50 protein-coding genes and 1 riboswitch (2 of these 51 only partly in view) are annotated in these 57517 nt (G+C 71.9%); of the genes, 18 read left to right on the plus strand and 32 right to left on the minus strand.

Annotated features, from left to right (window positions below; all coding sequences use genetic code 11):
• Positions 1–726, minus strand: the 5' end (the start) of a protein-coding gene (gene dnaE, locus ACGH7X_RS10495; protein WP_399883981.1) for a DNA polymerase III subunit alpha. 2814 nt of this gene lie to the left of the window's left edge; the window shows 726 of its 3540 coding nt (coding positions 1–726); it begins with the start codon at positions 724–726; its stop codon lies beyond the left edge, outside the window.
• A gap of 213 nt (positions 727–939) precedes the next feature.
• Between dnaE and ACGH7X_RS10500 the strand changes: the two genes are divergently transcribed.
• The 4 genes from ACGH7X_RS10500 to ACGH7X_RS10515 all read left to right on the plus strand — a co-directional run bounded on the left by ACGH7X_RS10500 (position 940) and on the right by ACGH7X_RS10515 (position 5718).
• Positions 940–2280 carry a DUF2252 domain-containing protein gene (locus tag ACGH7X_RS10500; protein ID WP_399883983.1) on the plus strand — a complete coding sequence of 447 codons (1341 nt, stop codon included), beginning with the start codon at positions 940–942 and terminating at the stop codon, positions 2278–2280.
• Positions 2281–2361: 81 nt separating this feature from the next.
• Complete coding sequence (locus ACGH7X_RS10505) at positions 2362–3069, plus strand: hypothetical protein (RefSeq protein WP_399883985.1); 708 nt, start codon at positions 2362–2364, stop codon at positions 3067–3069.
• A gap of 79 nt (positions 3070–3148) precedes the next feature.
• Positions 3149–3949 carry a DsbA family protein gene (locus ACGH7X_RS10510; RefSeq protein WP_399883987.1) on the plus strand — a complete coding sequence of 267 codons (801 nt, stop codon included), beginning with the start codon at positions 3149–3151 and terminating at the stop codon, positions 3947–3949.
• An 83-nt stretch (positions 3950–4032) separates the two neighbouring features.
• Positions 4033–5718 carry an alkaline phosphatase D family protein gene (locus ACGH7X_RS10515; RefSeq protein ID WP_399883989.1) on the plus strand — a complete coding sequence of 562 codons (1686 nt, stop codon included), beginning with the start codon at positions 4033–4035 and terminating at the stop codon, positions 5716–5718.
• Here the strand turns inward: ACGH7X_RS10515 and ACGH7X_RS10520 are convergent.
• Entirely contained in the window at positions 5703–6293 is a 591-nt protein-coding gene (locus ACGH7X_RS10520; RefSeq protein WP_399883991.1) for a dienelactone hydrolase family protein, read from the minus strand. The two genes, ACGH7X_RS10515 and ACGH7X_RS10520, sit on opposite strands and share 16 nt — an antisense overlap.
• 106 nt (positions 6294–6399) lie before the next feature.
• On the opposite strand from ACGH7X_RS10520, the gene ACGH7X_RS10525 reads away from it, so the two are divergent.
• Complete coding sequence (locus ACGH7X_RS10525) at positions 6400–7524, plus strand: mechanosensitive ion channel family protein (protein ID WP_399883993.1); 1125 nt, start codon at positions 6400–6402, stop codon at positions 7522–7524.
• A gap of 30 nt (positions 7525–7554) precedes the next feature.
• On the opposite strand, the gene ACGH7X_RS10530 is transcribed toward ACGH7X_RS10525, so the two are convergent.
• From ACGH7X_RS10530 to ACGH7X_RS10550, 5 genes are all read right to left on the minus strand, one after another.
• A complete protein-coding gene (locus ACGH7X_RS10530) occupies positions 7555–9141 on the minus strand; it encodes a Na+/H+ antiporter (RefSeq protein WP_399883995.1) in 1587 nt (528 codons plus the stop codon).
• A 90-nt stretch (positions 9142–9231) separates the two neighbouring features.
• The gene (locus ACGH7X_RS10535) at positions 9232–9705 is read right to left on the minus strand and encodes a GNAT family N-acetyltransferase (protein WP_399883997.1); all 474 of its coding nucleotides are present in this window, start codon (positions 9703–9705) and stop codon (positions 9232–9234) included.
• Positions 9702–10646, minus strand: coding sequence for an RluA family pseudouridine synthase (locus ACGH7X_RS10540; protein ID WP_399883999.1), 945 nt, complete (start codon positions 10644–10646; stop codon positions 9702–9704). The genes ACGH7X_RS10535 and ACGH7X_RS10540 overlap by 4 nt, the downstream gene beginning before the upstream one ends.
• 96 nt (positions 10647–10742) lie before the next feature.
• Positions 10743–11357: a signal peptidase II gene (gene lspA, locus ACGH7X_RS10545; RefSeq protein WP_399884001.1), complete on the minus strand. Its 615-nt coding sequence runs from the start codon at positions 11355–11357 to the stop codon at positions 10743–10745.
• 68 nt (positions 11358–11425) lie between these two features.
• On the minus strand, positions 11426–12268 hold the full coding sequence (locus ACGH7X_RS10550; protein WP_399884003.1) for a TraR/DksA family transcriptional regulator: 843 nt from the start codon (positions 12266–12268) through the stop codon (positions 11426–11428).
• A gap of 596 nt (positions 12269–12864) precedes the next feature.
• Here ACGH7X_RS10550 and ileS point away from each other — a divergent pair.
• Complete coding sequence (gene ileS / locus ACGH7X_RS10555; protein WP_399884005.1) at positions 12865–16011, plus strand: isoleucine--tRNA ligase; 3147 nt, start codon at positions 12865–12867, stop codon at positions 16009–16011.
• Between the two features lie 304 nt (positions 16012–16315).
• Here the strand turns inward: ileS and divIVA are convergent, their stop codons facing one another.
• From divIVA to rsmH, 16 genes are all read right to left on the minus strand, one after another.
• A complete protein-coding gene (gene divIVA / locus ACGH7X_RS10560) occupies positions 16316–17524 on the minus strand; it encodes an apical growth/hyphal branching protein DivIVA (protein ID WP_399884007.1) in 1209 nt (402 codons plus the stop codon).
• Positions 17525–17579: 55 nt separating this feature from the next.
• A complete protein-coding gene (locus ACGH7X_RS10565; RefSeq protein ID WP_007448661.1) occupies positions 17580–17864 on the minus strand; it encodes a YggT family protein in 285 nt (94 codons plus the stop codon).
• A gap of 81 nt (positions 17865–17945) precedes the next feature.
• Positions 17946–18587, minus strand: a complete 642-nt coding sequence (locus ACGH7X_RS10570; protein ID WP_399884009.1) for a cell division protein SepF — start codon at positions 18585–18587, stop codon at positions 17946–17948.
• Between the two features lie 129 nt (positions 18588–18716).
• Entirely contained in the window at positions 18717–19436 is a 720-nt protein-coding gene (locus tag ACGH7X_RS10575) for a YggS family pyridoxal phosphate-dependent enzyme (RefSeq protein WP_399884011.1), read from the minus strand.
• A 6-nt stretch (positions 19437–19442) separates the two neighbouring features.
• On the minus strand, positions 19443–20171 hold the full coding sequence (gene pgeF / locus ACGH7X_RS10580; RefSeq protein ID WP_399884013.1) for a peptidoglycan editing factor PgeF: 729 nt from the start codon (positions 20169–20171) through the stop codon (positions 19443–19445).
• Positions 20168–21370 (minus strand): cell division protein FtsZ, encoded by a 1203-nt coding sequence (gene ftsZ / locus ACGH7X_RS10585; protein ID WP_217170497.1) that lies wholly within the window; start codon positions 21368–21370, stop codon positions 20168–20170. Before ftsZ ends, pgeF begins: the two co-directional genes overlap by 4 nt.
• 288 nt (positions 21371–21658) lie before the next feature.
• Positions 21659–22453, minus strand: coding sequence for a cell division protein FtsQ (ftsQ, locus tag ACGH7X_RS10590; protein ID WP_399884015.1), 795 nt, complete (start codon positions 22451–22453; stop codon positions 21659–21661).
• 25 nt (positions 22454–22478) lie between these two features.
• A complete protein-coding gene (gene murG, locus ACGH7X_RS10595) occupies positions 22479–23573 on the minus strand; it encodes an undecaprenyldiphospho-muramoylpentapeptide beta-N-acetylglucosaminyltransferase (protein ID WP_087809847.1) in 1095 nt (364 codons plus the stop codon).
• 6 nt (positions 23574–23579) lie between these two features.
• Complete coding sequence (gene ftsW, locus ACGH7X_RS10600; RefSeq protein ID WP_399884017.1) at positions 23580–24950, minus strand: putative lipid II flippase FtsW; 1371 nt, start codon at positions 24948–24950, stop codon at positions 23580–23582.
• Between the two features lie 76 nt (positions 24951–25026).
• Entirely contained in the window at positions 25027–26475 is a 1449-nt protein-coding gene (gene murD / locus ACGH7X_RS10605; RefSeq protein ID WP_399896909.1) for a UDP-N-acetylmuramoyl-L-alanine--D-glutamate ligase, read from the minus strand.
• Positions 26476–26483: 8 nt separating this feature from the next.
• Positions 26484–27575 (minus strand): phospho-N-acetylmuramoyl-pentapeptide-transferase, encoded by a 1092-nt coding sequence (gene mraY / locus ACGH7X_RS10610; RefSeq protein ID WP_399896911.1) that lies wholly within the window; start codon positions 27573–27575, stop codon positions 26484–26486.
• Positions 27575–28990, minus strand: a complete 1416-nt coding sequence (murF, locus tag ACGH7X_RS10615) for a UDP-N-acetylmuramoyl-tripeptide--D-alanyl-D-alanine ligase (protein ID WP_399884019.1) — start codon at positions 28988–28990, stop codon at positions 27575–27577. Before murF ends, mraY begins: the two co-directional genes overlap by 1 nt.
• Positions 28991–29039: 49 nt before the next feature.
• Complete coding sequence (locus ACGH7X_RS10620) at positions 29040–30560, minus strand: UDP-N-acetylmuramoyl-L-alanyl-D-glutamate--2,6-diaminopimelate ligase (protein ID WP_399884021.1); 1521 nt, start codon at positions 30558–30560, stop codon at positions 29040–29042.
• A gap of 207 nt (positions 30561–30767) precedes the next feature.
• Positions 30768–32735: a peptidoglycan D,D-transpeptidase FtsI family protein gene (locus ACGH7X_RS10625; protein WP_399884023.1), complete on the minus strand. Its 1968-nt coding sequence runs from the start codon at positions 32733–32735 to the stop codon at positions 30768–30770.
• Positions 32732–33295 carry a septum formation initiator family protein gene (locus tag ACGH7X_RS10630; protein ID WP_399884025.1) on the minus strand — a complete coding sequence of 188 codons (564 nt, stop codon included), beginning with the start codon at positions 33293–33295 and terminating at the stop codon, positions 32732–32734. The genes ACGH7X_RS10625 and ACGH7X_RS10630 overlap by 4 nt, the downstream gene beginning before the upstream one ends.
• A gap of 58 nt (positions 33296–33353) precedes the next feature.
• Positions 33354–34310 carry a 16S rRNA (cytosine(1402)-N(4))-methyltransferase RsmH gene (rsmH, locus tag ACGH7X_RS10635; protein ID WP_399884027.1) on the minus strand — a complete coding sequence of 319 codons (957 nt, stop codon included), beginning with the start codon at positions 34308–34310 and terminating at the stop codon, positions 33354–33356.
• 428 nt (positions 34311–34738) lie between these two features.
• Here rsmH and ACGH7X_RS10640 point away from each other — a divergent pair, with 428 nt between their 5' ends.
• The 4 genes from ACGH7X_RS10640 (at position 34739) to ACGH7X_RS10655 (ending at position 40730) form a co-directional block, all read left to right on the plus strand.
• Positions 34739–35287 (plus strand): beta-class carbonic anhydrase, encoded by a 549-nt coding sequence (locus ACGH7X_RS10640; RefSeq protein WP_399884029.1) that lies wholly within the window; start codon positions 34739–34741, stop codon positions 35285–35287.
• 257 nt (positions 35288–35544) lie between these two features.
• Positions 35545–36618 carry an AAA family ATPase gene (locus tag ACGH7X_RS10645; protein WP_399884031.1) on the plus strand — a complete coding sequence of 358 codons (1074 nt, stop codon included), beginning with the start codon at positions 35545–35547 and terminating at the stop codon, positions 36616–36618.
• Positions 36618–37997: a DUF58 domain-containing protein gene (locus ACGH7X_RS10650; RefSeq protein ID WP_399884033.1), complete on the plus strand. Its 1380-nt coding sequence runs from the start codon at positions 36618–36620 to the stop codon at positions 37995–37997. Before ACGH7X_RS10645 ends, ACGH7X_RS10650 begins: the two co-directional genes overlap by 1 nt.
• A 342-nt stretch (positions 37998–38339) precedes the next feature.
• Entirely contained in the window at positions 38340–40730 is a 2391-nt protein-coding gene (locus ACGH7X_RS10655; protein ID WP_399884035.1) for a DUF3488 and DUF4129 domain-containing transglutaminase family protein, read from the plus strand.
• Between the two features lie 198 nt (positions 40731–40928).
• Here the strand turns inward: ACGH7X_RS10655 and ACGH7X_RS10660 are convergent, their stop codons facing one another.
• The 3 genes from ACGH7X_RS10660 to ACGH7X_RS10670 all read right to left on the minus strand — a co-directional run bounded on the left by ACGH7X_RS10660 (position 40929) and on the right by ACGH7X_RS10670 (position 43150).
• Positions 40929–41333 carry a spore wall synthesis complex protein gene (locus tag ACGH7X_RS10660; RefSeq protein ID WP_399884037.1) on the minus strand — a complete coding sequence of 135 codons (405 nt, stop codon included), beginning with the start codon at positions 41331–41333 and terminating at the stop codon, positions 40929–40931.
• Positions 41334–41611: 278 nt separating this feature from the next.
• On the minus strand, positions 41612–42439 hold the full coding sequence (locus ACGH7X_RS10665) for a methyltransferase (protein ID WP_399884039.1): 828 nt from the start codon (positions 42437–42439) through the stop codon (positions 41612–41614).
• 177 nt (positions 42440–42616) lie between these two features.
• On the minus strand, positions 42617–43150 hold the full coding sequence (locus ACGH7X_RS10670) for an SAV_6107 family HEPN domain-containing protein (RefSeq protein WP_399884041.1): 534 nt from the start codon (positions 43148–43150) through the stop codon (positions 42617–42619).
• A gap of 196 nt (positions 43151–43346) precedes the next feature.
• Between ACGH7X_RS10670 and ACGH7X_RS10675 the strand changes: the two genes are divergently transcribed.
• Both ACGH7X_RS10675 and ACGH7X_RS10680 read left to right on the plus strand, forming a co-directional pair.
• Entirely contained in the window at positions 43347–43976 is a 630-nt protein-coding gene (locus tag ACGH7X_RS10675; protein ID WP_399884043.1) for a TetR/AcrR family transcriptional regulator, read from the plus strand.
• 451 nt (positions 43977–44427) lie between these two features.
• The gene (locus ACGH7X_RS10680; protein ID WP_399884045.1) at positions 44428–45930 is read left to right on the plus strand and encodes a phytoene desaturase family protein; all 1503 of its coding nucleotides are present in this window, start codon (positions 44428–44430) and stop codon (positions 45928–45930) included.
• Positions 45931–45966: 36 nt separating this feature from the next.
• On the opposite strand, the gene ACGH7X_RS10685 is transcribed toward ACGH7X_RS10680, so the two are convergent.
• From ACGH7X_RS10685 to ACGH7X_RS10705, 5 genes are all read right to left on the minus strand, one after another.
• Positions 45967–46962 (minus strand): hypothetical protein, encoded by a 996-nt coding sequence (locus tag ACGH7X_RS10685; RefSeq protein ID WP_399884047.1) that lies wholly within the window; start codon positions 46960–46962, stop codon positions 45967–45969.
• 56 nt (positions 46963–47018) lie between these two features.
• Positions 47019–47942: a methylenetetrahydrofolate reductase [NAD(P)H] gene (metF, locus tag ACGH7X_RS10690; protein WP_399884049.1), complete on the minus strand. Its 924-nt coding sequence runs from the start codon at positions 47940–47942 to the stop codon at positions 47019–47021.
• 106 nt (positions 47943–48048) lie between these two features.
• The gene (gene thiE, locus ACGH7X_RS10695; RefSeq protein ID WP_399884051.1) at positions 48049–48708 is read right to left on the minus strand and encodes a thiamine phosphate synthase; all 660 of its coding nucleotides are present in this window, start codon (positions 48706–48708) and stop codon (positions 48049–48051) included.
• A gap of 132 nt (positions 48709–48840) precedes the next feature.
• Complete coding sequence (locus ACGH7X_RS10700) at positions 48841–49206, minus strand: Rv2175c family DNA-binding protein (protein ID WP_087809829.1); 366 nt, start codon at positions 49204–49206, stop codon at positions 48841–48843.
• Between the two features lie 83 nt (positions 49207–49289).
• The gene (locus ACGH7X_RS10705; protein WP_399896914.1) at positions 49290–50504 is read right to left on the minus strand and encodes an NAD(P)/FAD-dependent oxidoreductase; all 1215 of its coding nucleotides are present in this window, start codon (positions 50502–50504) and stop codon (positions 49290–49292) included.
• 180 nt (positions 50505–50684) lie between these two features.
• Positions 50685–50796, plus strand: a riboswitch (TPP riboswitch).
• Here ACGH7X_RS10705 and thiO point away from each other — a divergent pair.
• The 5 genes from thiO (at position 50794) to ACGH7X_RS10730 (ending at position 56156) form a co-directional block, all read left to right on the plus strand.
• Positions 50794–52053 (plus strand): glycine oxidase ThiO, encoded by a 1260-nt coding sequence (thiO, locus tag ACGH7X_RS10710; RefSeq protein ID WP_399884053.1) that lies wholly within the window; start codon positions 50794–50796, stop codon positions 52051–52053. It overlaps the preceding riboswitch by 3 nt.
• Positions 52050–52250, plus strand: coding sequence for a sulfur carrier protein ThiS (gene thiS, locus ACGH7X_RS10715; RefSeq protein WP_399884055.1), 201 nt, complete (start codon positions 52050–52052; stop codon positions 52248–52250). Before thiO ends, thiS begins: the two co-directional genes overlap by 4 nt.
• Positions 52251–52252: 2 nt before the next feature.
• The gene (locus ACGH7X_RS10720; RefSeq protein WP_399884057.1) at positions 52253–53050 is read left to right on the plus strand and encodes a thiazole synthase; all 798 of its coding nucleotides are present in this window, start codon (positions 52253–52255) and stop codon (positions 53048–53050) included.
• A 237-nt stretch (positions 53051–53287) separates the two neighbouring features.
• The gene (gene pknB / locus ACGH7X_RS10725; protein WP_399884059.1) at positions 53288–55222 is read left to right on the plus strand and encodes a Stk1 family PASTA domain-containing Ser/Thr kinase; all 1935 of its coding nucleotides are present in this window, start codon (positions 53288–53290) and stop codon (positions 55220–55222) included.
• Between the two features lie 34 nt (positions 55223–55256).
• The gene (locus ACGH7X_RS10730) at positions 55257–56156 is read left to right on the plus strand and encodes a deoxyribonuclease IV (protein WP_399884061.1); all 900 of its coding nucleotides are present in this window, start codon (positions 55257–55259) and stop codon (positions 56154–56156) included.
• Positions 56157–56182: 26 nt separating this feature from the next.
• Here ACGH7X_RS10730 and ACGH7X_RS10735 read toward each other — a convergent pair whose 3' ends face one another.
• Positions 56183–56830 (minus strand): sulfite oxidase-like oxidoreductase, encoded by a 648-nt coding sequence (locus tag ACGH7X_RS10735; protein ID WP_399884063.1) that lies wholly within the window; start codon positions 56828–56830, stop codon positions 56183–56185.
• 191 nt (positions 56831–57021) lie between these two features.
• Between ACGH7X_RS10735 and bfr the strand changes: the two genes are divergently transcribed.
• Positions 57022–57517, plus strand: the 5' portion of a protein-coding gene (gene bfr, locus ACGH7X_RS10740; protein WP_399884065.1) for a bacterioferritin. 8 nt of this gene lie beyond the right edge of the window; 496 of the gene's 504 nt are visible here — the first part of the coding sequence; its start codon is at positions 57022–57024; its stop codon lies off the right edge, out of view.

Below are 57517 nucleotides of genomic sequence, written 5' to 3' on the forward strand. Positions count from 1 at the left end.
GGTCTGGATGCACAGCAGGGCGTCGTGGGCGGTCGCCTCGTGCGCGTACGTGTAGTGCGAGTCGTTGGTCACCAGCGGCGGGATGCCGAGCTTCCGGCCGATCTCGAGCAGTCCGTCGCGGACCCGGTGCTCGATGTCGATGCCGTGGTCCATCAGCTCCAGGAAGTACCGGTCCTTGCCGAAGATGTCCTGGTAGTCGGCGGCCGCCTTCAGCGCCTCGTCGAAGTGGCCGAGGCGCAGCCGGGTCTGCACCTCGCCGGAGGGGCAGCCGGTGGAGGCCACGATGCCCTCGGACCACTGGCTGATGGTCTCCTTGTCCATCCGCGGCCACTTCTGCAGCCAGCCCTCGGCGTACGCGTCGGAGGAGAGGCGGAAGAGGTTGTGCAGGCCGGTGCTGTTGGTCGCCCACATCGTCTTGTGGGTGTATCCGCCCGAACCGGAGACGTCGTCCCGCTTCTGGTGCGGCTGGCCCCACTGGATCTTGCGTTTGTTGCGCCGGGACTCGGGGGCGACGTACGCCTCGATCCCGATGATCGGGGTGACCCCGGCCTTCTTCGCCGAGTGGAAGAAGTCGTAGGCCCCGTGCAGGTTGCCGTGGTCGGACATGGCGATGTGCGACATGCCCATCTCATTGCAGGCGTCGAACATGTCCTTGAGCCGCGCGGCACCGTCCAGCAGCGAGTACTGGGTGTGGACGTGCAGGTGCGTGAACGGCGGCTTTGACACGTGCGGCCTCCTGAGGAAACTACGGACGACGGACGGGCGACGGGCTGCGGTCGGTCCGGGGGGTCAGCGTCGAAGTCTATGCCTCGGGACTGACACTCCGAGGCTCCCCACGCGTACCTTCTGGGGCGGGCACTCCCGCACCCCTTCGAACGTTGGCCCGAGTGGAGATCCGCTCCACTCGTCAGGCACCACCCGCACCAGGAGGCACCAGGCATGTCGGTCCCGCAGCTCAACGAGGAGCACCGCGGCGAGGAGATCCTCGCCGTCTTCGACACCGCCTTCGGCCAGCTGCTGGCCGCGGATCCCGCGGCGTTCCGCGTGAAGTTCCGGAAGATGGCGGCCTCGGCCTTCGCGTTCTACCGCGGTACCGCCGGCCTCTTTTACCGTGATTTGACCGAGGACCCGGCGATCGGTGATCAGCACGGCGGCGCCTACCTGGACGAGCGGACCTCCCGGGTGTGGATCCACGGCGATCTGCACGCGGAGAACTTCGGCACCTACATGGACTCCACGGGCCGGCTGAACTTCAACGTCAACGACTTCGACGAGGCCTACGTCGGCCCCTTCACCTGGGACCTCAAGCGCTTCGCCGCCTCCGTCGCGCTGATCGGGTACGCGAAGGCGTTCAGCGACGAGCAGATCAGCGAGCTGGTGCGGGTGTACGCGGGCGCGTACCGCGAGCGGATCCACGCCCTGGCCACCGGCGCCAAGAGCGACGAGGTGCCCCCCTTCACGCTGGACACCGCCGAGGGGCCGCTGCTGGGCGCGCTGCGTGTCGCCCGCTCCCTGACCCGCTTCGGGCTGCTGGACTCGATGACCGAGATCCGTGACTTCGAGCGCCGTTTCGCCCCCGGTGGCGGCTCCATCGAGCTGGACGCCGCCACGCGCTACAAGGTGCTGGCGGCCTTCGACGGCTATCTGGAGACGCTCCCGGAGTCCTCCCTGGCCCGCCCGGACTCCTACCGCGTGAAGGACGTCGTCGGCCGCCGCGGCATCGGCATCGGGTCGGCCGGCCTGCCCTCGTACAACATCCTGCTGGAGGGCAACAGCGACGCCCTGGAGAACGACGTCGTGATCTACATCAAGCAGGCCCAGACCCCGGCCGTCTCCCAGCACATCACCGACCGGGCGATCCGGGACTACTTCCAGCACGAGGGCCACCGCACGGTGATCTCCCAGCGCGCCCTCCAGGCGCACGCCGACCCGTGGCTGGGCTGGACCGAGCTGGACGGCGCCGGTCAGCTGGTCGCCGAGGTCTCTCCCTACGCCGTCGACCTGGACTGGGGCGACATCGACGACCTGGAGGAGATCGCCGAGGTCGTCGCCGATCTGGGCCGGGCCACCGCCACCATGCACGGGGCGGCCGACGACCAGTCCGGGGAGTCCCTGGTGCCGTTCTCCACCGAGCGGGCCATCGACGCGGCGATCGCCGCCGACGAGGAGGGGTTCGCTCCGCTGCTGGTCGACTTCGCCCACCGGTACGGCGCACGCGCGCGTGCCGACCACCAGACCTTCGTCGACCTGTTCCGCAACGGCCGGATTCCGGGCCTGTAGCGGGACCACGACCTCTCGGCACTCTCACAGGAACCCTTTAGGGGTCTCTTACCGGACCCCGTGACACACTCTTCTACTGCTATGGACATATCCGGAACCCCGCTCAGAGCCGTACGCGCGGCGCTGTTCACGGCACTCGTCGTGACCCTCAGCACCGCGTCGCACGTGCTGCTGTCCGGGGTTCCGCTGCCGCTGAGCACGGTGGCCGCGGTCGCCGCCGCCGTGTTCCTGATCGCGTACGCCCTGGCCGGGCGGCGCGAGCGCGGCTTCGGGCGGATCGCCGCCCTGCTGATCCCGCTGGAGCTGGCCGCCGACACGGTCTTCACCACCGGCCAGCACGTCTGCTACGGCCGGACGGGCGGCCCGGTCGCGGGACCGCTGCGCTCCGTCGGCTTCGACGTGCTGTGCGGCGACGGCACGGGCGTCGGGACCGGCGTCGCCGCCCCGCTGACCCGGGTGACGGGCGCCGAGACCGACCGGATGGCGGCCCTGCTCGCCCACGCCGACCCCGGGACCTCCTGGCTGCTGCTCGGCGCCCACGTCGGGGTCGGCCTGCTCGCGGCGGCCTGGCTGCGGCGCGGCGAGCGCGCGCTGGGCCGGCTGCTGAGCGCGGTGGCCGCGACCACCTTCCGGCCGCTGCTGCTCGCCGTCGCGGCCGTGAGCGTGCGCAGGGCCCCTTCGGTGCGCCGCCGGGCGCTCCCGGCCCGCCGCACCACCGGCGCCCGCGAGCGGATCCTCACGCACTCCCTGGGACGGCGCGGACCACCGTGCCCGGTCGCCTTCGTGTGACCCGACCGAGCACAGCAGCAGTGGCCCTGTACGTACTTCCGCACACGTCCGTGTGCGCGTCCCCGGAGAGATCACCATCATGAGCAAGCGGAACAGTCAGTCGGCGAAGTCGGCGGCCCGTGAGCGCCTGCGCCAGGAGCGCGAGCGCCAGGCCAAGCGCGACAAGGTCAAGCGGCAGGTCATCGTGGCCGCCTCCATCGTCGGCGTGCTGGCGATAGCCGGCGGCATCAGCTATGCCGTCGTGCAGGGCAACAAGCCCAGCGGCTGGGAGAAGGCCGCCGAGGCGAAGGTGGTGGCCCCGGCCAACACCTCCGGCAAGGACGGCACCACGGTCGTCATGGGCGAGTCCAAGTCCGACCACGTCATCCACCTCTACGAGGACCCCCGCTGCCCGGGCTGCGCCGCCATGGAGCAGAGCATCGGCGAGACCGTCAACAAGGGCATGGAGGACGGCGACTACAAGCTCGCCTTCACCGTCGGCACCTTCCTCGACGGCAATCTGGGCGGCGAGGGCTCCAAGAACGCGCTCAGCGCGCTGGGCGCCGCGCTGAACGTCAGCCCCGAGGCGTTCGTCGACTACAAGACCGCGCTGTACTCCACCGAGTACCACCCGGAGGAGTCGACCGACGAGTTCGCCAAGGACGACTACCTGATCAAGGTGGCGAACACGGTCGACGCACTGAAGAACAACAAGAAGTTCCAGAACGCCGTGGAGAAGGGCACCTACGACGCCTGGGCGATGCGGATGAGCAAGTCCTTCGACCAGGCCGACGGCGTCGAGTCGACCCCGACGATCAAGATCAACGACAAGGTGATCGAGACCCCGAGCACGGCCGACGCCTGGAACAAGGCCCTGAAGGACGCCGGCGTCACCAAGTGACCAGGTGATCCCCGCCTGACGAGCGGGCGAACTTTCGCGAGTTCGCCCGCTCGCGCGCATACCGATCAGTAACCTGATCGGCCGTGACCAGTCGACACAGATCGTCCGAGACCACCGTCCCGTCCTCCGCCGCGCACGCGGCCTCCCGAACCCCCAGCCGCCGTACGGTCGTCAAGGCCGCGGCGGCCGGCGCGGTCCTGGCCGCCCCGCTCGCCGCCGCCCTGCCCGCCGCCGCCGTCGGCGCGGCCCCCGCCTTCCTGCACGGCGTCGCCTCCGGCGACCCGCTGCCCGACGGCGTCCTGCTGTGGACCCGGGTGACACCGACGCCCGAGGCCATACCGGGCTCCGGAGCCGGCCCGGACACCGAAGTGAGCTGGGTCGTCGCCGCGGACAAGGCCCTCACGAACATCGTCGCCAAGGGGTCCGTCACCGCGACGGCCGCCTCCGACCACACCGTCAAGGCGGACGTCCGGGGCCTGGTGCCCGCCACGGACTACTGGTTCCGCTTCTCCGCCGGCCCCACCGACTCCCCCGTCGCCCGCACCCGCACCGCCCCCGCGCACGACGCGGCCGTCACCGGCCTGCGCTTCGGCGTGGTCTCCTGCGCCAACTGGGAGGCCGGGTACTTCTCCCCGTACCGCCATCTCGCGGCCCGCGGCGGCCTGGACGCCTGGCTGCACCTGGGCGACTACATCTACGAGTACGGCAGCGGCGAGTACGGAACCCGCGACACCGTCGTCCGCCCGCACGCGCCGGCCCACGAGATCCTCACGCTCGCCGACTACCGCATCCGGCACGGCCGTTACAAGACCGACCCCGACCTCCAGGCGCTGCACGCCACGGCGCCGGTCGTGGCGATCTGGGACGACCACGAGATCGCCAACGACACCTGGTCCGGGGGCGCCGAGAACCACACCGAGGGCGCCGAGGGGACCTGGGCGGCACGGCAGACGGCCGCCAAGCGGGCCTACTTCGAGTGGATGCCGGTCCGCCCCGCGATCGCCGGCACCACCTACCGGCGGCTGCGCTTCGGCAAGCTCGCCGACCTCTCGCTCCTGGACCTGCGCTCCTTCCGTTCGCAGCAGGTGGCACTCGGCCAGGGCGAGGTCGACGACCCCGAGCGCACCCTCACCGGGCGGGCCCAGCTCGACTGGCTCAAGGCGGGCCTCAAGGCCTCCGACGCCACCTGGCGGCTGGTCGGCAACCCGGTGATGATCTCGCCGTTCGCGATCGGCGCGCTCTCCGCCGAGCTCCTGAAGCCACTGGCCGAGCTGCTCGGCCTGCCCAAGGAGGGCCTCGCCCTCAACACCGACCAGTGGGACGGCTACACCGACGACCGCCGCGAGCTGCTGGCCCACCTGCGCGCGAACGCCGTCCGCAACACCGTCTTCCTGACCGGCGACATCCACATGGCGTGGGCCAACGACGTGCCCCACAACGCCGGCACGTACCCGCTGTCCGCCTCGGCGGCCACGGAGTTCGTCGTCACCTCGGTGACCTCCGACAACCTCGACGACATCGTGAAGGTCCCCGAGGGCACGGTCTCGGCGATCGCGGCGCCGGTCATCCGGGCCGCGAACCGGCACGTCCACTGGGTCGACACCGACCGGCACGGCTACGGCGTGCTGGACATCACCGCGGACCGGGCGCAGATGGACTACTACGTCGTCTCCGACCGCACGGACCCGGACGCCACGTCAGCCTGGGCCCGCTCCTACCGCACGCGCAGCGGGACACAGCGGGTCGAGCGCGTCTACGCGCCGGTCTGAGCCTCCTGAAGGGACTCGAGGAAGCCGAGCGCCACCCGCCAGGTGGCCTCGGCGGCCTCCTCGTCGTAGTCCGGCAGCTCGGGGTCGGTGTAGAGGTGGCCGGCCCCGGCGTATCTGTGCACCTCGACGTCGGCGCCGATCCGGCCCATCTGGAGGTACCAGGCGCTGAGCCAGTCGTCCGTCTCGAAGGGGTCCGGCTCGGCCACGTGCAGCTGGACCGGCAGGTCGTCGACCGAGGCGGTGGGCGCGAGGTCCGAGGTGCCGTGCAGGAGCAGCAGTCCGCGCGCCCGGTGGTCGCCGAGGGCGAGGGTCTGGGCGATGGAGGCACCGAGCGAGAACCCGGCGTACACCAGTCCCCGCTCGGAGTAGGGCGCGGCGGCGAGCACCGCCCGCTTCAGCAGCTCCTCCCGGCCGATCCCGTCCTGATGGGCCATGCCCTCCTCGACCGCGTCGAAGGTACGGCCCTCGAAGAGGTCCGGGGTCCACACCTGGTGCCCGGCGTCGCGCAGCCGGTCGGCGGCCTGCCGCACCGCGGGCCTCGGGCCGAGGGTCGAGTGAAAGAGCACGATGTTCATGAGGCCATGGTGCCAGCCGGGTGTGACAGGGCGGAGCCCGGCGACATCCGGGGCGGGACGTATGTCACAGGTTCACAGCGCGGCGGTGGCGGTTACGTTCGAGGGCATGGAGACCATACTCCGCCCGCTGATCGTGGTCGGCGGCTCGGTCCTGCTGACCCTCGTCATCGGCTGGGCCACCGACCTGTTGCTGCGCAAGGCCGACGGACGGCACCCCGAGACCCCCCTGTGGGGGCTGCTGCGCCGTGCCCGCATCCCCTACCAGCTCCTGTTGTGCTCGGCGCTGCTGAGAGGGTCCTACGTCGAGGCGGAGGTCTTCCCCGACCACCGGGAGGGGGTCGGCCGGACGCTGACGCTGGTGCTGATCGGCTCGGCGGCCTGGATGGTGATCCGGATCGCCGCGGCGGTCGTCGAGACGTCGTACTCCCGCTACGCGCACGCCCACGCCGAGCGGGACCCGGCCCGGGTACGGCGCGTGCGCACCCAGGTGTCGCTGATCATGCGGGTGGTCTCGGCGGTCGTCGGCGTGGTCGCCGTGTCGTCGATGCTGCTGACGTTCCCGGCGATGCGCGCGGCGGGTGCCTCGCTGCTGGCCTCGGCCGGCATCCTCGGCATCGTCGCCGGTGTGGCCGCCCAGTCCACGCTCAGCAACATGTTCGCGGGGTTCCAGATCGCCTTCGGCGACATGGTGCGCATGGGCGACACGGTCGTGGTGGACGGGGAGTGGGGCACCGTCGAGGAGATCACGCTCACGTACCTGACGGTGCGCACCTGGGACGAGCGCCGGATCACGATGCCGGTGTCGTACTTCACCTCGAAGCCGTTCGAGAACTGGTCGCGCGGCACCCCGCAGATGACCGGGACCGTCTACTGGCACCTCGACCACACGGCGCCGCTCGAGCCGATGCGCGAGCGGCTGCGCGACCTGCTGCGCGAGTGCCCGGCCTGGGACGGGCGCGGCTACAACCTGACCGTCACTGACTCCACCCCGAACACCATGGAGGTACGGGCCCTGGTGACGGCGAAGGACGCGGACGACATCTGGACGGTGCGGGTCACGGTCCGCGAGGGGATGATCCGCTTCCTCGCCGACGAGCACCCCTACGCGCTGCCGCGGGTCAACACGGCGGACGCGGCCCTGCGCCCGCCCCGAGACGGCTTCCCCCGCGCCCGCCGGCCCCCTGCGGCCGGGCCCCGCCGTTTCCCGCAACGGCCGACGAAGAGTCTGTGAGGGCCGGTCCGGACGGTCCCGTCCCCGGCCTCATCTGAGGCTGCGCACGTCCAGGTGGCGCAGGACCCGGTCCACGATCTCCGGGTCGGCGCCGGCCTCGCTGCGGGCGGCCAGCACCTCGTGGCGGGCGGCGCTCAGCATCTCGCCCTGGATCCGGCGAATCCGCTTCAGCCGCCGCGAGCGCTGTTCCTGCGCCTCACGGCGCTCCTCGTCGCCGATGTCGGGGCTGATCCGCAGCCCGATGTCGAAGGCCCGCCGCACCAGCTGCTCGGTCAGCTCCTCCGGCAGCTCCTCGACCGACTCGATCTCCTTGAGCCGCTGCTTCGCCGCCCTGGCCGCCCGTACGGCCAGTTGCTTCTCGTAGTCCTTCTCCCGCTCGGTGTCCGCCCGTACGCCGAGCCGGCCCACCAGCCAGGGCAGGGTCAGACCCTGGAGCAGCAGCGTGACCATGATCACGCCGAACGCGATGAAGACGAGTTCGTCGCGGTGCGGGAAGGCGGATCCGTCGTCCGTCTCCAGCGGGATGGCGAGCACCAGCGCGACCGACGCGACACCCCGCATCCCCGCCCACCACATGACGACGGTCTCCCGCATGGACATGGGGATGTCCTCGTCGTGGTCGCGTCTGGCGTGCAGCCGCTTCGTCAGCCAGGTGGCAGGCAGCAGCCACAGCAGCCGCACCAGGATCACCACGCCCACGACCGCCGCGGCCCAGCCGAGCAGTTCGGTCCAGCGTCCGGAGGCCGTGCGGATCGCGTTGTGCAGCTCCAGGCCGACCAGACCGAAGGCGACTCCGGTGACGAGGGTGTCGACGACGTCCCACACGGTGTGCCCGGTGAGCCGGGTCATCACGTCGTCGGCGTCGAAGGCGTACTCGGCGAGGAACATCGCGGTGGTGAGCACCGCGAGCACCCCCGAGCCGTGCAGCTCCTCGGCGAGGACGTACGACCCGTACGGCACCAGCAGCGTCAGGCCGATCTGCAGGGTGGCGTCGCCCAGCAGGCCCAGCAGCCTGTTGGTGGCCCAGCCCAGCGCGAGGCCGACCGCGACGGCGACGACGGCGGACAGCACGAGGTCCAGCCCGGCCTGCCACGGCGAGAACGTGCCGCCGACGGCCGCGGCGATGGCCACGTGGTACAGGACGATGGCCGTGACGTCGTTGAAGAGCCCCTCGCCCTCCAGGATGGACACCAGGCGGCGCGGCAGCCCCAGTTGCCCGGCCACGGCGGTCGCCGCGACCGGGTCGGGCGGCGCGACCAGCGCGCCCAGCGCGAAGGCGGCGGCGATCGGCAGGCCCGGCACGATCGCACTGGCCACCGCGGCCACGCTGGCCATGGTGACGAAGACCAGCGCGACCGCCAGCAGGAAGATCGGGCGCTTGTTGGCCGCGAACTGCCGCCAGGACGTGCGCCGCACGGCCGCGTACAGCAGCGGCGGCAGCAGCGCGGGCAGGATGAGTTCGGGCGGGATGTCGACGTTGGGCACGAACTCGAGCAGCGCCAGCACGATCCCGAGCAGTGTCATCAGCACCGGGGCCGGCAGCCCGAGCCGAGCCCCGATGGGGACGCTCAGCAGGGCCCCGAACAGCAGCATGAACAACAGGGCCAGCTGATCCACGGTCACCGCTCCAGTGGGGTCTCGGCGTTCACACGGCTGACCTCAAGCCTGCCACGCCACCCGCGCCACCAGCCCGTTCGGAAACCGCGGTTACAGGGCGCGCCGCATGGCGCGGTGGGGGATGCCGGCGTCGGGGAACTCGGGTCCGTACGCCTCGTACCCCAGGCGCTCGTAGAAACCCAGGGCGTGGGTCTGCGCGTGCAGGTCCACCGCGGTGAGTCCACGCGCGCGTGCCGCGTCCTCGACGGCCCGCACCAGCGCGGCCCCGACACCGAGACTGCGGGCCGACGCGGTCACCGCGAGCCGGCCCAGGGAACCGACGGCCGGGTCGCCGTCGCCGTTCTTCCCCGCGGCGGCCTCGCCGTGCAGGAGCCGGCCGGTGCCGAGCGGCACGCCGTCCTCCCGGACCGCGAGGACGTGCACGGCGTCGGCGTCGTAGGCGTCGTACTCGATGTCCTCGGGGACCTTCTGCTCGGCGACGAAGACGTCCTTGCGCACCGCGAAGCAGGCCTCCCGGTCGGCGGGGTCCTCGGCGACACGCACGCGGTAGGCCGGGCTGCTCATCCGTAGGTCTCCTCGCGGACCAGGTCGAGGGCCTGCTGGAGATCCTCCGGGTAGTCGCTGGCGAACTCGGCCCACTGGCCGTCACCGGGGTGTTCGAAGCCGAGCCGGACGGCGTGCAGCCACTGGCGGGTCAGGCGCAGCCGCTTGGCGAGGGTGGGGTCGGCTCCGTAGGTGAGGTCGCCGACGCAGGGGTGGCGGTGGGCGGCCATGTGGACGCGGATCTGGTGGGTGCGGCCGGTCTCCAGCTTCACGTCCAGCAGGGAGGCGGCGCGGAAGGCCTCGATCAGGTCGTAGTGCGTCACGGAGGGCTTGCCCTCGGCGGTGACGGCCCACTTGTAGTCGTGCTGGGGGTGGCGGCCGATGGGGGCGTCGATGGTGCCGCTGGTCGGGTCGGGGTGGCCCTGCACGAGCGTGTGGTAGCGCTTGTCGACCGTGCGCTCCTTGAACTGGCGCTTGAGCGAGGTGTACGCGCGCTCCGACTTGGCCACCGCCATCAGGCCGGAGGTGCCGACGTCGAGGCGGTGCACGATGCCCTGGCGCTCGGCGGCGCCGGACGTGGAGATCCGGTACCCGGCGGCGGCCAGGCCGCCGATGACGGTCGGACCGCTCCAGCCCGGGGACGGGTGGGCGGCGACACCGACCGGCTTGACGATCACGACCACGTCGTCGTCGTCGTGCACGATCTCCATGCCCTCGACGGGTTCGGCGACCACCTGCACGGGCGCGGGCGCCTGCGGCATCTCGACCTCGAGCCAGGCGCCGCCGTGCACCCGCTCGGACTTGGCGACCACCGATCCGTCGACCTGCACCTTGCCCGCCGCGGCGAGTTCCGCGGCCTTGGTACGGGAGAAGCCGAACATGCGGGAGATGGCGGCGTCGACGCGCTCGCCCTCCAGGCCGTCGGGCACGGGCAGGGTGCGGATCTCGGGAAGCGTGCTCACCCGTCGAGTATGCCGGACGGACCGGACACTCCCGAACGCGCGCCCGGTCCCTGTGGACGACGGGCCCCCTGTGGACAGGCGGGCTCCCCGTGCGGGTCAGTCCTTGTGGACGGTCCCGTCCGGGTCCAGGCCCCGGAAGGAGAGGATCACGATCAGGATGCCGCCGCAGACGATCGCCGAGTCGGCGAGGTTGAAGACGGCGAAGTGCTTGGGCGCGATGAAGTCCACGACCGCACCCTCGAAGACGCCGGGCGAGCGGAAGATCCGGTCGGTGAGGTTGCCCAGGGCTCCGCCGAGCAGCAGGCCGAGCGCGATCGCCCACGGCAGGCTGTGCAGCTTGCGCGCGAGACGGGCGATCACGACGATCACGGACGCCGCGATCACCGTGAAGATGATCGTGAAGGCCTCGCCGATGCCGAAGGCCGCGCCCGCGTTGCGGATCGCGGCGAACCTCAGCCAGTCCCCGATGATCTCGATCGGCTCGTGGTGCTCCAGCTTCGCGACCACGATCATCTTGCTGACCAGGTCGAGAAGGTACGCGAACACGGCGACCGCGAACAGCACGGCGACCCGCCGTTTGCCCCGGGGGCGCTCCGGAGCCTGCTCCCGCTCCTGCTCCCGCTCGGCGTCGGGCCGCTCCTGCCCGTCCCCCGCCGCGTCCGGGGTGTCCGGGGTGTCCGGAGTACCGATGATGCGCTCCGCCTCTGCCACGTGAGTCCCTCAGCCTAGGTCCTTGACTGAGGACGAGGGTACGGCACACCTTCCGCCCCGGCTGCTGGTCAGTACCGGCGCTCCTGCTTCTGCTTGCACTCCACGCACAGGGTGGCCCGCGGGAAGGCCTGCATCCGCGCCTTGCCGATGGGGTTGCCGCAGTTCTCGCACAGGCCGTAGGTGCCGGCGTCCAGGCGGTCCAGGGCGCGCTCGGTCTGGGTGAGCACCTCGTTCGCGGTGGCGGCCAGCGCCAGTTCGTGCTCGCGCGTGATGTTCTTGCTGCCGGTGTCCGCCTCGTCGTCGCCCGCGCCGTCGCCGGAGTCCCGCATCATGCCCTGGAGGGACCGCTCGGAGGAGTCGATCTCGCTGCGCAGCCGTACGGCCTCGGACTGCAGCTCCCCGCGCGCCTCCTCGACCTCTTGCGGGGTCCAGGGGTCCTCGCCGGGGCGTACCGCGAGTTCGCCGGGGTCGGCGGCGGCGCCGCGGGCCTTGGGAACAGCGGTCTTGGCCGCCGTGGCCGTGCCAGGAGTCTTCTTCGCAACCACCGTCGTGGCTCCCGTCTGCTCCGCGGCCTCGGCCGCGCCCACTTTCTTGGCCGTGCTCTTCTTCGCCGTGCTCTTCTTCGCCGTGCTCTTCTTCGCCGTCTTGGCCGCGGTCTTCTCTGCCGGGCTCGTCTCGGCCGCCGTCTTCTTCGCCGGGGCCTGCTTCGAGGTGCTCTGCTCCGCGGTGCTGCTCTTCTTGGAAGTGCTCTTCTTGGCGGTGCTCTTCTTGGCGGTGCTCTTCTTCGCCGCGGTCGACTTCTTGGTGGCCGCCGCCTTCTCGGCGGTCGCCTTCCCGGCCGTCGTCCTCTTGGCAGCGGTCTCCTCCGCAGCCGCCTGCGACTGCTCTTCGGCGGTCTTCTTCGCCACCATGGCCGCGGCCCCTTCACATATTGTGATCTTGCGCGCGAATCGTGCTGGGACGATAAATCGACTCCGGCCCCGCGGCAACGGGGCACGCCGCCCGATTCGCCCGCCCACCGTGCGCCACGCGGCGAGCATGAATGCGTTGTGCCCAGCTCCCCGCCCGGTAATCCGCCGGAACGGCTCCCGGCCGGGACCGCCCGGGAGGCCGGATGCCGCGCGGTGGCATTCGGGTCACACAGGGCCATACGGAGGCCGTACGCCGCCCCCGCTTCCCCGGGCGCGAAAAGCGGTCGGCCGCTGTCCGTGCGGCGCCGTACACTGGGCGGAGCGAAAAGCGTGGATGGGGACGAGTAGCGGCGTCAGCAGCCCAGAGCGACCCGGGGACGGTGTGAGCCCGGGGGCGAGCGCGACGTGAAGATCACCCCGGAGCCGCCGGAAGAAAGCCGTGGCAGGACAGCCGGGGCGAGTAGAACCGGCTCGCGACCCCAATGAGGGGGCTGACCGGCGCACACGACGCACCGGGGAGCCAAGGAGGGTGGTACCGCGGGAGCACGTCTCTCGTCCCTCCGACGGAAGGCAGCACGTCCGCCGGAGGAAGCTCGTTGAATACGCAGCCGCAGTACCGCCAGGTGCCCGCCCAGGTCGACCTGCCCGCGCTCGAACACGCGGTGCTCGACTTCTGGCGTGAGCAGAAGATCTTCGCCAAGAGCCTGGAGCAGTCCGAGGGGCGCCCCGAGTGGGTGTTCTACGAGGGCCCGCCCACCGCCAACGGCATGCCCGGCGCCCACCACATCGAGGCGCGCGTCTTCAAGGACGTCTTCCCCCGCTTCCGCACCATGCGCGGCTACCACGTGGGCCGCAAGGCCGGCTGGGACTGCCACGGGCTCCCGGTCGAGCTGGCGGTGGAGAAGGAGCTGGGCTTCTCCGGCAAGCAGGACATCGAGGCGTACGGCATCGCCGAGTTCAACGCCAAGTGCCGCGAGTCGGTGACCCGCCACACCGACGCCTTCGAAGAGCTCACCACCCGCATGGGCTACTGGGCCGACCTCCAGGACCCGTACCGCACGATGGACCCCGAGTACATCGAGTCCGTCTGGTGGTCGCTGAAGGAGATCTTCAACAAGGGCCTGCTGGTCCAGGACCACCGCGTCGCCCCCTGGTGCCCCCGCTGCGGCACCGGCCTGTCCGACCACGAGCTGGCGCAGGGCTACGAGACGGTCGTCGACCCGTCCGTCTACGTCCGCTTCCCGCTCACCTCGGGACCGCTGGCCGGCGAGGCCGCGCTGGTCGTCTGGACGACGACCCCGTGGACCCTGGTCTCCAACACCGCGGTCGCCGCGCACCCCGAGGTCACCTACGTCGTCGCCACCGACGGAGACGAGAAGCTCGTCGTCGCCGAGCCCCTGGTCGCCAAGGCCCTCGGCGAGGGCTGGGAGACCACGGGGCAGTCCTTCACCGGCGCCGAGATGGAGCGCTGGACCTACCAGCGCCCCTTCGAGCTGGTGGAGTTCCCGGAGCCGGCCCACTACGTCGTCAACGCCGACTACGTCACCACCGAGGACGGCACCGGCCTCGTCCACCAGTCCCCCGCCTTCGGCGAGGACGACCTCAAGGTCTGCCGCGCCTACGGCCTGCCGGTGGTCAACCCGGTCCGCCCGGACGGCACCTTCGAGGAGGACGTCCCGCTGGTCGGCGGCGTCTTCTTCAAGAAGGCCGACGAGAAGCTGACCGAGGACCTGCACGAGCGGGGCCTGCTCTTCAAGCACATCCCCTACGAGCACAGCTACCCGCACTGCTGGCGCTGCCACACCGCGCTGCTGTACTACGCGCAGCCGTCCTGGTACATCCGCACCACGGCGATCAAGGACCGTCTCCTCGAGGAGAACGAGAAGACCAACTGGTTCCCGGACGCGGTCAAGCACGGCCGGTACGGCGACTGGCTGAACAACAACATCGACTGGGCACTCTCCCGCAACCGCTACTGGGGCACCCCGCTGCCGATCTGGCGCTGCGAGGAGGACCACCTCACGGTCGTCGGCTCGCGCGCGGAGCTGACCGGGCTGACCGGCACGGACCAGTCGGCCCTGGACCCGCACCGCCCGTACATCGACGACGTGACCTTCGCCTGCCCCCAGGACGGCTGCGGCAGGACCGCCACGCGCGTGCCGGAGGTCATCGACGCCTGGTACGACTCGGGTTCGATGCCGTTCGCGCAGTGGGGCTACCCGTACAAGAACAAGGAGCTGTTCGAGAGCCGCTATCCGGCGCAGTTCATCTCCGAGGCCATCGACCAGACCCGCGGCTGGTTCTACACGCTGATGGCGATCGGCACCCTGGTCTTCGACAAGTCGTCCTACGAGAACGTGGTCTGCCTCGGTCACATCCTCGCCGAGGACGGCCGCAAGATGTCCAAGCACCTGGGCAACATCCTGCAGCCGATCCCGCTGATGGACCAGCACGGCGCCGACGCCGTCCGCTGGTTCATGGCGGCGGGCGGCTCCCCGTGGGCGGCCCGCCGGGTCGGCCACGGCACCATCCAGGAGGTCGTCCGCAAGACGCTCCTCACCTACTGGAACACGGTCGCCTTCCAGGCCCTGTACGCCCGCACCTCGGGCTGGGCCCCGAGCGAGGCGGACCCGGCCCCGGCGGACCGCCCGGTCCTGGACCGCTGGCTGCTCTCCGAGCTGCACGCGCTGACCGACCAGGTCACCCAGGCACTGGACGCGTACGACACCCAGCGCGCCGGCAAGCTGCTGTCCGCGTTCGTCGACGACCTGTCCAACTGGTACGTGCGCCGCTCCCGTCGCCGCTTCTGGCAGGGCGACAAGGCGGCGCTGCGCACCCTGCACGAGGTCGTCGAGACGGTCACCAAGCTCATGGCGCCGCTGACCCCGTTCATCACCGAGCGGGTCTGGCAGGACCTGGTCGTGCCGGTCACCCCGGGCGCCCCGGAGTCGGTCCACCTGTCCTCGTGGCCCGAGGCCGACCTGTCGTCGATCGACCCGGAGCTGTCGACGCAGATGGTCCTGGTCCGCCGCCTGGTCGAGCTGGGCCGTGCCACGCGCGCGGAGTCGGGCGTCAAGACCCGGCAGCCGCTCAGCCGCGCGCTGATCGCGGTGTCGGGCTTCGACCTGCTCTCCCCCGAGCTGCACACACAGATCACGGACGAGCTGAACGTCGAGTCGCTCGCGTCGCTGAGCGAGGTCGGCGGCTCGCTGGTCGACACGACCGCGAAGGCCAACTTCCGGGCGCTGGGCAAGCGGTTCGGCAAGCGCGTCCAGGACGTGGCCAGGGCCGTGGCCGGCGCGGACGCCGCCGCCCTGTCCCTCGCCCTGCGCGAGGGCACGGCCTCGGTGGAGGTCGACGGAGAGACGATCACCCTCGCCCCCGACGAGGTGATCATCACGGAGACGCCGCGCGAGGGCTGGTCGGTCGCCTCCGACTCGGGCGCCACGGTCGCGCTGGACCTGGAGATCACGGAGGAGCTGCGCCGCGCGGGCCTCGCCCGGGACGCGATCCGCCTGATCCAGGAGGCCCGCAAGAACAGCGGCCTCGACGTCGCCGACCGGATCGCCCTGCGCTGGACTGCCACGGACCCGGCGACGATCGCGGCCCTGGCCGGCCACGCCGGCCTGATCGCCGACGAGGTCCTCGCGACGGACTTCGCCCAGGGCGAGGCGGACGACACGTACGGCGCCCCGTTCACGGACGAGGGCCTGTCCTTGGTGTTCCGCCTGCGCAAGCAGTAGCCGAGGGAACGCAACGAGGGCCCGCATCCGGGGGATGCGGGCCCTCTGCCGCAGAGCTGCGGGCAGTCGTGCCTCCCCCAGTGCCTGAACGGCCTGGGAGGTACCCCCAGGGCGGCACCCGTCCCAAAGAGAGCGGCACCCCGCAACGCCGGGCAGCACACCCCGCCCGGACCGGCACCCGCACCCGCACCCGCACCCGCACACAACACAGGGGCGGGCCCCAGGTTCGAAAACCCGGGGCCCGCCCCTTGAACGCTGCCGACGGCAACGCCGTACTACCTGCCGGACGTCAGTCCGAAGCAGCTCAGTTGTCGTCCTCGTCGATCAGGAACCCGCGCATCGGCGAGGGCGCCTGCCCCATCGGCGACGGCCCCTGCGGCCGCACCGGCGCCATCGGCTGGGTCATCGCGGGCGACATCTGCTGCTGACCGCCGTAGGACGGACCGGACTGGCCCGGCCCACCGCCCATCGACTGGTTGCCGCCGTACGACGGGGCGCTCGCGCCGGCCGGAGCCATCGAGGGCGCCGGGGACGGCGGCAGGGAGGCCGTCGCGGGCGTACGCGGCGGGGCCAGCGAGTCGTCCGCCTGGGTCTCCAGCTGTCGCAGCTGCGACTCCAGGTACGACTTCAGCCGCGTCCGGTACTCGCGCTCGAAGCCGCGCAGGTCCTCGACCTTGCGCTCCAGCGTGGCGCGAGCGGACTCCAGGGAGCCCATCGCCACGCGGTGCTTCTCCTGCGCGTCCCGCTCCAGGGCGTCCGCCTTGGCGCGGGCGTCCCGCTCGAGACCCTCGGCACGCGAACGCGCCTCGCCGACGATCTTGTTGGCCTCGGAACGGGCCTCGGCGATCGCCTGGTCGGCGGTCTGCTGGGCCAGCGAGAGGACACGCGCGGCGCTGTCGCCACCGGGGCCACCCTGACCGGGCATGCCGGGGCCACCGGGACCCTGCGGGCCGCCCATGGGGCCACCCATCGGACCGGGACCCATCTGACCCTGCATCGGACCCGGGCCCTGGCCCATCGGCCCCGGACCCTGACCCATCGGGCCGGGACCCTGCGGGCCACCCTGACCGCCGGGGCCGGCGGGCAGTTGCGGGGCGCCGCTCGGCAGCTGGGGCGGACCACCCATGGGGCCACCCATCTGCTGCTGCGGCGGGCCCGATATGCCGGCGGGCACCGGAGCGCCGGGACCTCGCATGCCCTGCTGCGGCATCCCGCCCTGCTGCGGGTGACCCTGCTGCGGGTGACCCTGCTGGTGCGGCGGCTGTCCCTGCTGGTGCGGTGGCTGCTGATCCTGCGGCGGTTCCGGAGGCTTGCGCATGTTCTGCTGGTTCTGCGCGGCCGCACGCGTCGCCGCGGCCAGCTTGGCGCGCAGGTCCTCGTTCTCGCGGAGCAGGCGGGTCAGTTCGGCTTCGACCTCGTCGAGGAAGGCATCGACCTCGTCCTCGTCATAGCCTTCTCGGAGGCGGACGGTCGTGAACTGCTTGTTCCGCACGTCCTCGGGGGTCAACGGCATCTCTTCACCTCAACGTTGTCGTCGGCATTCGGCAAGCCCGTATCTCTCTCATCGATCACAGCCGGCTCACGATCGAGATCAGGATGTAGACGATGATCATCAGTACGAAGAAGGACAGGTCGAGCGCCACGCCCCCGAGACGCAGCGGCGGGATGAACCGCCGCAAAAGCTTCAACGGTGGATCGGTGACAGTGTAAGTGGCCTCCAGAACGACCACCATCGCCTTGCCGGGTTGCCACGAGCGGGCGAACTGGAAGACGTAGTCCATGACCAACCGGAAGATGAGCACGATGAGGAAGCACATCAGCGCGATGTAGACGACATCCAGGACCACGCTCATGACCTGTGCTTCCCTCTCCCCTGAACCATCTCTCGGACCCTTCCTCGGGCCCGCGTTCTTGCTCTGTACCGGTGGTGCGTCTCAGCTCTGGTTGAAGAACCCGCCCTCTGCGATGCGGGCCTTGTCCTCCGCCGTGACATCGACGTTAGCAGGAGACAGCAGGAACACCTTCTGCGTCACCCGCTCGATACTGCCGTGAAGACCAAACACCAAACCGGCCGCAAAGTCGACAAGTCGCTTCGCATCTGTGTCATCCATCTCAGTGAGATTCATGATCACCGGCGTGCCCTCACGGAAGTGTTCCCCGATGGTACGGGCCTCGTTGTAGGTCCGGGGGTGAAGCGTGGTGATCCGGTAGGGCTCTCGTTCGGACACGACCTTGGGCATGATGACCGGTGCGCTCTTTTCCAGGCTTGCGCGTTCTTGTGTGATGGACGCCACGGGCGCGATACGCGCCGGACGGCCCGATTCCGCCGCGAGCGAAGCAGAACGGGGCACCGGCTCGCGCTGTGCGGGCGGTTGTACGACTCGTACCTCTTCGTCCCTTTGGGACTGATGCGAACCATGTGACTGGTGCGCCGGTTCATGCCGTCGGTGGTCCCGCTCGGGCTCCGGGTCCAGTTCCGGTTCGAAGTCGTCGTCGGGGTCGAACCCCCGGCCGTCGTACCCATCGTCCTCCACGAGGCCGAGGTAGACCGCCATCTTGCGCATCGCGCCGGCCATTCTCTGAGTCCTCCGCTCTGTGGTGGATCGGCTGACGACTGCCAAGTGCCTGCGATCCACGAGGTCGTTGCGTCCGCCTTTCAGCGGTAATGACCATATTTTCTGCTGTGGTCCGACTTCTTGGCGACGTTACCCGAGCCCGGGTCGGACTCCGAGTACCGCAGTGCCGACGCGTACATGTGTCGCTCCGGCGGCCACGGCCTGTTCGAGGTCCGCACTCATCCCTGCGGAGACCATGTTCGCAGCAGGATGAGCTCGGCGCACGTGGGTCGACAAATCCATGAGGTGCTCGAACGCCGCTTGTTGGCGTCCCGCGTACTCGCCGGTGAGCGGGGCCACGGTCATCAGACCGTCGAACCGCAGCCCGTCCGATCCGGCGACGAGGTCGGCCAACTCTTCGATTCCGGCGGGTGAGACGCCACCCCTCTCGCCGCGCGCGCCCTCCCCCGCGTCGAGCGCGACCTGGACGAGGCAGCCCAGCTCGCGTCCGGCCCGCACCGCCTCCTTCGACAGGGCCGTGACGAGCCTGGCGCGGTCCACGGACTGCACGACATCGGCGTAACCGATCACGGAGCGCACCTTGTTGGTCTGCAGCTGACCGACGAAATGCCACGAAAGCGGCAGATCCGAGCATGCCGCGGCCTTGGGTGCCGCGTCCTGGTCGCGGTTCTCGGCGACGTGGCGCACCCCGAGTTCGGAGAGAATGCGCACATCGTCCGCCGGATAGGTCTTGGTGACCACGATGAGGGTCACCTCCTCCCGGGGCCGGTCCGCGGCCGCGCACGCGGCCGTGATGCGCTCCTCCACTTTCGCCAGGTTCTCGGCGAGTTCGTGCTTACGGTCCGTCATGCCCCATCAGTCCAGCCACACATAGCCCGCGAGCCGCCCGGTGGTGCGGTCGCGTCGGTACGAGAAGTGGTCCTTCGACTCCCGGGTGCACACCGGCGACTGCGCCCGGTCGCGCACCCCGAGGCGTTCGAGCTGCGCGTGCACGCCGGCGCTCACGTCGAGGGCCGGTGTGCCCCAGCTGGTGTCGGCGTGCGCGGCCGGTTCGACGGCGGCCACCTCGGCGCGCATGTCCTCGGGCACCTCGTAGCACCGCCCGCAGACGGCGGGTCCGGTGCGGGCGACGATCCGGGCGGGGTCCGCGCCCAGTTCGGTCATGGCCCGGACGGCGGCGGGGACGACCCCGGCGACCAGTCCCGGCCGGCCCGCGTGGGCCGCGGCGGCGACGCCGGCGACGGGGTCGGCGAGCAGTACGGGCACGCAGTCGGCGGTGAGGACGGCGAGGGCGAGACCGCGTTCGGCGGTGACGACCGCGTCGACCCGGGGGACCGTGCTCTCCCCCCAGGGCCCGTCGACCACGGCGACGTCGGCACCGTGCACCTGGTTCATCCAGACCACCCGTGCCGGGTCGACACCCAGCGACTTCGCCGCCAGCTCCCGGTTGGCGGTGACGGCGCCTGGGTCGTCACCGACCGCGCCGCCGAGATTGAGCTCCTCGTACGGAACGGCGCTCACTCCGCCCCACCGGTCGGTGAAGCCGAAGTGCGCGCCGTTCACGGTGTCGCGCTGTCCTATCACTTCAGGAAGTCCGGCACGTCCAGTTCCTCGGCGGCGCTGTCCGAGTAGGTCCGCGACGGCGGGACCGGCGGCGCGGAGACCGGCGGCAGGTCGCTCACCGGCTCCGGCGCGGGCGCCTGCTCCGGCTCCTCCTTCGGCTTGACGCTGCCGAGCGAACCGAAGGACGGGCGGCTCTCGGACTGCCGCGCCGGGGTGGGCTCCTCGCGCTTGGCCGAGGAGGAGCCGAGGACGTTGTCCCGCTTGGACGGCGGCTGGCCGCCGTCGAAGCCGGCCGCGATCACGGTGACCCGCACCTCGTCGCCCAGGGCGTCGTCGATGACCGCGCCGAAGATGATGTTGGCCTCGGGGTGGGCCGCCTCGCTGACCAGTTGGGCGGCCTCGTTGATCTCGAACAGACCGAGGTCGGAGCCGCCCGAGATGGAGAGCAGGACGCCCCGGGCGCCGTCGATGGACGCCTCCAGGAGCGGCGAGGAGATCGCCATCTCGGCGGCGGCCACCGCGCGGTCGTCGCCGCGGGCCGAGCCGATGCCCATGAGGGCCGAACCGGCCTCGGACATGACCGACTTGACGTCGGCGAAGTCCAGGTTGATCAGGCCGGGGGTGGTGATGAGGTCGGTGATGCCCTGGACACCGGACAGCAGCACCTGGTCGGCGGACTTGAACGCGTCGAGCACGCTGACCTGGCGGTCCGAGATGGACAGCAGCCGGTCGTTGGGGATGACGATGAGGGTGTCGACCTCTTCGCGGAGTTCGGCGATGCCGTCCTCGGCCTGGTTGGCCCGGCGCCGCCCCTCGAAGGTGAACGGGCGGGTGACCACACCGATGGTGAGGGCGCCCAGCGAGCGGGCGATGTTCGCCACCACCGGCGCGCCGCCGGTGCCGGTGCCGCCGCCTTCACCGGCTGTCACGAAGACCATGTCGGCCCCCTTGAGGACCTCCTCGATCTCCTCGCGGTGGTCCTCGGCGGCCTTGCGGCCGACGGCCGGGTTGGCTCCGGCGCCGAGTCCGCGGGTGAGTTCGCGGCCGACGTCGAGCTTGACGTCGGCGTCGCTCATCAACAGCGCCTGCGCGTCGGTGTTGATGGCGATGAACTCGACGCCCTTGAGACCGACCTCGATCATCCGGTTGATGGCATTGACACCACCGCCGCCGACACCGATGACTTTGATGACTGCGAGGTAGTTCTGCGGTGCTGCCACGTCGAAGGCCTCTCGCCTCGAGTTACGTGTCGCCCGACCGCCGAAGCACTGATGCCCCCGCGACCCGACGACTGATGCCGATTGGGACGGTCCGTAGCGCCGACCCGAACCCTAACGCTGAAGTTTAGGGTTACCAGTGTGTCTGTTCCTTGGACTCTTCCGAACAGGACACTAAGTCGACAAGTGGCGCACGTTCAACGAACACGCCGAACCTCCCGTTTTTCTTTTCACCCTATGTGATCAGCCGTAGCGCTGCCCAACCAGGGTGCTGGCCTGCACGTATACCCGTCAACTCCCGGATGACGCCGGGGCGGTGGGAACACTCACGTCGAAGTGCCGCGCATCCGGCGTCGCTTTCATCAGCGCGGTGAGTGCGCGGGCTTTCTGCACACCCTGCTCACCGCTCCCCCACGACACGGTCCTCTCGCCGCTCAACTCCAGCGAGATGTCGTCGTAGGAACGGACCTTGACGAGCCGTGCGTCCCGGGCGACCGCGTCCGGAAGCCGCCCGGCCACCCGTACCGCCTCCCGTACCAGGCGGTCGTCGTCGAAGCGGCGCAGGCTCGCCGCGGCGGAGCCGGAACGCACGGGATCCAATTTCAGCTCCGGCACGCCTTTCGGAGCGCGGGAAACCGTGGCGAAACGGACACCTTCATCGTCCACTTCCACGAAGTTTCGGCCCTTTTGGACAATCAGAACCGGGGTACGCTCGGTCACTTTCAGTCCGATTCCGTGCGGCCAGGAACGCTCCACGCCGACCTCGTCAATGCGGGGCAATTTCCGGCGCAGTCGCGCCTCGACCGCCTCCGTGTCGACGGAAATCAGCGGGTCCCCGACAGGCACGTCGGCGGCCTCGCGCACCTGTGCGGCGGTCAGGATCCGGGTTCCCGAGACCGACACGCGTTCCACGCGCGTCCAGTCCGAGCCGTAGAGCACCCAGAGGGTCCCGCCCGCCACGAGCACCAGCGCGACGGCAAGAATGATGATCGTACGAAGACGGGGCGGGCCGAACCGGCGCGCGCGGGGCGGGCCGGACGACTCCTGCTGGCGTGCACCGCGTTCGGCGGTGGTCGGTCCGGCCACGCTCCCTGCCTTCCGTCATACGTGTCTAGCGATGCGCACGGGCGGCGATCGCCTCGTACACCATGCCGACGAGCAGGTCGTCGGCGTCCCGGCGGCCGAACTCGGCGGCGGCGCGGGACATCTCGTACAGCCGGTGCGGGTCGGCCAGCACGGGCAGCACGTTCTGCTGGAGCCACTCGGGCGTGAGCTCCGCGTCGTCGACCAGCAGTCCGCCGCCGGCCTTGACCACCGGCTGGGCGTTGAGCCGCTGTTCGCCGTTGCCGATGGGCAGCGGGACGTAGGCGGCCGGGAGCCCGACGGCGGAGAGTTCGGCGACGGTCATCGCGCCCGCGCGGCAGAGCATCATGTCGGCGGCGGCGTACGCGAGGTCCATCCGGTCCAGGTAACTTACCGGGATGTACGGGGGCATTCCCGGCATCTGGTGGACCTGCGGCAGTTCGTTCTTGGGCCCGACCGCGTGCAGGATCTGGATGCCGGCCTGCTGGAGCCAGGGCGCGACCTGCTGCACCACCTCGTTGAGGCGGCGGGCGCCCTGCGAGCCGCCGGTGACCAGCAGCGTGGGCAGGTTGGGGTCGAGCCCGAACATGGCGCGGGCCTCGGGACGGGCGGCGGCCCGGTCGAGGGTGGCGATGGAGCGGCGCAGCGGGATGCCGATGTAGCGGGAGTTGCGCAGCTTGCTGTCGGGGGTGGAGACGGCGACCTGTGCGGCGTAGCGCGAGCCGATCTTGTTGGCCAGGCCGGGGCGGGCGTTGGCCTCGTGGACGACGATCGGCACGCCGAGCCGCTTGGCCGCGAGGTAGGCGGGCAGCGCCACGTAGCCGCCGAAGCCGGCCACGGCGTCCGCCTTGGTGCGCTCCAGGATCTGCTCGGCCGCCTTGATCGTGCCGCGCAGCCGGCCCGGGACGGTGATCAGCTCGGGGGTGGGCTTGCGCGGCAGCGGTACGGCCGGGATCAGCGCCAGTTCGTAACCGCGCTCGGGTACGAGGCGGGTCTCGAGGCCGCGTTCCGTGCCCAGGGCCGTGATACCCACGGTCGGATCCTGCCTGCGCAGGGCGTCCGCGAGGGCGAGCGCGGGCTCGATGTGGCCCGCGGTTCCTCCGCCGGCGAGTACGACATGCACCGAAATTCACCGCTCTCCGGACGAGCGCGCCGCCGAGGCGCGCCGTCGCATCGTGTTCCAACTCCCAGGGCTCCGCTTGGCCGCGGGTCCCCTGGCTCCCCGCTTTCTACCAAAGCGAGGTTGCCGCAACGCAAGCGCCGCCCGCGCACCGGGTTCGTCACGCGCGAAGGCGATCAGCAGTCCGATGGCGAACATGGTCGGCAACAGGGCGGAACCCCCGTAGGAGAACAGCGGGAGGGGGACACCGGCGATCGGCAGCAGCCCGAGGACCGCACCGATGTTGATCACGGCCTGGGCCGTGATCCAGGTGGTCACGCCTCCCGCGGCATACCTCACGAAGGGGTCCTCCGTGCGTCCGGCCACGCGGATACCCGCATAGCCTAGAGCCGCGAAGAGGGCGAGTACCGACAGCGTCCCCGCCAGGCCCAGTTCCTCGCCGGTGACGGCGAAGATGAAGTCGGTGTGTGCCTCGGGGAGTTGCCCCCATTTCTCCACACTGGCACCGAGCCCGGACCCGAACAGTCCGCCGGAGGCCAGGGCGTAGATGCCGTGCACGGCCTGCCAGCAGGAGTCGCCCGGTCCCGGGTCGGTGGCGCCGAGGCAGTTGAGCCGGGCCATGCGGTTGGGGCTGGTCTTGATGAGGATGAAGCCGAGCAGCACGGCGATCGACAGCACGCCCGCGAACAGCCGCGTGGGCGCGCCGGCCAGCCACAGCAGCCCGAACAGGACGGCCGTCAGGATGATCGCCGTGCCCATGTCGCCGCCGATCATGATCAGCCCGAGCAGCATGAACGCGGCGGGCACCAGCGGCACCAGCATGTGCTTCCACTGCGCCAGCAGCTTCTTGTCCTGCTTGCGGGCGAGCAGGTCCGCGCCCCACAGCACGAGGGCGAGCTTGCCGAACTCGCTGGGCTGGATCTGGAAGGAGCCGCCGAGCGCGATCCAGTTCTGGTTGCCGTTGACCGCCACTCCTATCCCCGGCACCTGGACCAGGATCATCAGGAAGACGGCGCCGGCGAGGATCGGGTAGGCCAGCGCCCGGTGCAGCTTCACCGGCATGCGCATCGCGGCCACCAGGAGGCCGGCGCCGATCAGGGCGGCCAGGGCCTGCTTGCGGAAGAAGTACGAGCCGGGCAGCGACAGCTGGAGCGCGGTGATCTGGGACGCCGAGTAGACCATCACCAGGCCGAGCACGGTGATCAGCAGACTGCCGCCGAAAATCAGGTAGTACGCGGTCAGCGGCCGGTCCCAGGCGCGGTGGAGGCGGTGGTAGAGGCGGATCACCGGGTTCTCGTGCGGCGGCCCCGGCGTCGCGGGTCGCCTGACGGCCCGCTGTACGGGCGGACGTCCGGTACGGCTCTGGGGACTACCGGGCATCGCTGCCTCCGCTGTACGTCGGCATGGACCGTCCCACCCGTCCTCCCGAGTTCACCCGGCGCAGGAGGCGGCCGGGTCAGGCGCCGAGTTCGCGAACGGCCTGCGCGAACGCGTCACCGCGCTTGTTGTAGTTGGTGAACATGTCCATGGAGGCACAGGCCGGAGCCAGCAGCACCGTGTCACCGGGCCGGGCGAGCCGCCGCGCCTCCTGGACGGCCTGGAGCATCGCACCAGTGTCGGTCCGGCCGAGGTCGACCACGGGTACTTCCGGGGCGTGTCGCGCCAGGGCTTCGCGGATCAGGGCGCGGTCGGCTCCGATGAGGACGGCACCGCGCAACCGCTTCGCCGCGCCCACGACCAGCTCGTCGAAGGTCGCGCCCTTCGCGAGCCCGCCGGCGATCCAGACGATCGACTCGTACGCCGCCAAAGAGGCCTCGGTGGCGTGGGTGTTGGTGGCCTTCGAGTCGTCCACGTACGCCACCCCGTCCACGTCCGCGACGTGCGCGATGCGGTGGGCGTCCGGTGTGAAGGCGCGCAGCCCGTCCCGTACGGCGGCCGCGGAGACGCCGAAGGAGCGGGCGAGGGCCGCGGCGGCGAGGGCGTTGGCGATGTTGTGCGGGGCCGGCGGGTTGACGTCCGAGACCTCGGCGAGTTCCTGGGCGTTCTTGTGCCGGTCCTCGACGAAGGCGCGGTCGACCAGGAGGCCTTCCACGACGCCGAGTTGGGAGGGCGCCGGGGGGCCGAGCGTGAAACCGACGGCCCGGCAGCCCTCCTCGACGTCGGCCTCGCGGACCAGGTCCTCGGTGGACGGCTTGTCGGTGGCATCGACGTTGTAGACGCAGGCGACGCGATTGCCCTCGTAGATACGGCCCTTGTCGGCGGCGTAGGCCTCCATCGAGCCGTGCCAGTCGAGGTGGTCGGGCGCGAGGTTGAGCACGGCGGCCGAGTGGGCGCGCAGGGAGGGCGCCCAGTGGAGCTGGTAGCTGGACAGCTCCACGGCGAGGACGTCGTACTCCTCCTCGCCGGTGACCGCTTCCAGCAGGGAGACGCCGATGTTGCCGACGGCGGCGGTGCGCAGACCGGCCGCCTTCAGGATCGACGCGAGCATCTGGACGGTGGTGGTCTTGCCGTTGGTGCCGGTGACGGCCAGCCACGGCGCCGCCTTCCTGCCGTCCCGGCCGCGCAGGCGCCAGGCCAGCTCGACGTCGCCCCAGACCGGGACGCCGGCCTGCTCGGCCGCCCTGAACAGGGGCTTGGTGGGCTTCCAGCCCGGTGCGGTGACGATCAGCTCGGTGCCCTCGGGGAGCCCCGCGGCGGAGCCGCTGTCGGATGCTGTGCCCTCGCCCAGGCGCACGGTGACGCCGAGCGCCTCCAGCTCCGCCGCCTGCGCCCGGGCGCGCTCGTCCGCGCCGTCGTTGACGACGGTGACGTGCGCGCCGAGCCCGTGCAGCACCTTGGCCGCCGGGACGCCGGAGACGCCCAGTCCGGCGACGGTGACGTGCTTGCCGGTGAATTCCGAAGGCACCGAGGAGGTCACTTGTCCGCTGCCCATCCCGCGTAGAAGAGGCCGAGTCCGACGATCACACAGATGCCCTGGATGATCCAGAAGCGGACCACGACAAGGACCTCGGACCAGCCTTTGAGTTCGAAGTGGTGCTGGAGTGGCGCCATCCGGAAAACCCGCTTGCCGGTGAGGCGGAAGGAGCCGACCTGGATGACCACCGACATGGTGATCAGGACGAACAGGCCGCCCAGGATGGCCATCAGCAGTTCGGTGCGCGAGCAGATCGCCAGACCCGCGAGCACACCGCCGAGCGCGAGCGAACCGGTGTCGCCCATGAAGATCTTGGCCGGCGAGGTGTTCCACCACAGGAAGCCGAGGCAGGCGCCCATCAGCGCGGACGCGACCACCGCGAGGTCCAGTGGGTCTCTCACCTCGTAGCAGGCGCCCGGGTTGGTCAGGGTCAGCGCGTTGGCGCAGGACTCCTGGAACTGCCAGACGCCGATGAACGTGTAGGCGCCGAAGACCAGGACGGAGGCGCCGGTGGCCAGGCCGTCCAGGCCGTCGGTCAGGTTCACGCCGTTCGACATCGCGAGGATCATGAACAGCGCCCAGATGACGAACAGCACCGGGCCGATGGTCCAGCCGAAGTCGGTGATGAACGACAGCTTCGTGGACGCCGGGGTGTTGCCGCGGTTGTCCGCGAACTGGAGCGCCAGCACGGCGAAGGCGATGCCGACGGTCAGCTGGCCGATCATCTTCGCCCTGGCCCGCAGGCCCAGCGAACGCCGCTTGACGATCTTGATGTAGTCGTCGAGGAAGCCGACCAGGCCCATGCCCACCATCAGGCCGAGCACCAGCAGACCGGAGAAGGTCGGCCCCGTGTTCGTCTTCGGATCCAGGTAGCTGGTGATCACCTTGGCCAGGAAGTACGCGGCGACCGTGGCCAGGATGAAGGCGATACCGCCCATGGTCGGCGTACCGCGCTTGGCGGCGTGCTCGCGCGGGCCGTCGTCGCGGATGTACTGGCCGTAGCCCTTGCGGGCCAGCAGCTTGATCAGCAACGGGGTGCCGACCAGCGTCAGGAAGAGGCCAATGACTCCTGCGAACAGGATCTGCTTCATCATCGGGCGGCAACCTCACCCTCGGCGCCGGTCTCGAGCAGCGCCGTGGCGACGCTCTCCAGACCCACCGAACGGGACGCCTTCACGAGCACGACGTCTCCTGGGCGCAACTCGCTGCGCAACAGGTCGACCGCCGCCTGTGCGTCGGACACGTGCACCGACTCCTCACCCCACGAACCCTCGTTATATGCGCCCAGTTGCAGCCATCGGGCTTCCCTGCCCCCGACCGCGACGAGCTTGCCGACATTGAGCCGGACGGCGAGCCGTCCGACCGCGTCGTGCTCGGCGAGCGCCTCGTCCCCCAGCTCGGCCATCTTGCCGAGCACCGCCCACGTGCGACGCCCCTTGCCCATGGCCACCAGCGCGCGCAGCGCTGCCTTCATGGACTCGGGGTTCGCGTTGTAGGCGTCGTTGACGACCGTCACGCCGTCCGGGCGCTCGGTGACCTCCATCCGCCAGCGGGAGAGGGAGCCCGCCTCGGAGAGCGCGGTGGCGATCTCGTCTGCGGACATGCCCAACTCGTGGGCGACGGCGGCCGCGGCGAGCGCGTTCGACACGTGGTGCTCACCGTACAGGCGCATGGTCACATCGCTTGCACCGGAGGGTGTGTGAAGGCTGAAGGAAGGCTGTCCGCTGTCCGTGAGTCGCACGTTCTCGGCGGACACGTCCGCTTCGTCGGACTCTCCGAAAAGGACCACCTTCGCCTTCGTTCGGGAGGCCATGGCCCGTACGAGGGGGTCGTCCGCGTTGAGGATCGCGGTGCCGCCCTCCTCGGCCGGCGGCAGCGCCTCGACGAGTTCGCCCTTGGCCTGGGCGATCTGCTCCCGGCCGCCGAACTCGCCGATGTGCGCGGAGCCGACGTTGAGGACGAGGCCGACCTTCGGCGGGGTCAGTTCGCAGAGGTACCGGATGTGGCCGATGCCGCGGGCGCCCATCTCCAGGACGAGGAACCTGGTCTCGTCGGTGGCGGTGAGCGCGGTGAGCGGCAGCCCGATCTCGTTGTTGAGGGAGCCGGGCGTGAACACCGTGGGCGCCTTGCGGCGCAGCACCTGGGCGATCAGGTCCTTGGTGCTGGTCTTGCCGGCCGACCCGGTGAGGGCCACGAGGGTGGTGCCCAGGCGCCGTACGACGTGCCGGGCGAGGGCACCGAGGGCGGCCTGGACGTCCTGCACGACGATCGCGGGCACGCCGACGGGGCGGGAGCCGAGGACGGCCGCCGCACCCGCTTCGACGACCGCGGCGGCGAAGTCGTGGCCGTCCACCCGCTCGCCCACGAAGGCGACGAAGAGGCTGCCGGGCCCGGCTTCCCGGGAGTCCCGGACGACCGGCCCGGTGACCTGCACGGACGCGTCCGGTATGTCATGCATCCGCCCGCCGACGACTTCTGCGATCTCGGCGAGTGAGAGGGTGATCACAAGTTCGTCCCCTGGATCGGGATCAGGATCGGCTGGATCATTCGCAATCTCATCCCTGGGTCTTCTGGATGGCTTCGCGCAGCACCTGGCGGTCGTCGAAGGGACGGACGACCCCGGCGATGTCCTGGCCCTGCTCGTGGCCCTTGCCCGCCACCAGCACGGTGTCTCCGGGCTCGGCCCGGGCGACGGCGGCGGCGATCGCGGCGGCCCGGTCCTCGAAGACCTGCACCTCGCCGCGCTCGTGCGCGGGCACGGACGCCGCTCCCTGGAGCATGGTGGCGAGGATCGCGAGGGGGTCCTCGGAGCGGGGGTTGTCGGAGGTCAGTACGGCGGTGTCGGCGAACCGGGCCACGGCGGCGCCCATCGGCTCCCGCTTGGTGGTGTCCCGGTCGCCGCCGCAGCCGAGCACGGCGTGCAGCTTGCCCTCGGTCACCTTGCGGAGCGCCTTGAGGACGGATTCGACCGCGTCGGTCTTGTGGGCGTAGTCGACCACCGCGAAGTACGGCTGGCCCTCGTCCACGCGCTCCAGGCGGCCCGGCACGCCCGGTACGGCGGCGACGCCGTCGGCGGCGGTCTGCGGGTCGAGCCCCGCGGCGGCCAGGGCGACGATCGCGGCGAGGGTGTTCGCCACGTTGAACGGTCCGGCCAGCGGGGACTTGGCGGTGATCCGCTCGCCCTTCGGCCCGAGCACGGTGAACGTCGAGTCCAGCGGGCCCACCTCGACCTCGTCGGCGCGCCAGTCGGCGTCCGGGTGGCCCTCGGCGGAGTAGGTGACGACCGGGACGGTGGCCTCGTTCGCGAGGCGGCGCCCGTACTCGTCGTCGACGTTGACCACGCCGAGTTTGCTGCGTTTCGGCGTGAACAGCTGCGCCTTCGCCTGGAAGTAGTCCTCCATCCCGGAGTGGAACTCCATGTGTTCCGGGCTGAGGTTGGTGAAGACCGCGATGTCGAAGACGCAGGCGTCGACCCGGCCGAGCACCAGGGCGTGGCTGGAGACCTCCATGGCGACCGCGTCGGTGCCGCGCTCGCGCATCACCGCGAACAGCGCCTGGAGGTCGGTGGCCTCGGGCGTGGTCCGCTCGGACTTGATGCGCTCGTCGCCGATGCGCATCTCGACCGTGCCGATCAGGCCGGTGGACTTCGCCGTGCGCAGGCCGCCCTCGACGAGGTAGGCCGTGGTGGTCTTGCCGGAGGTACCGGTGATGCCGATCTGGAGCAGGTCGCGGCCGGGGTGGCCGTAGATCGTGGCCGCCAGCTCACCCATCCGCGCGCGCGGGTCGTCGACGACGAGGGCCGGCAGACCGGTGGCCGCGACGCGCTCCGCGCCGGCCGGGTCGGTCAGCACGGCGGTGGCGCCGAGGCCCGCGGCCTGGGTGACGAAGTCGGCGCCGTGGGCGCGGGCTCCGGGGAGGGCGGCGTACAGGTCACCGGGGCGGACTGCGCGCGAGTCATGGGTGATGCCCGTGACCTCGGCGGGGCCGTCCGGCGCGGCGGCACCCAGCTGATCGGCGAGTTCCGCGAGGGGTGTGGCGGAGATCCGCACCGGCCGGGGCGGTCCCGGGTATGTCACGGGGTGGCCCTTCTGGGTGGTTTGGGACTGATCAGGGTGTGGCACGGCGGTGAGCGTACCGGGCGTACCCGCCTCCCGGCGAAGTGAGGGCCGGGGGGAGGCCTGGGAGGCGTTCTGGTTCCCGGGGTCGGGGGTGATCGTTGTCACGGGTGGTTCCTGGTGGCTCGGTACTGAATCGGCGCTGGCTCGGTACGGGCTCGGTGGTGCTCAGGGTTTGAAGGTGACCGGGAGGTTCGCGGGGGCGGCCCCGGTGGGCGGGACCTGAAGGGTCTTCAGGGCGAACTCCATGACCTGCTTGTAGATGGGGCCGCAGATCTGGCCGCCGAAGTAGCTGCCCTCGGTGGCGTTCTGGATGGCGCAGTAGACGGTGACGCGGGGCTTGTCGGCGGGGGCGAACCCGGCGAACGACGAGGTGTAGCCGTGGTACTTGCCGGTGGCCGGATCCACCCGGTTGGCCGTGCCCGTCTTGCCCGCCACCCGGTAGCCGGGGATGCGGGCCTTGGTGCCGGTGCCCTCCTCGTCGTCGACGACGGACTCCAGCATCTGCGCGAGAGTCTTGGCGGTCTTCTCGCTGGTCACGCGGGTCTTTTTGGGATCGGGGGATGGTGTGAAGCGGCCGTCGGCGCCCTTCGTGCCGCGTACCAGCGTGGGCTCGACCCGGACGCCGCCGTTGGCGATGGTCGAGTACACGGAGGCCGCCTGGAGCGCGTTCACGGAGACGCCCTGGCCGAAAGGAATCGTGTACTGCTGCGAGGTCGACCACTGGTCGGGCGGCGCGAGGATGCCCTTGGTCTCACCGGGGAAGCCGAGCCCGCTGTAGCCGCCGAGGCCGAACTTGCGCAGGTAGGAGTAGAGCACCTTGTTGGCCTCGGCCTGGGTCTCGCCCAGCTCGCCGGTGGCCATGATCGTGCCGATGTTGCTGGACTTGGCGAGCACTCCGTTGAGCGTGAGGTACCAGGTCGGGTGGTCGATGTCGTCCTTGAAGGACCGGTCGCCGCGCTTGAGCCGGTTGGGGACGGTGAGGTGGGTCTTGGGGGTGGCGACGTTCTCCTCCAGCACGGCCGCCATCGACAGCACCTTGGCGGTGGAGCCCGGTTCGAAGGCGTCCTGGAGGGCGGCGTTGCCCAGCGCGTCCGGGTCGGCGTGGGCGAGGTCGCCCGGGTCGAAGGCGGGCGAGTTGGCCATGGCGAGGATCTCGCCGGTGGCGGTGTCCTGGACGATGACGTAGCCGCCGTCCGCCTTGGACTTCTCGACCTGCTCGCTGATGGCGTGCTGCGCGGCCCACTGGATGTCGCGGTCGATGGTCAGCTCGACGTCGCTGCCGGGCACGGCGGGCGTCTCGGTCGAACCGGCGGTGGGCACCTGGCGGCCGCCGGACTGCGCGTAGCGGATCTTGCCGTCCTCGCCGGCCAGTGTCCTGTCCAGCTTGCGCTCCAGGCCGCCGCCGCCCTTGCCGTCGGCACCGACCCAGCCCAGGACGCCGGCGGCGAGGTCGCCGCTCGGGTACACGCGCTTGCTGCTGGGGTCGGCGAAGACGCCCGCGAGTACGTTGACCGCCGACTTGTCCGTCTCGGACTTCGTGGTGAGCGCGGTCTTCAGGTCCTTGATCTGGTTCCAGACCTGGGGGGTCTGCCGGCGCGCGAGGCGGACGTAGCGCAGTCCCTTGTTCTCCGGGCGGAGCCGGTCGACCAGGTCCTGCTGGTCCTCGCCGAGGATCGGCGCGAGGAGGGCGGCCGCCTGCTCGGGTCCGTCGTCGACCTTGAGCTGCTCGCGGGTGAACATCGTGGGGTCGGCGGTGATGTCGTAGGAGTCCACGGTGGTCGCGAGGGCCACGCCGTTGCGGTCGGTGATCCCGCCGCGTTCGGCGGGCAGCGTGTGCACCACGTAGCGGTTCTGCTCGGCCTTCGCGGAGTACGTGCCGGCGTCGACGGCCTGCACCTGGAGGAGCCGTACGACGAAGGCGGACAGCACCAGGGTCAGCGCGAGGCCGATCATGCGCAGCCGGGGGCGCGGGCTGCCCAGCCGGATGGCGCGGGGCGCGGCCTGGCGGGGCGGCCCGGGCCTGCGGGCCGGCCGGGCGCCCGGGCCGGGCTGCCGCCGTCCGCCGGGGCGGGCGGGCCTGGCGGGTCCGGGCACGCGGCGGCGCGGCGGTTCCCTGTCGGACACTTCCGTCACCTGCCGGGAGTCGGGGTCGGGGTGGGCGTCGCCGCTGCGGTGGGGGTGGCGGCCGTGCTGGGCGCGGCCGCGCCGGCGGAAGTGGGGGGCGGGCCGGGCGGCTCGGTGTAGGGGGACGGTGTGCCGGCGGCCGGGCCGGCGGACATCGCGGTCAGCGCCTCGGGGGCGAGCACCAGCGGGGTGTCCGCGGCGGGCGCGGGACTGGGCGAGCCCTTGACGGTGCCGTCGGGCTCGAGGAAGGCGGGGTCGCCGCCGGGCACCATGCCCAGTTCGCGGGCGCGGCGCTGGAGGGCCCGGGGGGCGGAGTAGGCGTCGATGTCCCGCTGGAGCGCCTGCTCCTCGTCGGTGAGGCTCTTGGTCTCCTGCTTCAGGTCGTCCAGCTGGAAGGAGCCCTCGCTCAGGGCGGAGTTCAGCACCAGGAGCCCGATGAGGCCGCCACCGAGGAGGACGACGACCAGGAGGACGAAGGGCGCCCTGGCCGCCTGGCCGCGGGTGCCGCCGGTCGGGAGGAGCCGGGCGAGCCGGGCCGCCCTGCCCTTCAGTTCGGGTTTCCTGCTCACTGACCCTCCCCTCGGCCCGGGTGCCGTGCGCACCCGCGCCTGGCCTGCCTCACTCGCTTCACCCGATGGACTCCCTGATGCGCTCGGCCCCGCGCAGCCGTGCCGGTGCCGCCCGCCGGTTCTCGGCGATCTCCTCCTCGGTGGGAAGTTCGGCACCGCGCGTGAGCAGCTTGAGCCGGGGCGCGTAGCGTTCGGGGACGACCGGCAGGCCGGGCGGCGCGGTGTTCGCGGCGCCGGCCGCGAAGACCTGCTTGACCAGCCGGTCCTCCAGCGAGTGGTACGACAGCACCGCGATCCGCCCGCCGACGGCGAGCGTCTCGACGGCGGCCGGGATCGCCCGCTCCAGGACGGACAGCTCGCCGTTGACCTCGATGCGCAGGGCCTGGAAGGTGCGCTTGGCCGGGTTGCCGCCGGTGCGCTTGGCGGCCTGCGGCAGTGCGGCGCGGATCAGTTCGACCAGCCGGGCGCTGTTGGTGAACGGCTCCTTCTCGCGCTCGCGCACGACGGCGGACACGATGCGCTTGGCCTGCTTCTCCTCGCCGTACGCCCGCAGGATGCGGACGAGTTCGCCGGGCGGGTAGGTGTTGAGGACCTCGGCGGCACTCATGCCGGTGCTCTGGTCCATCCGCATGTCGAGCGGGGCGTCCTGGGCGTAGGCGAAGCCCCGGTCGGCCTCGTCGAGCTGCATGGAGGAGACGCCGAGGTCGAACAGCACGCCCTGGACGCGGGGGACGCCGAGCCGGTCGAGCACGTCGGGCAACTCGTCGTAGACGGCGTGCACGAGGGTCGCGCGCTCCCCGTACGGTGCGAGCCGCTCGCCGGACAGGCGCAGGGCCTCCTTGTCCCGGTCGAGGGCGACGAGCCGGGCCTCGGGGAAGCGCTCGAGCAGCGCCTCGCTGTGCCCGCCCAGTCCCAGCGTGCAGTCGACGACCACGGCTCCCGGCTCGGTGAGGGCGGGCGCCAGCAGGTCCAGACACCGCTGGAGCATCACCGGGACGTGTCGACTCTGGCTCAAGTGGGGCGGCCTCTCAGGTCCGGCGCGGCGTCACGCACTGCCGGGTCCCCTCCCGCTCACATCTGAAGGGGAGGCCTGCCGGCGCCAAAAGCGTCGGCCGGCCAGGAGCGGGAGGAGGCCGAGCCGTACGTACGCGCCGCGCACGTGGGGAGATCTGGCGGGACGTCGCCCAGGTCTCCGGGGAATTCAGTCCAGCAGGGAGAACCTCGCCTCCCGCTTCGCGTCACTTTAGTCCACCGTGTCGCCCGGTCAATCAACCGGCCTGCGCGTCGCGGAGGCCGGCGTCCGCAAACCGGTGCCGCGCGGCTTTTCACTCGGATGGACGCGTTCGCGCCGCCCTGTGGGTTGGCTCACAACAAGCCTCCATGATGTTCTTTGTCCCGCTTCACAGCGGGCCACGGCCGGGGACGGCCAGTAACGTCATGGATATGACGACTTCTGCATCGGTACCCGCCGGCTCCGGATCCGCCATGGACGGCGACCACACCGTCACCGACCGGCTCGTCGAGGCGAACGAGCGCTACGCTTCGGCGTTCGCGGACCCCGGGATGGACGCCCGCCCCGTACAGCGTGTCGCCGTCGTGGCCTGTATGGACGCCCGCCTGGACCTGCACGCCGCGCTCGGCCTGAAGCTCGGTGACTGTCACACGATCCGCAACGCGGGCGGTGTGGTCACCGATGACGTGATCCGCTCCCTGACCATCAGCCAGCGGGCGCTCGGCACCCGCAGCGTGGCCCTCATCCACCACACCAACTGCGGCATGGAGTCCATCACCGAGGACTTCCGGCACGACCTGGAGCTGGAGGTCGGCCAGCGTCCCGCGTGGGCGGTGGAGTCCTTCCGGGACGCCGACCAGGACGTGCGGCAGTCGATCGAGCGGGTGCGCACCTCGCCGTTCCTGCTGCACACCGAGGACGTGCGCGGTTTCGTCTTCGACGTGAAGACGGGCCTGCTGCGCGAGGTCGACCCCGCCTGACCGGGTTGCCCACCCGGCAATTCTCGCCGGGCAAGCACCGCAAAGGCCCTAAGGGGCGACATATCGCGGTCAGTTGTCCACAGGCGAGTGACACGAATCGGTAACGGCAGCAAGAATGCGGGAAGTGGTGTCGCACGGAACTTCTTCCGGGCGGTGTCCGTGATTCGGGGTGGGCCGGTCCGCGGTGCGGGGCCGGCCCGGCAAGTTGGGGTACCCCCACTTCTCAGGGAGTGCGGGGAAAGGCCGAGGAGGGCCGGGTGACGACCTATGACGATCAGGCGAGCCATGGGGGCGCCGCCGCGCGAGCGTACGGGAGCGTGGGGGACGATCTGACCGCTGTGGTCGAGCGGGTCCGCGGTTCGGTGGAAGACGTGATCGAGGGCAAGCCCGAGGTCGTGCGGCTCTCGTTGACCGTGTTGCTCGCCGAGGGACACCTGCTGATCGAGGATGTCCCGGGAGTCGGCAAGACCATGCTGGCCAAGGCGCTGGCGCGGTCCATCGACTGTTCCGTGCGCCGGATCCAGTTCACGCCGGACCTGCTGCCCTCGGACATCACCGGGGTGTCCATCTGGGACCAGCAGCGCCGGGACTTCGAGTTCAAACCGGGCGCGATCTTCGCGCAGGTCGTGATCGGCGACGAGATCAACCGCGCCTCGCCGAAGACGCAGTCGGCGCTGCTCGAGTCGATGGAGGAACGCCAGGTCACCATCGACGGCCAGACCTACGAGCTGCCCAGCCCCTTCATGGTGGTGGCGACGCAGAACCCGGTCGAGATGGAGGGCACCTACCCGCTGCCGGAGGCCCAGCGCGACCGCTTCATGGCCCGGGTCTCCATCGGCTATCCCAGCGCGGAGGCCGAGTTGCAGATGCTCGACGTGCACGGCGGGGTGAATCCGCTGGACGATCTGCAGCCGGTGGCGCACGCGCACGACATCCTGAAGCTGATCGAGGCGGTCCGCGGCGTCCATGTGGCGGACCCGATCCGGCGGTACGCGGTGGATCTGGTCGCCGCCACCCGCACCCACCCGGAGCTCAGACTCGGCGCCTCGCCGCGCGCCACACTCCATCTGCTGCGCGCGGCGAAGGCGTCCGCCGCCCTCAGCGGCCGGGACTACGCGCTGCCGGACGACGTGCAGGCCCTCGCGGTCGCCGTCCTGGCCCACCGTCTGCTGCCGACCGCGCAGGCCCAGCTCAACCGCCGCACCGCCGAGCAGGTCGTCCAGGAGATCCTCCAGCGCACCCCGGTGCCCGCGGCGCCCCAGCAGCAGACGGGCTTCGGCGGGGCCCACGGCACGTCGGCGTACGGCCGGCAAGCGCCGCGGAGGCTGTGATGGACGCCGGGGGGACGGACCGGTCCGAGGACGACCGGGGAGAGGGCGGCCGGGGTGAGGGCGGCGGCATCCGGACCGCCCTGGCCGGTCTGACCACCCGGGGGCGCTCCTTCCTGGCCGCCGGCATCGCCGCCGCGGTCTGCGCGTACGTTCTCGGGCAGAGCGATCTGCTGCGCGTCGGACTGCTGCTCGGCGTGCTCCCCCTGGTCTGCGCGGCCGTGCTGTACCGCACGCGCTACCGGGTCGCGGGCAGTCGCCGGCTCTCCCCCGGGCGGGTCCCGGCGGGCAGCGAGGCCCGGGTCCATCTGCGCATCGACAACGTCTCCCGGCTGCCCACCGGTCTGCTGATGCTCCAGGACCGGGTGCCCTACGTGCTCGGCCCGCGGCCCCGCTTCGTGCTCGACCGGGTGGAACCGGGCGGGCGGCGCGAGGTGTCCTACCGGGTCCGCTCCGACCTGCGCGGCCGCTACCCGCTGGGCCCGCTGCAACTGCGCCTGACCGACCCGTTCGGGCTGTGCGAGCTGACCCGGTCGTTCTCGACGTACGACACCCTGACCGTGATCCCGCGCGTGGAGGCGCTGCCGCCGGTGCGGCTGAGCGGCGAGGCGAAGGGGTACGGCGAGGGCCGGCAGCGGTCGCTCGCGCTGGCCGGCGACGACGACGTGATCCCGCGCGGGTACCGCTACGGCGACGACCTGCGCCGCGTGCACTGGCGCTCCACCGCGCGCTACGGCGAGCTGATGGTGCGCCGCGAGGAGCAGCCGCAGCGTGCCCGCTGCACGGTGCTCCTGGACACCCGGGTCGTGGCCTTCGAGGGCGCGGGCCCCGACTCCGCCTTCGAGTGGGCGGTGTCGGGCGCGGCGTCCGTGCTGGTGCACATGCTGGAGCGGGGCTTCTCCGTCCGGCTGCTCACCGGCACCGGCGACTCGGTGCCGGGCGAGGGCACCGACGGCTTCGCGGGCGCGAGCCAGGGCACGGCCGACTCCGCCGGGCTGATGCTGGACACCCTCGCCGTGATCGACCACTCCGACGGCACGGACCTGTCCCCGGCGTACGACATGCTGCGCGGCGGGAGCGAGGGCCTGCTGGTGGCGTTCTTCGGCGACCTGGACGAGGAGCAGGCCACGGTGGCCGCCAGGATGCGGCAGCGCAGCGGCGGGGCCGTGGCCTTCGTCCTGGACAGCGGGACCTGGGCACGGGAACCGGCCGACGTACCCGGTCCGTTGGACAGGAGCGAGGAGCGGCTGCGGATGCTGCGCGAGGCCGGCTGGACCGCCGTGGTCGTGCCACGGGGCGCCACCGTGGAGGAGCTGTGGCGCCTGGCCGACCACGAACGCACCACCCTCGCGACGACGACCGGCGGGGAGGGGACGCGATGAGCGGGCGGACGCGACCGGCGCGGTGCGCCCGGTCCTGCGGGCGGACCCGGGCGGCGGGGACGATCGGACGTAACCGACTCGTGCCACACACCGGCACGACGACAACCGGAACACCCGGGCGACCGGCCGGCCCCACACCCACCGGCCCCGCCACGACCACCGGCCGGGAGGGGACGCGATGAGTAGGCGGACGCGACCGGCGCGGTGCGGGCGGTCCTGCGGGCGGGCCCGGAGGGCGGGGACGACCGGACGGGCCCGACTCGTGCCACACACCGGCACGACGACAACCGGAACACCCGGGCGACCGGCCGGCCCCACACCCACCGGCCGGGAGGGGACGCGATGAGCGGGCGGGCGCGGTTGGCGTTGTGTGCGTGGGCGGCCACCCTGATGGCGGCGTGCGCGTTGTTGCCGTTGGTGGATCCGGCCACGTGGATTCTGCAGGCTGCCCTCCTGCTGGCGGTGCAGTCCGGGGTGGGCGCGGTGGCGCGGCGGGTGCCGCTGGCCCGGCCGCTGACCATCGGCGTACAGGCTCTGGTCACGCTGATCCTGCTCACCGTGGTCTTCGCCCGGCAGCAGGCGCTCGCCGGGCTGATCCCCGGCCCGCAGGCCTTCCAGCGCTTCGCCGACCTGCTCCAACAGGGCGGCGACGACATCGCCCGGTACGCGATCCCGGCGCCGCTGGAGTCCGACGGCATCCGGCTGATGCTGGTCGGCGGCGTCCTGGTGGTCGGTCTGCTGGTGGACGCCCTCGCGGTGACCTTCCGCAGTGCCGCCCCGGCCGGTCTGCCACTGCTCGCGCTCTATTCGGTGGCCGCGGGGCTGTCCGAGAGCGGCGCGGAGTGGCTGTGGTTCCTGGTCGCGGCGGCCGGCTATCTGACGCTGCTCCTGGCCGAGGGACGTGACCGCCTCTCGCAGTGGGGCCGGGTCTTCGGCGGCGCGCCGCGCGCCCCGGGCGGGGAGCAGGGCGGCGTGCTCGCCCCGGTCCGCACCGGACGGCGCATCGGCGCCTTCGCGCTGGGCATCGCCCTGGTGGTGCCGCTCGCGCTGCCCGCGATGGACGGCGGACTCCTGGACAGTGCCAGGAGCGGCGCCGGTTCCGGCACCGGGGGCGGCGGCACGATCTCCGCGGTGAACCCGCTGGTCTCCCTGCGGGACAGTCTCAACGTCGAAGAGAACCAGCAGGTCCTCTCCGTCCAGACCGACTCCGAGGACCTGTCGAACCTGTACCTGCGCATCGTGTCCCTGGACGACTTCGACGGCACCACCTGGAAGCCGTCCAAGCGGCACATCACCAACGTGCCGGACGGCACGTTCCCCCTCCCGGCCGGCCTCGGCGCCGGCATCAGGCGCACGGAGACCCGGACCCTCGTCTCGGCCGCGGACTGGTACGCCCAGGACTGGCTCCCGATGCCGTACCCGCCCAGCGGCGTGCGCGTCGCGGGCAACTGGCGCTACGAACCCGTCGGCATGACCCTGGTCGGCGACCACGGCCAGAACACCCGCGGGCTGAAGTACGAGGTCCGGAGCCTGAACGTGCAGCCGACGGCGGAACAGCTCGCCGCGGCACCGCAGCCGTCGGAGGCGCTGAGGCGCGAGTACACCCAGCTGCCGGACTCGCTGCCCGAGGTGGTCTCCAAGACCGCCCGCGACGTGACCGCGGGCGCCGCGAACCCGTACGAGCAGGCGGTCAGGCTCCAGGAGTACTTCGCGGTCAACGGCGGCTTCGAGTACGACACCCAGGTGAAGGTGGGCAGCGGTTCGGAGGCGATCGCCCGGTTCCTGAAGGACAAGGAGGGCTTCTGCGTCCACTTCTCCTTCGCCATGGCGGCGATGGCCCGCTCCCTGGGCATACCGGCCAGGGTCGCGGTCGGCTTCGCGCCGGGGTCCCCGCAGGCGGACGGCACGGTGTCGGTGGGACTGCAGGACGCGCACGCCTGGCCCGAGGTGTACTTCGAGGGCGTGGGCTGGACCCGCTTCGAGCCGACGCCGACGCGTGGCTCGACCCCGCCGTACACGATCACGGACACGCCGGGCAGTTCGGTGCCGGATCCCGCCCTGCCGTCCCAGGACGCGCAGACGGAGCCGTCGGCCGCGCCCTCGACGAGCGACAGCTGCTCGGCGCAGGACAAGAAGCTGGACGCCTGCTCCACCGAGTCCGCCGTGGCGGTGCCCGTCACGGGCGGCGACGGGCCGAAGTGGTACGCGCTGCTGGCCTGGGCCCTGGGCGGGCTCCTGGTGCTGCTGATCCCGCTGGCACCGATGCTGTGGCGGCTGCGGGCCCGCTCGGTGCGGCTCGGGGCGCACGGCCGCGGCGAGGCGGACGCCGGCCCGCACACCCTCGCGGTCTGGCAGGAGCTGACCGACACGGCGTGGGACTTCGGGATCCTGCCCAGGGAGTCGCAGACCCCGCGCAAGACGGCGGCGAGGATCGTCCGGCTCGGCCACCTCGACCCGACGGCCGCGGCCGCGGTGCACCGGCTGGCGGACGCCGTGGAGCAGGTGCTCTACGCGCCCCGACCGCGCCTGACGGCGGGACTGGCCGAGGACGCCCGGCTGGCGACCGCCGGGCTGCGGGCCACGGTCGGCCGTGGCACCCGGCTGCGCGCACGGTTCGCCCCGCGTTCGGCCATCCGGGTGACCTGGGCGGTGTCGGACCGGTGGACGGTCCTGAAACGGCGGGTCGCGGCGGCGCGGCCGACCTTGCGGAAGACGTCGGGTCAGCAGGGCTGACCGGGGGGTGCGGCCCCCGTCGGTTCAGCAGGGCTGACCGGGGGGTGCGGCCCCCGTCGGTTCAGCAGGGCTGACCGGGGGTGCCGCCCCCTCGCGGGGGCAGGGCTCCCGGGGACTCGTGGGTACGCGTGAGGGGGTGACCACCCGGACGGTGGTCACCCCCTCACACAGCTGTCCTGGTGAGCGGTTGCTCGGGCGCTACTGGCCGCCCTGCTGCTCATCCCTGCGGCGCTGCCACCGCTCGTCGATGCGGTCCATCATGGAGCGTTTCTGGCGTCCCTGACGGCCTGTCTGCGGGCCGGTGGCACCCGCCGCCGGCTGCTCACCCGGCTTGGGGGCCTTGCGCCAGCCGGTCACGGCGAGAACCGCACAGCCCAGCATCACCAGGAAGCCCACCACGCTGAGCCACACCTGCTGGGCGACCATACCGGCCATGAGGAGCGCAATACCTACGAGGAAGCCCGCGACCGCCTGGTAAACCCGTCGCCGGGTGTACGTACGCAGCCCGCTTCCCTCGAGCGCTGTCGCGAACTTGGGATCTTCGGCGTACAGCGCTCGCTCCATCTGCTCGAGCATGCGCTGCTCGTGCTCCGAGAGCGGCACGGAGTCCTCCTCATCGTGCAGTCGCCGGGGCGACCCGGGGGGGTCCCTTCAGGATAGGCAGGGAATCGCCCCCGTGAAACCCGCCCCTCTGCGCCAATTGGCCAACCGGACTCCGTCATGGCCGTGCCGGCTCGCTGAAGTTCCCATTCCCCAGCAGCCGACCCGTCATGCCGGGCGGTCTCCCTCGATCATACGGCGACTGGCCCCCGTTCGGGGGGCCTGTGGCGTACTCCATCTGCAGTCGCGCCCCTGATCAGCGCCGTACACCACCGGGCGGCTCAGGCCCCGTCGGCCCCTCGCGTCTCACCGAGCACGTGAAGCTGGGTGGCCACGGAGTGGAACGCGGCGAGTTCCGCCGCCGCGGCCTCCAGCTTCAGCAGGGCCTCCATGGCGCCCGGCTCGGTGTCCACCAGCACCCCGGGAACGAGGTCGGCGAAGACCCGTACGCCGTGCACGGCGCCGATCCGGAGCCCCGCGGCCTCGACCAGCGCGGTGAGCTGCTCGGCGGTGAAACGGCGCGGCACGGGGTCACCCGTGCCCCAGCGGCCGTCCGGGTCGTCCAGGGCCTGGCGGGCCTCCGTGAAGTGGCCGGCGAGGGCCCGCGCGAGCACGGCCCCGCCGAGGCCCGCGGCGAGCAGGCTGAGGACGCCGTCGGCGCGCAGGGCGGCCACCACGTTGCGCACGCCCTCCGCGGGGTCGTCCACGTACTCCAGGACGCCGTGGCACAGCACCGCGTCGTAGCCACCGCGCTCGACGACGTCGAAGAGGCCGCGGGCGTCTCCCTGGACGCCCCGCACGCGGTCGGCGACGTCGGCCTCGGCGGCGCGGCGCTCCAGGGCGAACAGGGCGTTCGGGCTCGGGTCCACGACGGTGACGCGGTGACCGAGGCGGGCCACGGGCACCGCGAAGTTGCCGCTGCCGCCGCCGGTGTCGAGGACGTCCAGCGTCTCGCGGCCCGTGGCCTTGACCCGGCGGTCCAGGGCGTCCTGGAGGACGTCCCAGACCACGGCGGTACGAAGGGCGGCCCGGGAACGCGAGGGCTCGGAGCGCGGCGACGCCGTCTGCGGACGGGGGTGGGAGACGGGCGGGCGCATCGGGTCCGACACGGCAGTTGACTCCTCGGCGCGGCACCGCCTCGGACACGGGCGGAGCGAACGGGCTGCCGCCCCCGCCCGGTGCGGGGTGGGGGAGGCTTCAGGCGCCTCCCACCCTATTGCCTCCGGTACGCCCGCCGGGCACCCCGTGCCACCGGTCCCCGGGCCGGTCCGTGGGCCTGCGCGCGCTCATCCCGCGTCCGGCAGGTCCGGGTCGGGGCGGGGCTGGGGCAGGACCGGCTGGAGGACCAGCATCCGCTCCACGAGGCGCAGGAACATCGCCACGTCGCGTATCAGGTCGTCGGCGTCCCGGCGGCCCACCGCGCCCTGGATGCCGGCCTCGGCCCGCGCCCGGCGCCGCGCGCCGGAGGCGAACAGCGTGCTCCAGTCGGACAGCTCGGGCGCGATCTCGGGGAGCACCTCCCAGGCGCTGCGGATGCGGGCCCGGGCCCGCGGGGTGGTCTCCGGTCGGCCCCGCGCGGCCAGCACCGCGGCGGCGGTGCGCAGGGCGGCGAGATGGGCGGTCGCATAGCGCTCGTTCGGCGTTTCGAGGACGGTGGCCTCCTCCAGTCCGGCCCGGGCCTGGGCGAGCAGGTCCAGGGCGGCGGGCGGGGCGGTTGTCCGGCGGAGCACGGGGTGCACGTCGCTCGCCGGTCCGGTCAGTGAGGGTGCAGGGCCGGCTGCGCGGCGCCGCCGGGCGGCGGCTGCGGACGAGTGGGCCATGACGATCCTCCTGTCGTCTCCGTGACGGCACGCCCCGGCAAGAGGTGCCGTATGTGCCCATCGTGAGGTATGGCACTGACAATCCGTTCTGACCTGGGCTTTCGTTTCGATCGCCCGTTCGGATCGCCCGTTCGGGTCGGCCCGGTGCGGGCCCTGCGGTGACCGCACCGGGCAGGGTGCTGTGAGAATCGGGACCATGGAAAGCAGCAGCACCGCCTCGCAGGCCGGCGGCCGTCGCGAGGCCACCCGGCAGAAGCTCTACGAGGCGGCGGTCACCCTCATCGCCGAGCAGGGCTTCTCGGCCACCACCGTGGACGAGATCGCCGAGCGGGCCGGGGTCGCGAAGGGCACGGTCTACTACAACTTCGCCAGCAAGTCCGTCCTCTTCGAGGAACTGCTGCGGCACGGCGTCGGACTCCTCACCGCCTCGCTGCGCCAGGCCGCCGAGCGGACGGCCCGGGAGGGTCGCGGCCGGGTCGACGCCCTGGACGCGATGATCCGCGCGGGGCTCGTCTTCATCGACCGCTACCCGGCCTTCACCCAGCTGTACGTGGCCGAGCTGTGGCGCACCAACCGGGCCTGGCAGTCCACCCTGCTGGTGGTCCGGCAGGAGGCCGTGGCGGTGGTGGAGGGCGTGCTGCGCGAGGGTGTGGCGAGCGGGGAGTTCAGTGAGGAGATCGACGTGCCGCTGACCGCCGCCGCGCTGGTCGGCATGGTCCTGGTGGCCGCGCTGGACTGGAAGTCGTTCCAGCCGGAGCGCTCGCTCGACGACGTGCACGCCGCGCTGTCGCGGCTGCTCCAGGGGCGCGTGAGCGGCCGCCCCTGAGGCGAGGGACGCCGCCCCGGTGGCCACGGACCGGGCACGAAGAACGCCGGTCCGTGGTGGCCGCGTCCCCCGCGGGCCGCCGTCGGACCGGCGCCTTCTCCTGCTCCCCCGTACGTCCCCCCGGCGGAACCCCCGTCGCCGGTCGTTCCCCCCGGGCTCCCCCGTGCCTCTCTCCCGCCGACCGCGGCCGGCGGAAGGAGCGGATCGCGGGCCCGGCTCCGTTCCGGCGCCCCGTGCCGCCGGTTCCGGAGCCGTGCCCCTCTCCGTGCCTCCACTCTCTCGTTCCCGCTGGTCGGGGCCCATCCGCGTGCGTACTCATCTACCGGACTGAGTACGGATACTCAGCCCTGCGCATCCGGGCCCACCGCGTCGCGGCACCGGCCGGTCACATGCGCGCCCGTCCCGGTACTCAGGGGCCGGACTGCCGGTGGTGGCGGATAAGGTCCCTGGCATGGCACGGATTGCGGTGATCGGCGCCGGGATGGGCGCGATGGCGGCGGCCGCCCGGCTGGCCGTCGCGGGCCACCGGGTGGTGGTCTACGAGCGGACGGCGACGTACGGCGGAGCCCTGGGCCGCTTCGAGCGGGACGGGTTCTCCTTCGACACCGGCCCCGGTCTGCTCCCGCTGCCCGCGGTCTGGCGCGATCTGTTCGTGAAGACCGGCAAGGAGCCGCTGGAGTCCCGCGTCGAGCTGGTCCAGGTCGACCCCTCGTCCCGGCACGTCTTCGCGGACGGCACGCGGGTCTCGCTGCCGAACGCCTCACGGGCCGGTGTCGTCGCCGCCCTGGACGCGGCACTCGGCCCGGCGGCCGGGCAGCGCTGGGGCGACTTCCTGGTGCGGGCCCGGGAGACCTGGGACCGGACGCGCCGCCCGCTCCTGGAGGAGCCGCTGTGGCCGAACTGGCGGGTGCTGGCCGAGCGCGAGCCCTATCCGGCGGTCCCGCACAAGCGGCGGCTGCGCACCCGCCGGGCCGGCACGCTCGCCGAGGTCGGTGCGTGGGAGCTGCGCGATGCCCGGATCGCCGCCCTGCTGGAGAGCCACGCCCTCGCGTACGGTCTGGACCCCCGGACCGCCCCGGCGAACACCGCCGTGCTGCCGTACATGGAGTACGCCTTCGGTATGTGGTACGTGCGCGGCGGCGGCCTGCGGGAGCTGGCGCGGGCGGTGTACGAGCGGTGCCTGGCCCGGCGGGTCGAGTTCCGCTTCGGGGCCGAGGTCACGGGAATCGTCGAGAAGGACGGCCGGGTGGCGGGCGTGGAGCTGGCCGACGGGGCCCTGGCGGAGGCCGAGTTCGTGCTCGCCGGTGTGGCGCCCGGCGTGCTGGACCGCCTGAGCGGTGGATCGCCGCTGCGGGGCGGGGGCGAGGTGCCGCCGCAGCGCGGTGGGGCGAGCCGGCTGACGGTGCTGCTGGCGCTGCGGGGCGGCCGTCCCCCGGGCACGGTGCATCGGACGGTGGTTCACGCGCCGGACCGGGACGCCGAGTTGGACGCGCTGTTCGGCGCGGCACCCCGCATGCCCTCGCGTCCGACCGTCACCGTCCTGCGGCCCGAGGACCCGGCGCTGGTTCCGGACTCGGACCACGAGGCGGTCACCGTCACCTCGGTGGTGCCCGCGGGCGACGACGGGTCGGACACGGAGGACCGCGCGGAGCGTCTCCTCGAGGCCGCCGAGCGCGCGGTACCCGGCCTGCGCGACCGTCTCCTGTGGCACGAGGTGCGCACCCCGGCCGACGTCGCGGCGGCCACCGGTGTGGCGGACGGCGCGATTCCGGTGCCGGCGCTCGCGGGGGCCGGCGGACGGCTGCTGCACCCGGCGAACGGCACGCGCACGGGCGGCCTGTTCACGGTGGGCGGCTGGTCGCACCCCGGTGGAGGGCTTCCCCACGCGGGCATGTCGGGCGCGCTGGTCGCCGGACTGGTGGTGGAGGGCCCGGAGTTCCGCGGCTCCCAGTGAGCGGTCGGGACCGGTCACCGGGCGCCGGACGGGTCGTCAGAAGCGGTACTGCTCGTCGTAGCCCTGGTTCTGGCCCTGGTTCTGGTCCTGCGTCTGGCCGTTGCCCTGGTAGGGGTACTGCTGCTCCGGTGGGAGTTCGCCGCCGTAGGGGTCGTCGGTGCTGCGCTGCTGCGGCACCCACACTCCGCCGGACGGGGTCTCGCCGCCGTACCCGCCGGGGGTGCCGGTGGCGTACGGGTCCTGCCCGTAGCCCTGCTGCCCGTACTGCTGCTGCACGCCGGTCGTGTCGTAGCCGCCGGTGTCGTACGACGCCCCGCCGTAGGTGTGGGTGCCGATGTACGGGTCGGAGTAGGCGGCGTACTGCTGCTGCGCACCGGTGTCGTAGCCGTACGCCTGCTGTCCGTAGCCCGAGTAGTCGTAGGCGTAGGCCTGGTCCGCGCCCGGCGCCGGCGCGGCCTGCTGCTGGTCGGTGCCGTAGCCGGCGTCGGAGTACACGCCGTAGGAGCCGGTGTCGTCCGGCATGGGCTGCGGTGCGTAGAAGGCGGTGGTCTCCGCGGCCGCGGGGTCGGCGGGGCGGGCCGGGGTGAAGACGTCGTCGCGGTCATAGTCGTCCTGACCGTACGACGGGCCGTCCTGACCCGGGGCGTGGCCCTGCGCCGGGTCGTCGTAGCCGTCGCGGTGGTCCTGGCCGCCCTCGGCGGAGTCGAGCCCGGAGACCTCCAACGTCGGTTCCTGGCGGCCCCGTTCGGGACGGCCGCGTTTGCCGACGAGGCTCGCCGGGGCGTTGACCGCCCAGCCGGCCTCGAAGCCGCGGCGGAACGACAGGGTGACGTAGGTCTGGCCGACCGCGAAGGCGGCGGCGCCTAGACCGATGACGAGCACGTTGGACATCAGCACGCCGGCGACGACGCCGACGAAGCCGCCGAAGGCGAGCAGCCGCCAGCGCAGCCGCGCCTTGTACTGCAGCAGCACCTCGCCGAGCAGCCACAGCGCGACGCCGCCGAACGCGATGTAGAGGACCGTCCAGCCCATGTACGCCCCTCTCCCAGTGGCCGTTACGCAGTGTGTCGTAGATACGTGCGGCCGGTCTAGGCCCGCGGTGGGTGGTGCAGGCCCAGGTTCTCGTAGATTTCCAGCGTCGCCGTGGAGTTGTTGAGCGTGATGAAGTGCAGTCCGGGCACACCCTCGGCCAGCAGTCGTGCGCAGAACTCCGTGGCGAACTCGATGCCGATCGAGCGTACAGCCGCCGGATCGTCCTTTGCTGTGAGGATCCGCTCTTTCAGCTCCGCCGGGAACGAGGCGTTGCTGAGCTTCGGCAACCTCTCCAGCATCTTCACACTGGTCACCGGCATGACCTCGGGAATGACCGGGGTCGCGCAGCCGGCCGCGGCGACCCGGTCGCGCAGGCGCAGATAGGACTCGGGGTGGAAGAACATCTGCGTGATCGCGTAGTCGGCGCCGGCCCGGCACTTGTCGACGAAGTGCGTCACGTCCGCGTCCCAGTCGGCGGAGCGCGGGTGCATCTCGGGGAAGGCCGCGACGCCGACGCAGAAGTCGCCCGACTCCTTGATGAGCCGGACCAGTTCGGCGGCGTAGGTCAGGCCCTCGGGGTGGGCGATCCAGTCGGCGTTCGGGTCGCCGGGCGGGTCGCCGCGCACGGCCAGCATGTTGCGGATCCCGGCGTCGGCGTACTGGCCGATGATGTTGCGCAGTTCGGCGACGGAGTGGTCGACGGCGGTGAGATGCGCCACGGGGGTCAGGGTGGTGTCGGCGACGATCTGCTCGGTCTCCCGCACCGTGCCCGCGCGCGTGGAGCCACCGGCGCCGTAGGTCACGGACACGAAGTCCGGAGCCACGGCCTCCACCCGCCGGAGCGCGCTCCAGAGGTTCTTCTCGCCCTTGGGCGTCTTCGGCGCGGAGAACTCGAACGAGTACGTCGTTTTGCCGGACGCGAGCACGTCGCGCACGGTGCGTGCGCGATCAGTCCTGGTGGATGCGGTTCCGAGGGCCATACGGGCAGGTTAGCCAGGGGGCGGCGGTCACCCAACCGGATGCGGGATATTTGTCCACATTGTCGTGTTGTTGTCCACCCCTTGGACACATGCCCGCGGCACCCGCCTACGCCTGCCGCAGCCGCTTGGCGAACCCGGCCGCGGCCGCACCCGGGTCGTCCGCCGCGGTGATGGCCCGGACGACCACGACGCGCCGGGCGCCCGCCTCCAGCACCTCGTCCAGATTGCCGAGGTCGATGCCGCCGATGGCGAACCAGGGGCGGTCGGTGCCCAGTGCCGCCGTGTGGCGGACCAGGTCGAGGCCGGGCGCGTGGCGGCCGGGCTTGGTGGGGGTCGGCCAGCAGGGACCGGTGCAGAAGTAGTCCACGCCCTCCTGTACGGCGGCAGCGGCGGCCTCGGACCCGGCGTGCGTGGAGCGGCCGACGAGGACGTCGTCGCCGAGGATCGCCCGGGCGGCCGGCACCGGGAGGTCGCCCTGCCCGAGGTGCAGCACGTCGGCGCGCGCGGCGTGCGCGACGTCCGCCCGGTCGTTGACCGCGAGGAGCTTGCCGTGGCGGGCGCAGGCGTCGGCGAGGACCTCCAGGTGCTCCAGCTCCTCGGCCGCCTCCATTCCCTTGTCGCGCAGCTGCACGATGTCGACGCCGCCGGCCAGCACGGCGTCCAGGAACTCGGGCAGGTCGCCCTGGCTCCGGCGGGCGTCCGTGCACAGGTAGAGCCGGGCGTCGGCGAGCCGGGCACGGGCGGTGGTCGGGGCGGTGTCGGGCATGCGGGTGTCCCCCGGGTCGGTGGCGTGGGCCCACGGCGGGCCGCGCGATTCTGGCACACGGGCCGCGGCACCTGCCGGCCCTGGGGCCCGTGGCCGCACGGCCCGCGGCCCGCGAGCCGTGCGTGGGGTGGGTCAGACGGCGAGCGCCTGGGCGCGGCGCTTCACCTCCGTACCGCGGTTCTCACTCAGTGCCTGGGCGGGGGTGCCGGGCAGGCTCGGGTCGGGCGTGAAGAGCCACTCCAGCATCTCCTCGGCCGTGAAGCCGTCGTCCCGCAGCAGCGTCAGGGTCCCGACCAGGCCCTTGACGACCTTGTCCTCGTCGATGAAGGCCGCGGGGATGTGCAACGCGCGGTTCTCACCGCGGCGTACGGCGATGAGCTGGCCTTCCTTGATCAGCTGGCGTACGCGGGTCACCTCGACGCCGAGCATCTCGGCGATGTCGGGAACGGTGAGCCAGGCAGGCACGAGAGCATCGGTCTTTGCGTCAATCTCGGTCACGTCACCAGCCTGCCATCTGCCACTGACAGTCGGAAACCGGCGACCGGAAGCCGGCAGCCGGAAGCCGACGGTCGCAAGCCGGGCTAGGCCGTCGCCGCCTTCAGCGGCCGCACCGGGTCGGCCAGCAGTTCCGGGTCCATCGTCGTACCCGCCTGGATCATGCGTTTGCCCTGCGCCAGGTCGCGGGGGCGGCCCACCGCCAGCAGGGCGACCAGGCGGCCCTCGCGCAGCCAGCAGACCGTCCACGCCGGGCCCTCGGGGTCGCCGCGCCAAAGGGTGGTGTCGGCGGCCGTGTGGTGACCCGCGTACTGGACGAAGCGGCCGAACTGCTCGGACCAGAAGTACGGCACCGGGTCGTAGGCGGCCGGGGCCTCGCCCGAGGGGGCGCCGACGATGTTGGCGGCGACGGTGCGCGGGCCCTGGAGGGCGTTGTCCCAGTGGTGCACCATCAGCCGCTCGCCGTAGCGGCCGGAGGGGAAGGAGGCGCAGTCGCCGACCGCGTAGACGTCGGGCGCGCAGGTGCGCAGGCGGTCGTCGGCCAGGACGTCGCCGTACTTGCCGAGGTCGATCCCGGAGCCGGCGAGCCAGGCGGTGGCCGGCCGGGCGCCGATGCCGACGACGACCGCGCCGGCGGGCAGCGGCGTGCCGTCGTCGAGGACGACCCGGCAGGGCTCGCCGGGGCCGCCGGGCTCGACGCGCTCCACGCGCGCGTGGGTGCGCAGTACGGCGCCGGCGTCGGCGTACCAGGCGGTCATCGGCGCGGCGACCTCGGCGGGCAGCGCGTCGGCGAGGGGCCGGTCGGCGGCCTCCACGACGGTCACCGCGCAGCCCGCCTCGCGCGCGGCGGTGGCGAACTCGGCGCCGATCCAGCCCGCCCCGACGACCACGACGTCGTGCTGCCGGGCGAGTACCGGGCGCAGCCGTTCGGCGTCGTCCAGGGTGCGCAGCAGGTGCACTCCGGGCACGCCCTCGGCGCCGGGGAGCCGGACCGGTTCGGCGCCGGTCGCCAGGACCAGGACGTCGTACGGCACGGGCCCCTCGGAGGTGTCCAGGACGTGCGCGCCGGGGCGCACGCCCAGGGCCTCGCAGCCGAGCCGCAGGGTGATGCCGAGTGCCTCGAAGTCGACGTCGAAGGCGGAGCCCTCGGCGGTGCCGAGCAGGACGGCCTTGGACAGCGGGGGGCGGTCGTACGGCTGGTGCGGCTCCGCGCCGATGAGCGTCACGGTGCCGGTGAAGCCCTGCTCCCGCAGGGCCACCGCGGTCTGCACGCCCGCCATGCCGGCGCCCACCACGACCACACGGCGCTCCGCGTCCGCCGCCGGTTCCTGTCCCCGTTCCCGCCTCTGCTCGCTCACCTGATCACCTTAGACACCCGGCGATTCGTCGGTCAGTGCTCGTGCGCGGTGAGCTGCGCAACGTCCCGCGGCCGCGGAGGCTCCCTTACAGGTGCGCCGCCCCGAGGGCTAGGGTGGCCGACGTAAAGCACTCGCGGGAGTCCGGACGCACCGGGCTGAGAGGGAGGCTGGCGGCCTCCGACCGTACGAACCTGATCCGGGTCATGCCGGCGAAGGGAGGGGCTGGACGCCCATGTCGTCTCCATCACACACGTCGTCCGCCGCACCGCACACATCGTCCGCACCGCACACATCGGCCGCGCCGAACGGCTCGCAGCCGTCCCGTACACCGGACGTACTCGTCGTCGGCGGCGGGATCGTCGGTCTTGTCACGGCCTGGCGGGCGGCGCAGCGCGGGCTGGTCACGGCCCTCGTGGACCCCGAGCCGGGCGGCGGGGCGGCCCAGGTGGCGGCCGGGATGCTGGCCGCCGTCACGGAGCTGCACTACGGCGAGCAGACGCTGCTCGCGCTGAACCTCGCCTCGGCCCGCCGCTACCCGGAGTTCGCGGCCGAGCTGACCGACCTCACCGGGCTCGACCTCGGTTACCGCCGCTGCGGCACGCTCGCGGTCGCGCTGGACGCCGACGACCGCGCCCACCTGCGCGAGCTGCACGCACTCCAGCAGCGCTCCGGCCTGGAGTCGGAGTGGCTGTCGGGTCGCGAGTGCCGGCGTCTGGAGCCGATGCTCGCGCCTGGCGTGCGCGGCGGGCTCCGGGTGGACGGCGACCACCAGATCGACCCCCGGCGCCTCGCCCACGCGCTGGTGGCCGCCTGCGAACACGCGGGCGTGGTCTTCCACCGGGTGTGGGCCGACCGCCTCACCGTCGGGCGCGGGGACCGGGCCACGGGTGTCGTCACCGCCGACGGCACCGCCTTGGAGGCCGGGCAGGTGGTGCTGGCCGGGGGCAGCCTGAGCGGGCGGCTCGGGGGCGTGCCGGAGGCCGTACTGCCGCCGGTGCGGCCCGTGAAGGGGCAGGTGCTGCGGCTGACGATGCCGCGGACGCACGGCCCGCTGCTGAACCGGACGGTGCGCGCCGTGGTGCGCGGCAACCACGTCTACCTGGTGCCCCGGGAGAGCGGCGAGCTGGTCGTCGGGGCCACCAGCGAGGAGCTGGGCTGGGACACGACGGTCACCGCGGGCGGCGTCTACGAGCTGCTGCGCGACGCCCACGAGCTGGTCCCCGGCATCACGGAGCTGCCCCTGACCGAGACCCGCGCGGGTCTGCGTCCCGGGTCCCCGGACAACGCCCCGCTGCTCGGCCCGACCGGTCTTGAGGGGCTGCTGCTGGCCACCGGGCACTACCGCAACGGCGTCCTGCTCACCCCGGTCACCGGCGACGCCATGGCGCACGCCCTGACCACCGGGGAGCTGCCGGACGAGGCCCGCCCCTTCACCCCCCGGCGCTTCGACGCCGCCCCCGCAGTCCCGGAACTCTCGGAGCAGCCCGTATGAACATCTCCGTCAACGGCGAGTCGCGCGAGGTGGCTGCCGGCACGGCCCTGGAAGCCCTGGTGGGCACGCTCACCGCGGCGCCGTCCGGAGTGGCCGCCGCCCTGAACGAGACCGTCGTCCCGCGCGCGCAGTGGCCCGCCACCGCGCTGGCCGACGGCGACCGCGTCGAGGTCCTCACCGCTGTGCAAGGAGGCTGACCATGGCCGACGATCCCTTTGTCCTCGGCGGTACGTCGTACGGGTCCCGCCTGATCATGGGTACGGGCGGGGCGCCCAGCCTTGACGTGCTGGAGCGCGCGCTGGTGGCCTCCGGAACGGAGCTGACGACCGTCGCGATGCGGCGGGTGAACGCCTCGGTGCACGGGTCCGTGCTGTCCGTACTGGACCGGCTCGGCATCCGGGTACTGCCGAACACGGCCGGCTGCTTCACCGCCGGGGAGGCGGTCCTCACGGCGCGGCTGGCGCGCGAGGCGCTCGGTACGGACCTGGTCAAGCTGGAGGTCATCGCCGACGAGCGCACGCTGCTGCCGGATCCGATCGAGTTGCTGGACGCGGCGGAGACGCTGGTCGACGACGGGTTCACGGTGCTGCCGTACACGAGCGACGATCCCGTGCTGGCGCGGAAGCTGGAGGACGTGGGGTGTGCGGCGGTCATGCCGCTCGGGTCGCCGATCGGGTCCGGGCTCGGTATCCGCAACCCGCACAACTTCCAGCTGATCGTGGAGCACGCGCGCGTGCCGGTGATTCTGGACGCGGGGGCCGGTACGGCGTCGGACGTGGCGCTGGCGATGGAGCTGGGGTGCGCGGGTGTGATGCTGGCCTCGGCGGTGACGCGGGCGCAGGAGCCGGTTCTCATGGCGGAGGGGATGCGGTTCGCGGTGGAGGCGGGGCGGCTGGCGCGGCGGGCGGGGCGGATTCCGCGGCGGCATTTCGCCTCGGCGTCTTCTCCTGCGGAGGGCTTGGCGGTGCTTGATCCGGAGCGGCCCGCTTTTCAGTGAGCCTGTGTTGTTCCGGGGATTTCTCCCACCCGCGCACGGCCCGTTTCCAGTCGGGAAAGAGGTTGGCCTCTCCCGTGGGGGCTCATCGCCGTCGGCGGCCGGCCGTGCGTGGGTGGGGTAGTGGGTGTTGGCAGCCTCGCTCGGTGCGTGTCATGTGCGTCACAGGTGCGCTTCAGTACCGCCCCGGTGGCGGGCGGTGGGCGTCGGGTGTCGGTCGTGGCTCGTACACTCGCCTGCGTGGACACGACCCTTCAGGACCCTCTGGTCGGGCAGGTGCTCGACGGCCGGTACCGCGTCGAGGCGCGGATCGCGGTCGGCGGGATGGCCACGGTCTACCGGGCCGTGGACACCCGCCTGGACCGCGTGCTCGCGCTGAAGGTGATGCACCCGGCGCTCGCGACCGACGCCGCCTTCGTCGAGCGGTTCATCCGCGAGGCCAAGTCGGTGGCCCGGCTCGACCACCCCAATGTCGTCCAGGTCTTCGACCAGGGGGCCGACGGGGCGTACGTCTACCTGGCGATGGAGTACATCGCGGGCTGCACCGTGCGTGACGTGCTCCGCGAGCGCGGCGCGCTCCGGCCGCGGGCCGCGCTGGACATCCTGGAGCCGGTGCTCGCCGCGCTCGGCGCCGCCCACCGGGCGGGGTTCGTGCACCGGGACATGAAGCCGGAGAACGTGTTGATCGGGGACGACGGCCGGGTCAAGGTCGCCGACTTCGGCCTGGTCCGCTCCGTGGACACCGTCACCAGCACCACCGGCGCCGTCCTCGGCACCGTCTCCTACCTGGCGCCCGAGCAGGTCGAGCACGGCGCGGCCGACCCCAGGGTCGACGTGTACGCCTGCGGCGTGGTGCTGTACGAGATGCTGACCGGCGGCAAGCCGCACGAGGGGGACTCGGCCGCGGTGGTGCTCTACAAGCACCTGCACGAGGACGTGCCGCCGCCGTCCTCCGAGGTGCCCGGAATGGCGTACGAGCTGGACGAGCTGGTCGCCTCGGCGACCGCGCGCAACCCGGAGATCCGGCCGTACGACGCCGTGGCGCTGCTCGCGCGGGCCCGCGAGGCGCGCGCGGGGCTCACCGTCGAGCAGCTGGACGCGGTGCCGCCGCAGGCGCTCACCACGGAGCACGACAACGCCGAGGACCGCACGAGTGTGATCCCGCGCTCGCTCACGGTGCCCCGGCCGCTGCCGGTCAACGAGGACGAGGACCCCGCCGACGGCGGTGTCCAGCACACCAGCCGGCTGGCGACTCCCCCGCCGGCCCCGCCCGGGCCCCGCCGGCCCCGGCTGCGGCGCGGCCCGCTGGCGATCGTCGTGGCCGTCCTGCTGGTGCTCGGCGTCGGCACGGGCATCTGGTACATCAACTCCGGCCAGTTCACCAAGGTGCCGCCGCTGCTGGCCAAGACCGAGGCGCAGGCCCGGGACCGGCTGGACGACGCCGGTCTTGACGTCGGCAAGGTGCGGCACGCCTACAGCGACACCGTGGAGCGCGGCGAGGTCATCAGCACCGACCCCGGGGTGGGCGACCGCATCCGCAAGAACGACTCCGTGTCGCTGACGGTCTCCGACGGCCCCGACACCGTGAAGCTGCCGGACGTGGCGGGCTACAAGCTGGACAAGGCGCGCACGCTGCTCGAGGACGAGGGGCTGGAGCCGGGCATGGTGACCCGGGCCTTCAGCGACGAGGTGGCCCGGGGCTTCGTCCTCTCCACCAAGCCCGGCTCGGGCACCACGGTGCGCGCGGGCTCGGCGGTCGCGCTGGTCGTCAGCAAGGGCAGCCCGGTGGACGTCCCGGACGTCACGGGCGACGACCTGGAGGACGCGAGGACCGAGCTGACCGAGGCCGGTCTGAAGGTGAAGGTCGCCGAGGAGCGGGTGAACTCCGAGTACGACAGCGGCCAGGTCGCCCGGCAGACCCCGGACCCGGGCGGCCGGGCCGCCGAGGGCGACACCGTGACGCTCACGGTGTCCAAGGGCCCCCGGCAGATCGAGGTCCCGGACGTGGTCGGCGACAGCGTGGACGACGCCAAGCAGAAGCTGAAGGACGCGGGCTTCGAGGTGGACGAGGACCGCGGGCTGCTCGGGCTGTTCGGCGACACCGTCAAGAAGCAGTCCGTGGACGGCGGGGACACGGCTCCCGAGGGATCCACCATCAAGATCACCATCCGGTGACGGGGCACCGCACGGCGCATGACACCCTTGATGGGTGAACAGTCAACGGTCCGCCGCCTCCCGCACCCCCGCGGCGCTCCCCCGCAACCCCGTCGGCGGTCACGTGCCGGTGGCCGGCGGGCTGCACTCCGTGGGGCTGTCCTACGCCCGTGAGCTGAAGGCGGAGACCGTGCAGGTCTTCGTCGCCAACCCGCGCGGCTGGGCCACGCCGGCCGGCAACCCGAAGCAGGACGAGGCGTTCCGGGAGGCCTGCGCGGCCGGGTCGATGCCCGTGTACGTGCACGCGCCGTACCTGATCAACTTCGGTTCCCACACCGAGGCGACGGTGGAGCGGTCGGTCGAGTCGCTGCGGCACTCGCTGCGGCGCGGGCGGGCGATCGGGGCGCGCGGCGTGGTGGTGCACACCGGGAGCGCGACCGGCGGACGGGACCGGTCGGTGGCGCTGAAGCAGGTGCGGGAGCACATGCTGCCGCTGCTGGACGAGCTGACGCACGACGACGACCCGCGGCTGCTGCTGGAGTCGACCGCCGGCCAGGGCGCCTCCCTGTGCTCGCGGACCTGGGACTTCGGGCCGTACTTCGAGGCGCTGGACGCCCATCCGAAGCTGGGCGTGTGCCTGGACACCTGCCACATCTTCGCGGCGGGCCACGACCTGACGGGCCCGTCGGGCATGCACCAGACCCTCGACCTGCTGGTGGACACGGTCGGCGAGGGCCGGCTGGAGCTGATCCACGCCAACGACTCCAAGGACGTGGCCGGCGCGCACAAGGACCGGCACGAGAACATCGGCGCCGGTCACATCGGCGAGGATCCGTTCCGGGCGCTGATGACCCATCCCGCCACCGAGGGTGTGCCGCTGGTCATCGAGACGCCGGGCGGCAAGGAAGGGCACGCGGCGGACGTGGAGCGGCTGAAGAAGCTGCGCGAGGGCTGATCGCCGCCCGGGAGCCGGGTCCCGGGTCAGAGCTCGGGGCCGTCCCCGGGCTCCTCCTGGTAGGAGTAGCGCTGCTCTTCCCACGGGTCGCCGATGTTGTGGTAGCCGCGCTCCTCCCAGAAGCCGCGCCGGTCGGTGGTCATGTACTCGATGCCGCGGACCCACTTGGGGCCCTTCCAGGCGTACAGGTGCGGGACGACCAGCCGCAGCGGGAAGCCGTGCTCGGCGGTGAGCAGCTCGCCGTCCTTGTGGGTGGCGAAGAGGGTGCGCTCGGCGGCGAAGTCGGACAGCCTGAGGTTGGAGCTGAATCCGTACTCGGCCCACACCATCACGTGGGTGACGGCGGGCGCGGGCGGGGCGAGGTCCAGGATCGTGGCCGCGGGCACGCCGCCCCACTCGGAGCCGAGCATGCTGAACTTCGTGACGCAGTGCAGGTCGGCGACGACCGTGGTGTACGGCAGGGCGGTGAACTCGTCGTGGGTCCAGCCGTGCTTCTCGTCGTCGGTGGTGGCGCCGAAGACCCTGAACTCCCAGCGCTCGGGACGGAACTTGGGGACCGGTCCGTAGTGTGTGACGGGCCAGCCGCGCTGCAGTCGCTGCCCGGGTGGGAGTTCGAACCGCGACGCTCCCCGCGAACCGTCTTCTCCCGATTCGTTTCCCACCGGCTGACCCATGCCTCCATCCTGACAGACCCGGACCGATGCCCCTGACCCACCTCACTTACATTCGGGCAAACAGGGAGGACACCGTCAATCACGACTAAGCCTGTACTTACTTACTAAGTCAAGACTTACTGGACGATCTTCGATGCCGGTGCAATCATGCCGCGCAACACGCCAGTTCCCGTTCGAAGGAGCATCAAGCGATGCAGGGCGACCCGGAAGTCATCGAGTTCCTCAATGAGCAGCTGACCGCCGAGCTCACGGCGATCAACCAGTACTTCCTGCACGCGAAGCTGCAGGACCACAAGGGCTGGACCAAGCTCGCGAAGTACACGCGCGCGGAGTCCTTCGACGAGATGCGCCACGCCGAGGTGCTCACCGACCGCATCCTGCTCCTGGACGGCCTGCCGAACTACCAGCGGCTCTTCCACGTGCGGGTCGGCCAGAGCGTGACCGAGATGTTCCAGGCCGACCGGGAGATCGAGGTCGAGGCGATCGACCGGCTGCGCCGGGGCGTGGAGGTGATGCGGGCCAAGAACGACATCACGTCGGCCAACGTCTTCGAGGCGATCCTCGCCGACGAGGAGCACCACATCGACTACCTGGACACCCAGCTGGAGCTGATCGAGAAGCTGGGCGAGTCGCTCTACCTGTCGACGGTCATCGAGCAGACCCAGCCGGACGCGTCGGGACCCGGCT

Source organism: Streptomyces sp. BBFR51, assembly GCF_044591655.1.
GTDB lineage: Bacteria > Actinomycetota > Actinomycetes > Streptomycetales > Streptomycetaceae > Streptomyces.

Bases quoted from the DNA above. Each gene is read 5' to 3' on its own strand.
- ACGH7X_RS10500 (WP_399883983.1), top strand. From the start codon at position 940: ATGTCGGTCCCGCAGCTCAACGAGGAGCACCGCGGCGAGGAGATCCTC.
- ACGH7X_RS10505 (WP_399883985.1), top strand. From the start codon at position 2,362: ATGGACATATCCGGAACCCCGCTCAGAGCCGTACGCGCGGCGCTGTTC.
- ACGH7X_RS10510 (WP_399883987.1), top strand. From the start codon at position 3,149: ATGAGCAAGCGGAACAGTCAGTCGGCGAAGTCGGCGGCCCGTGAGCGC.
- ACGH7X_RS10520 (WP_399883991.1), bottom strand. From the start codon at position 6,293: ATGAACATCGTGCTCTTTCACTCGACCCTCGGCCCGAGGCCCGCGGTG.
- ACGH7X_RS10525 (WP_399883993.1), top strand. From the start codon at position 6,400: ATGGAGACCATACTCCGCCCGCTGATCGTGGTCGGCGGCTCGGTCCTG.
- ACGH7X_RS10535 (WP_399883997.1), bottom strand. From the start codon at position 9,705: ATGAGCAGCCCGGCCTACCGCGTGCGTGTCGCCGAGGACCCCGCCGAC.
- ACGH7X_RS10550 (WP_399884003.1), bottom strand. From the start codon at position 12,268: ATGGTGGCGAAGAAGACCGCCGAAGAGCAGTCGCAGGCGGCTGCGGAG.
- divIVA (WP_399884007.1), bottom strand. From the start codon at position 17,524: ATGCCGTTGACCCCCGAGGACGTGCGGAACAAGCAGTTCACGACCGTC.
- ACGH7X_RS10565 (WP_007448661.1), bottom strand. From the start codon at position 17,864: ATGAGCGTGGTCCTGGATGTCGTCTACATCGCGCTGATGTGCTTCCTC.
- ACGH7X_RS10570 (WP_399884009.1), bottom strand. From the start codon at position 18,587: ATGGCCGGCGCGATGCGCAAGATGGCGGTCTACCTCGGCCTCGTGGAG.
- ACGH7X_RS10575 (WP_399884011.1), bottom strand. From the start codon at position 19,436: ATGACGGACCGTAAGCACGAACTCGCCGAGAACCTGGCGAAAGTGGAG.
- ftsW (WP_399884017.1), bottom strand. From the start codon at position 24,950: ATGCCCGGTAGTCCCCAGAGCCGTACCGGACGTCCGCCCGTACAGCGG.
- mraY (WP_399896911.1), bottom strand. From the start codon at position 27,575: ATGAAGCAGATCCTGTTCGCAGGAGTCATTGGCCTCTTCCTGACGCTG.
- ACGH7X_RS10640 (WP_399884029.1), top strand. From the start codon at position 34,739: ATGACGACTTCTGCATCGGTACCCGCCGGCTCCGGATCCGCCATGGAC.
- ACGH7X_RS10650 (WP_399884033.1), top strand. From the start codon at position 36,618: ATGGACGCCGGGGGGACGGACCGGTCCGAGGACGACCGGGGAGAGGGC.
- ACGH7X_RS10655 (WP_399884035.1), top strand. From the start codon at position 38,340: ATGAGCGGGCGGGCGCGGTTGGCGTTGTGTGCGTGGGCGGCCACCCTG.
- ACGH7X_RS10670 (WP_399884041.1), bottom strand. From the start codon at position 43,150: ATGGCCCACTCGTCCGCAGCCGCCGCCCGGCGGCGCCGCGCAGCCGGC.
- ACGH7X_RS10675 (WP_399884043.1), top strand. From the start codon at position 43,347: ATGGAAAGCAGCAGCACCGCCTCGCAGGCCGGCGGCCGTCGCGAGGCC.
- ACGH7X_RS10680 (WP_399884045.1), top strand. From the start codon at position 44,428: ATGGCACGGATTGCGGTGATCGGCGCCGGGATGGGCGCGATGGCGGCG.
- ACGH7X_RS10685 (WP_399884047.1), bottom strand. From the start codon at position 46,962: ATGGGCTGGACGGTCCTCTACATCGCGTTCGGCGGCGTCGCGCTGTGG.
- metF (WP_399884049.1), bottom strand. From the start codon at position 47,942: ATGGCCCTCGGAACCGCATCCACCAGGACTGATCGCGCACGCACCGTG.
- thiE (WP_399884051.1), bottom strand. From the start codon at position 48,708: ATGCCCGACACCGCCCCGACCACCGCCCGTGCCCGGCTCGCCGACGCC.
- thiO (WP_399884053.1), top strand. From the start codon at position 50,794: ATGTCGTCTCCATCACACACGTCGTCCGCCGCACCGCACACATCGTCC.
- thiS (WP_399884055.1), top strand. From the start codon at position 52,050: ATGAACATCTCCGTCAACGGCGAGTCGCGCGAGGTGGCTGCCGGCACG.
- ACGH7X_RS10720 (WP_399884057.1), top strand. From the start codon at position 52,253: ATGGCCGACGATCCCTTTGTCCTCGGCGGTACGTCGTACGGGTCCCGC.
- ACGH7X_RS10735 (WP_399884063.1), bottom strand. From the start codon at position 56,830: ATGGGTCAGCCGGTGGGAAACGAATCGGGAGAAGACGGTTCGCGGGGA.